Below are 54,073 nucleotides of genomic sequence, written 5' to 3' on the forward strand. Positions count from 1 at the left end.
GGACAGCGCCCCGGAACCGAGGACAGTGCTGCCGTGCCGGGGATCAGGCGTCGATGATGACGGGAATGATGAGGGGCTTACGCCGGTAGGTGCGGAACGCCCAGTTCGCCACGGCGCGGGCGACGAGCTGTTCGAGCTGGTGCGCGTCCCCGACGCCTTCCTCGGCCGCGGTGGCCAGCGTCTTCTCGATGACGGGGATGACCGGCTCGAAGGTGGTGTCGTCGTGGACGAAGCCGCGGGCCAGGAAGTCGGGCGGCTCGGCCAGGGCGCCGGTGTCCGCGTCGACGATCGCCACCACCGTGACCACGCCTTCGGCCGCGAGGGTGAGACGGTCCTTGAGGGACGCCTCGGTCGCGCCGCCGACTTCCATGCCGTCCACGTAGACGTTGCCGGCGGGAACCTTGCCGGTGATGGACGCGCGTCCGTCGACGAGGTCGACGACGACGCCGTCCTCGGCGATGACGACCCGCTCGGGTGCCACACCGGTACGGATGGCGAGGTCGCCGTTGGCCCGAAGGTGGCGCCATTCGCCGTGCACGGGCATGACGTTGCGGGGCTTGACGATGTTGTAGCAGTAGACGAGTTCGCCGGCGCTGGCGTGCCCGGAGACGTGCACCTTGGCGTTGCCCTTGTGGACCACGTGGGCGCCCCACCGGGTGAGTCCGTTGATCACCCGGTAGATGGCGTTCTCGTTGCCGGGGATGAGGGAGCTGGCGAGCAGGACGGTGTCGCCCTTGCCGATGCGGATCATATGGTCGCGGTTGGCCATCCGTGACAGCGCGGCCATCGGCTCGCCCTGGGAGCCCGTGCACACCAGAGTGATCTTGTGGTCCGGGAGCTTCTCCAGCTCCTTCGTGCTCACGACCAGACCGGACGGGACCTTCAGATAGCCCAGGTCACGGGCGATGCCCATGTTGCGGACCATCGACCGGCCGACGAAGGCGACCTTACGGCCGTGCTGGTGGGCGGCGTCCAGGACCTGCTGGATGCGGTGCACATGGCTGGCGAAGCTGGAGACGATGACCCGGCGCGGCGCGGTGCGCATCACCTGCTCGATCGCCGGGTTCAGCTCACGCTCGGAGGTGGTGAAGCCGGGCACCTCGGCGTTGGTGGAGTCGGTGAGGAACAGGTCCACGCCCTCCTCGCCGAGGCGGGCGAAGGCGCGCAGATCCGTGATGCGGTCGTCGAGGGGGAACTGGTCCATCTTGAAGTCGCCGGTGTGCAGCACCATCCCGGCTCCGGTGCGGATCGCGACCGCGAGGCTGTCCGGGATGGAGTGGTTGACCGCCACGAACTCGCAGTCGAAGGGCCCGAAGCGGCGCCGGTCGCCCTCCCGCACCCGCACCGTGCGCGGCCGGATGCCGTGTTCCTTGAGCTTGGCCTCCAGGAAGGCCAGCGTCAGCTTGGAGCCGACGACGGGAATGTCGGACCGCTCGCGCAGCAGGTACGGCACGCCGCCGATGTGGTCCTCGTGACCGTGGGTGAGTACCACGGCCACGACGTCGTCCAGCCGGTCACGGATGGAGGTGAAGTCCGGCAGGATCACGTCCACGCCGGGCTGGGTCTCCTCGGGGAACAGTACGCCGCAGTCGACGATGAGCAGCTTGCCCGCGTACTCGAAGACGGTCATGTTGCGGCCGATCTCACCCAGGCCGCCCAGGGCGATGACCCGCAGCCCTCCTTCGGGAAGGGGTGGGGCGGCTTTCAGGTCGGGGTGTGGGTGACTCATACCCTGACGGTACCCGGAGAGTGGGACGGCGTGATCCATCGGCTGTGTGATCTCTGATTTCCGACGGAGCGCGGCACCCGCGTCGAGCGCCCCGGGGCGAGCGGGCAGGAGCGGGGGAGCGGGCGGCCGTGCCGTGTGTCGACGCCCCCTGACCAGGCCATGAGGCCAGGAGTGCGGCCCGCCGGGACCGCCCGGTCGGTGGGGTACCGGACGTAACGGGGCCCCGGAACGCAGGGCCGTCCGGGCCCGGGCCGAGTGACACCCGGGTGCGGTCGCCGCGGGTGCCGCCGATGACGAGGAACGCCACAGGCGGCCCCGGCCTCCGACGCGGCAGTGGGTGAGCCGGTGCTCTCAGACGCCTGGCCCTGCGGTGTTCCAGCCGTGTTCCAGGAGGCCGAAGGCGCTCTCGACGGCCGTCCGGGGGTCGTCGCTCGCGCGGGCAAGGGTGGCGGTCTCCAGCGCGAAGTGGGCCAGTGCCGCGCAGACGGGGTCCCCCTCAGGGGCGCCGCTCGCCTCGGTGATGGCCTGGGTGAGCGCGCTCTCGTGCCGCATCCACATGCGGTGGGCGTACTCGCCCAACGCCGGGGTCGAGCGGATGAGTTCGAGAAACCGTGCCATCTCGACGTCCTGGGAGATGTTCGCCCCGGCCAGCACGTACTCCCGGAGCGCGGCCAGGATCGACTGTTCCTTGGGCCGTTGGTGGACGGCGGCGAGCAGGCCGGCCTCCCGGTCGGTGTCCATGTCGAAGACGAGCGCTTCCTTGCTGGGGAAGTGCTTGAAGAGCGTGGCGGTCGAGACGTCGGCGACGTCCGCGATCTCACGGATTCCCACGTCGTCGTAGCCGCGCTCCAGGAACAGGCGCAGCGCCGCGTCGGCGATGGCCTTGCGGGTCGCCGCCTTCTTGCGCTCACGGCGTCCCGGAGTCTGCGGTTCCCGGATCTGTGTGGCTCCCATGCCCGCATCCTATCGCGAATCCGAGTCGCATCAAAAGGTAGAGCTGTTGCACGTTTAGAGCTGTTGTGGTTCCGTGGAGTGGTCGCTGCGGTGCTCGTGCCGGCTACCGGCCGATCCGCTGCCGTCCCGCTTCTCCTTCACCGCCCAACCCTGAGGGGCTGATCAGCCATCTCCACATCTCCCGCATCCCCTGCCGCCCACTCGACAGCCGCCGCCGAAATGCCCAGGAACGTCCGCTGGGTGCTGCTCGGCGTCATGCTCGCGATGCTGCTGTCGATGCTCGACAACATGGTCGTGGGCACCGCGATGCCCACGGTCGTCGGCGATCTCGGCGGTCTGGAACACATCTCGTGGGTGGTGACCGCCTACACCCTGGTCACCGCCGCCACCACGCCGATCTGGGGCAAGTTCGGCGACCTGTTCGGCCGCAAGCCCATGTACCTGGCCTCGATCGCCGTGTTCATCGCCGGCTCCGCGCTCTGCGGGGCCGCTCGGTCCATGCCCGAACTGATCGTCTTCCGTTCGCTGCAGGGCATCGGCGCGGGCGGCATCGGCGCGGGTGCCTTCGCCCTCATCGCCGTTCTGGTGCCACCACGCGAACGCGGTCGGTACCAGGGCATGACCGCTTCCGTCATGGCGGTCGGCACCATCGCCGGTCCGCTGCTCGGCGGCTTCATCACCGGGCACTGGGGCTGGCGTTGGATCTTCTACGTCAACCTGCCGCTCGGCCTGCTCGCCTTGGTGTGGCTGTGGCGGATGCTGCACGTTCCCGCCCGGTGCATCACCGCGAGGATCGACTGGCCGGGCATCGCCCTGCTGACCGTCACGATCAGCGCGACCGTGCTGGCCGCGACCTGGGCGGGTACCACCTACGCCTGGTCCTCCTGGCAGATCCTGTCCCTGGGCGCCGCCGCCGTGCTCGGGCTCGCCCTGTTCGTCGCCGTGGAGCGGCGGGCCGTGGAACCCGTGCTGCCGCCGACCATCTTCACCGGCCACCGCAATGTCCCGCTGGCCACCGTCCTGCTCCTGGCCGCCGGCGTGGTCATGTTCGGTGCGGGCCTCTACCTGCCGCTGTTCCAGCAGACCGTCCAGGGCGCCTCGGCCGCGAACTCCGGCCTGTTGATGCTGCCCCTGATGATCCCCGTTGTGATCGTCTCCACCATCGCGGGCAAGATCATGTCCACCACGGGCAAGTACAAGATCTTCCCGGTCCTGGGCGCCGGCTTCCTCGCCGTCGGCCTCGCACTGCTCGCGACCATGAGCACCGGCACGTCCCGCATCCTGACTTGCACGTACATGGTCCTCGTCGGCATCGGGCTCGGCCTCACCCAGCAGATGGCCGGCACCATCGCCCAGAACAGCGTCGACATGCGCGACATGGGCGCCGCCATGAGCGCGGTCACCCTCTTCCGCACCCTGGGCGGATCCCTCGGCGTCGCGGTCTTCGGCTCCCAGTTCACCCACGCCGTCCAGTCCCACCTGCCCGGCGCCGGCGGGGGTGGCGAGAGTGGCGCACACACCCCGGACCAGCTGCCCACCGGATCCAGGAGCGCCTACCTCGACGCGGTCACCAACGGCACCCACCAGATCTTCCTCACCGGAGCGGTCCTCTGTGCGGCCGCGTTCGTCGCGGCGTTGTGCGTCGTCGAAATCCCACTCCGCAAGGCACCGCCGACCGGCGCCCACAAGACCACCGTGACGGGCAAGGCGCCGACGGCAGCCCCTTGATCCACCGCCGCGCCGCACGGTGCCGCCGGACACCCCGTCCGGCGGCACCGCCCTGTGCGCGGCCCGGTGCGGAATGCCGTCTCAAGGTCTCGCATTAGATCTTGCAGTCTGCATTTTGATTGTTGCAATGTTCTGTCTAGTTCTTGCGGGGTCGTGTCGATGACATTACGGTCCCCCTCGCGTCGTCAGGACCTTCATGGTGAAAGGAGTGGCAAGTGCTCCATTCCATTCGAGATCTGAGACGAGTCCTCGTCTGGGCGGTCAGCACCGTGATGGTGGCTGCCGTCGGAGTCCTCGTCCTGGCCGTCCAACCTGCCCGGGCGGCGACCGCCGCCACCGGCGGCAGCGGCGCGAACCTGCCGTACGTCGAGGTGCAGGCCGAGAACTCCGCCACCAACGGCACGTCCATCGGACCGAGTTACACCCAGGGCCAGCCGGCCGACGAGGCGTCGTACCGCAAGGCGACGACCCTGCGCGGCACCGGCGAGTACGTCACGTTCACCACGCCGGTGGCGACCAACTCGATCAACTTCCGGTACAGCATCCCCGACACCTCGGGCGGCTCGGTCTACACCGCCGGGCTGTCCCTGTACATCAACGGCGTCAAGCAGCCCGACTTCACCCTGACCAACGCCTACAGCTGGTACTACGGCAGCTACCCCTTCACCAACTCGCCGGGCAGCAACCCGCACCACTTCTTCGACGAGGCCCACCGCCTGTTCTCCACCACCTATCCGGCGGGATCGACCTTCAAGCTGCAGGTCGATCCGGGGGACACCGCCTCCTCGTACACGATCGACTTCGCCGACTTCGAGCAGGTCGGCGCCGCCCTGACCGCACCCTCGGGGTCGGTGTCGGTGACCAGCAAGGGCGCCGACCCCACCGGTGCGAGCGACGCGACCAGCGCGTTCAACGCCGCGATCAGCGCGGCCGGTTCCGGCGGCACCGTGTGGATCCCGCCGGGCACCTACAACATCCCCGGCCACATCAGTGTCGACGACGTCACGATCGCCGGCGCCGGCATGTGGTACTCGACCGTCACCGGCACGGCACCCGGCTTCTACGGCCACTCCGCGCCCTCGCCCAGCACCAAGGTGCGTCTCCAGAACTTCGCGATCTTCGGCAATGTGCAGGAACGCGACGACAGCGCCCAGGTCAACGGCATCGGCGGCGCGATGAGCGACTCGACCGTGGCCGGTCTGTGGATCGACCACATGAAGGTCGGCGCCTGGATGGACGGGCCGATGGACGGGCTGACGTTCACCGGCATGCGCATCCGTGACACCACCGCGGACGGCATCAACTTCCACGGCGCCGTCACCCATTCGAAGGTGACCAACAGCGACATCCGCAACACCGGCGACGACGGCATCGCCACCTGGGCGGACTCCGGCATCGGTGCCGACGCCAACGACACGATCTCCGACAACACCGTGTCACTGCAGATCCTCGCCAACGGCATCGCGATCTACGGCGGCCACGACAACACCGTCAGCGGCAACCGGGTGGTGGACACCGGCCTCGCCCAGGGCGGTGGCATCCACGTGGGGCAACGCTTCACGTCGACGCCGGTCGGCACCACCACGATCTCCGACAACACCATGATCCGGGCCGGCAGTCTGGACCCCAACTGGCAGTTCGGCGTGGGCGCCCTGTGGTTCGACGGCAGCCAGGGCGCGATCACCGGCCCCGTCAACGTGACCAACGCGCTGATCCAGCAGAGTCCGTACGAAGCGGTCCAGTGGGTCGAGGGCACCATCAGCGGGGTCAGCCTCAGCGACGTGACCATCGCCGGCACCGGAACCTTCGCCTTGCAGGAACAGACCGGCGGCGCCGCCAAGTTCACCAACGTCACGGCCACCGGAGTCGGCTACTCGTCCCCGGTGTACAACTGCTCGGGCGGCAACTTCGTCGTCACCGACGGCGGCGGCAACTCCGGCATCGGCGGCACGCCGTACTGCGGCGGCTGGCCGGCGCCGGTGTATCCGCCGTACCCGTCCGAAGGCGTGACGGCCACCCCGGGCGCGCTGAACTTCGGCTCGGTCGCGACCGGTTCGACGAGCGACCCACACACCGTGACGGTCTCCAACCCGACCAACACCGCCGCGCCCGTCTCGTCGATCTCCACCAGCGGCGACTACTCCCAGACCAACACGTGCGGCTCGTCGATCGCGGCGAACGGCTCGTGCACCGTCAGCGTGAAGTTCGCGCCGACGGCGACCGGCAGCCGCAGCGGATCCCTGACCGTCAACGCGGGCGGGATCACCAACACCGTCAGCCTCTCCGGTACCGGCACCGCGCCGGGCCCGGTGCTGAACACCGACCCGGCGAACCTGTCCTTCGCCGATACCGTGGTCGGCTCGTCGGCCACCGCCCAGACGGTGAAGGTGACGAACTCGGGCACCACGGCGGCGACCGTCTCGGCCGTCGCCGCGACCGGTGACTTCAGCCAGACCAACAACTGCTCCACCGTCGCGGTCGGCGCGTCCTGCACGGTGAACGTCGGATTCAAGCCCACCGCGGGCGGGTCGCGCACCGGCAAACTGACCCTCACCAGCAACGCCAACAACAGTCCGACCGTCGTCTCCCTGACCGGCGGCGGCGTCGACGGCACCACCAACGTCGCCGCCGGGAGGCCGGCGTCCGCGAGTTCGGGCAACAGCCCATACGTCGCCTCGAACCTCACCGACACGGACGCGTCGACGTACTGGGAGGGCACGAACGGTTCGTTCCCGCAGTGGGCCCAGGTCGACCTCGGCCGGAACTACAGCCTCGGCAAGGTCGTGCTCAAGCTCCCACCGGCGACGGCGTGGTCGGCTCGCACACAGACCCTGTCGGTGCAGGGATCCACGGACGGTTCGAGCTTCTCGACGATCAAGGCATCGGCCGGGTACACCTTCGACCCGAACGTCAACGACAACACGGTGACCATCACGTTCAGCGCCGCCACGGCGAGATATGTGCGGGCGAACATCACCGCCAACACAGGCTGGAACGCGGCCCAGTTGTCGGACTTCGAGGTGTTCCCCAGCGCCGGCGGTTCCTCGACGGCGACCCTGTCGGCAAGTCCGGCGTCGCTGACGTACCCCACCCAGGCACTCAACACCTCCAGCGGCGCGCGGACGGTCACGGTGACCAACACCGGCACCGCGGCCGCGACCCTCTCCGGCATCACCGCCACGGGCGACTTCTCACAGACCAACAACTGCGGGACGACGATCGCGGCGAACGCCTCCTGCAAGATCGACGTCACGTTCAGGCCCACCGCGTCCGGCACCCGCACCGGCGATCTCGGCATCGCCAGCAACGCGTCGAACGGCACGACCACGGTCGCGCTGACCGGCACCGGCGCCGGCACGGTGAGCAGGAACCTGGCAGCCGGCGCGGCCACCACCGAGTCCGGCCACACCGACGTGTACGCGTCGCCGAACGTGACGGACGGCAACCAGGGCAGCTACTGGGAGAGCGCCAACAACGCCTTCCCGCAGTGGGTGCAGGTGGATCTCGGTTCCGCGCAGAGCGCCGGCCGAGTCGTCCTCCAGCTCCCGTCCGGCTGGGGCACCCGTGACCAGACGCTGTCCCTGTCGGGCAGCACCGACGGCGCCGCCTTCACCACCATCAAGCCGTCCGCCACGTACACCTTCGACCCCGCCACCAACAACACGGTGACCATCACGTTCACCGCGACCACCCAGCGATACCTCCGGGTGAACATCACGGCCAACAACGGCTGGCCGGCCGGTCAGATCTCGGAGTTCCAGGTCTGGAACACCTGATCCGGCCTGAGGGCGCCGCCGAGCGCGACCGCGCTCGGCGGCACCGACCACCGAACAGGAGCCCCGAGGAGTCCCCGAGGAGTCCGGATGGGTGTCACACGCCGGTGTCCCGCGTGAACGGCGGACGGGCACCGGGGGCTCCCGGCCCGGCTATCCGGGCGTCTACCACGCCTTCGACATGATCTCGCCGTGTTCGGGGCTCAGTCGAGGGTGACGACCATCTTGCCGAGGGCGTCTCCGGCCTCCATGGCCCGGTGGGCTTCGACGATCTCCTCGAACCGGAAGACGCGGGTGGGACGGGCGCGCAGAGTACCGGAGTTCACCTTGGCGTAGATCTCGTCCAACGGCACGTCGGCGAGCGGGAACGCGGGGCTGCCCAGGACGAAGGCGCTGCCGAAGAAGCTGAGCCGGACTCCGCTGGGGAGATCGGTGATCGGGTCGAAGTCCCGTACCGGCTCGAATCCGCCCAGGAAGCCGAGCTGGCACACCCGGCCGCGCGGCCGGACCAGCGCCAGCGAGTCGCGCAGGACGTTGTTGCCGACGACGTCGAACACCGCGTCGACGCCGGCTTTCCGCTCCGAGACCTGGGCGGCGAGCCTGCCGTCGTCGATGAGCACGTCGGCGGCCCCGAGCTCTTTCAACAGCGGTGCCCGCCGCGGATCCCGGGTCGTGGCCAGCACGACCGCGCCATGGTCGACCGCCAGGTTGACGGCGGCCTGGCCGAGCGAGGAGGTCGCTCCCCTCACCAGGACGGTCTCGCCGGGCCGTAGGTCCAGATTACCGAACAGGCCGCTCCACGCGGTGGCGTACACCTCGGGAACCGCCGCCAGATCGGCCCAGTCCAGCGACGAGCGCACGGCCACCACGTTGGTCGCCGGTACGGTCACCAGCTCCGCGTAACTTCCGTTGCGGGTCCGCCCCATGCCGCCGAGGATCGCCACCACCCGCGTGCCGGCGGCGAGTTCACCGGACGGGTCGGCCTCCACCACCCCGGCGCACTCGATCCCGGGGACGGCGGCGACCTTCCCCCAGGCGCCGCTGCGCATGGACGCCTCGGCGTGGTTGAGGCCGAACGCCTTGACCCGGATCAGCACTTCGCCGTCGGCGGGTGCCGGGTCGGGCAGTTCAGTGAGGGTGGTTCCATTCTTGAGCGCTTATTCAACTATCGGGGGTGAAAAAAGGGCCACCGCATACGGTGGCCCGTGTGCCTCGCCGTCAGGCGAGAGCGGCGAAGGCGTTGTCGACGATCGCCCGCAGGAGCGTCTCGTCGGGATTCGCCTTCCCGACGACCATCAGCCCCTGGCAGGTGGCTACCAGCAGCTTGGCGCTGCCGGCGCAGTCCAGCGAGGCGCGCACCTGGCCCCCGCGGGCCGCGTTCTCCAGCGCGCGGGTCATACACCGTTCGAGTCTGGCCAGGTGTCCGCGGACGACGGCCGCCGCCTCGTCGTCCTCGGCGGCATTCTCGATCGCCGTGTTGACGAGCAGACAGCCCTGCCGGCCCTCGGGGCTGAGCAGATCGTGCACCGGCCCGTCGAAGTAACCGCGGATCTCGGTCACCGAGGCGCCCGAGGCCTCCAGCTCGCCCAGCTTCTCGGGGACGACCAGCTTCGAGTAGCGCTCCAGCGACTTAAGGAACAGCGCGTGCTTACCGCCCGGGAAGGCGCTGTAGAGGCTGCCGGGCTTGACCCCGGTCGCCTTCACCAGATCCTCGATGGACGTCGCCCGGTACCCGCGCGCCCAGAACCGCAGCATGGCCACGTTCAGGACGGTGTTCAAGAACAACGGTCGGAGTAAAGCGGCCCGAGCCGGCGGGTTCTCGCCCGCCGGTCCGCGCCTTAGACTGCGACGGCTCCGAAACCTGGCGATCTTCTGGAGGGTGTGCGCGATGAACCGAGCTCTCATGACCGCAGTGGCGGCAGCAGCGTTGGTCGTGTCCGGGGGCGGCACCACCGCCTCGGCTTCCGATGCCCCGCCGCGAACCACGCACGGTCCTTGCCAGTACACCCAGACCCCGGACGAGCCGGCGGCGCGGCGGGTTCCCCTGCCGCCCGACCCGCGGCACACCCCCGGTCACGGCACGGTCGGTGTGGCTGTCCCGACCAGCCAGGGCCCCCTCCCGCTGAGCCTGGACCGGGCGAAGGCGCCGTGCACGGTCCAGAGCTTCGTGCACCTGGCGCGGCACCGGTTCTACGACCGTACGGTGTGCCATCGGCTGACGGCGTATCCGACGCTGAAGGTCCTGCAGTGTGGCGACCCGACCGGCACGGGCGAGGGTGGGCCGGGGTACGAGTACAAGGACGAACTGCCGGTGGACCTGCCGCCGGCACCGAGCGACCCGACCGGTGTCCGTCGCCTTTACGGGCGCGGTGTGCTGGCGATGGCCAACGCCGGTCCGAACACGAACGGTTCGCAGTTCTTCGTCGTCTACGGCGACTCCGCGCTGCGACCCAACTACACGGTGTTCGGCACCGTCGGTGCCGCCGGCCTGAAGACGCTCGACAAGATCGCTGCCGGCGGTATCGAGCCAACTGCGCAGGATCCGGCGCCTGTCGACGGCACGCCCGTGCTGCGGACCGAGCTGCTCAGCGTCCGGCCGTCCTGCCGGCCCTGACGAACTGTGGTGCGGCCGGGGAGCGGGTCACCTGGCCAGGGCTTCCCCGGCACCTGGGCAGAGGGGCACTCGCGGCCAAGGGCCCCCTGCCGCTGGAGTTCGTGGTGGACGGGGACACGCCGCCGGGCTGGGCCGAGCCGGGCGACAGGGCGCACGGCGGCCAGGGGCCCTTGTACTCACGCCACGGTGCAGGAGGACCGGCCGTCCCCCGAGGGCCTGCACTCCTTCGCTGCTGCGCCAAAGGCATCACCGTCTCCTGTCCAGCGCGCATGAGGGGCGGCCCGCACGGTCGGCGGCGCGGCTGCACGGCGGACAGTCGTGGTGACCGGGTGAGTGCCGGTATCGGATGGGGGACCGCGAGGATGTGCAAGGGGGACGCTGACGGCCGGCACCGTCGTGCCCGGACCACTGGACCGCGACCTGGGCGTCCGTCTGCGTGAATCGCCGGTGCGCGCGACAGAGTGAGCCGAACGGCCCGGTCCGTTTGCGCGCCGGGAGCCATGGATACACGGTCGGTGCATTCCAGTCAGCACAGGAGGAAGGGACCGATATGGGCCACGGCGGAGACGTAATCGCGGAACTGACGACTGATCACCGGGAGGTGGAGGAGCTGTTCGGCAAGATCGAGGCGCTGCCCTCGGGTGACAAGCAGCGCAAGAAGTACGCCGACCAGGCCGTGATCGAACTGGTGAGGCACTCGGTCGCCGAGGAAGAGCACCTGTACCCGGCCGTACGTGAGTTCCTGCCCAGCGGCGACAGCATCGCCGACAAGGAAATCGAGGACCACGCCAAGGCCGAGCGGACCATGAAGGAACTCGAGGCCGTCGACGCCGACGATCCCGAGTTCGACCGGCTCATCGGTGAGCTGATGACGGAGATCCGCTCACACATCCGCGACGAGGAGGACAACCTCTTCCCCCGACTGCGCGCGACCGCCTCCGAGGACCAGCTGATGAAGCTGGGCGACAAGGTCCGCCAGGCCAAGAAGACCGCCCCCACCCGCCCGCACCCCTCCGCCCCGGACACTCCGCCCGCCAACAAGCTGCTGGCTCCCGGCGCCGGCATGGTCGACCGCATCAGGGACGCCCTGACGGGCCGCGGCAAGGACTGACCCGCCGAGCCGGCCCCGGAGGGCGGACCCCCGAGGACTCCGCGGTCGAAGTACGCACCAGCACGCACCCAAGCGATCAACCAGCTCCGCGCCGTCCTGGCCGCAGCCGACCCCGTCTCGCGGGAGCGGCTGCCCGGCCTGGGGGACCGTGCGGGGGAGCGAACCAGAGTCGCTAGCAGCCATCCCCCTATCACTGTGAGTGGCGGCAGCAGTTGACCGGGCCGGCCGCCTCGAAGTGTTTGAGACAACTGCGGTCCAGGCACTCGCAGAGCGGGGCAGGCAACGACAGAGCCTCTGGGACGGAGCTACCTTCCATGCGCATCCTCGGCATCAGCGCCCCCCTCGGCCGACTCCCCGGCGCGTCATGAACCAGGCATCCGTGGGCGTCGCCATCGCCACCCGCGACCGCGCGCCCTCGCTCGCACACACCCTCCGCCACCTGCTCGACCTGCCCGAGCGGCCGTCCGTCGTGGTCGCCGACAACGCCTCGACCGACGGCACCCGCGATCTGCTCCGCCGCGACTTTCCGCAGGTCCGTGTGGTGAGTCTCCCCGCCAACCGTGGAGCCCTCGCCCGCACGGACGGCGTGCGCGCCCTGGACACGCCGTACGTGGCGTTCAGCGACGACGACTCGTGGTGGGCTCCCGGCGCCCTGAGCCGCGCGGCCGACCTGTTCGACGCCCACCCCCGGCTCGGCCTGCTCTCCGCGAGCACCCTGGTGGGCCCCGCCGCGGAGCCCGACCCACTCAATGAGGTGCTCGCCGCGTCGCCCCTGGGTCAGGCGGCCGATCTTCCCGGCCCCCAGGTCCTCGGCTTTCTGGCCTGCGCCTCCGTCGTCCGCCGCAGCGCCTACCTGGAGGTGGGCGGCTTCCACCCGGTGCTGTTCTTCGGCGGCGAGGAGACCCTGCTCGCCTACGACCTCACCGCACGCGGATGGGGCGTCACCCACTGCCCCGAGGTGGTCGCACACCACCATCCGGCACCGTCGCCTCGCAACGGCCGCTCGGCCACCGTCCGCCGCAACGCCTTGCTCACCGCCTGGCTGCGCCGGCCCCTGCCCTACGCCCTCGCCCGTACCGGGGAACTGGCCACCGAGGCCCGCCACGATCCCGACGCCCGCCAGGCACTGCGCGAGGCCTTCGCCCGCCTGACCGCCGCAGTGCGCGCCCGTCGGCCGTTGCCCCCGGATGTCGAACGCGCCGCCCGCAAGCTGGACGCCGTGGCCGCAGCCATCGCGGCAACGGTATGACCGACCCCCGCCGCGCAGTCCTTCGATGAAGCGGGCGACGGTGACGATCTCGCCACCATGGCGGGTGAAGAACTCCTCGGCCGCCTGGAAGCGTGTCGGGGTCGGAAACAAGGGGGTCAGATGAGCCAGGGGGCCCGCGAGGGGCGGGGCCATGCCCTCGCCGTACGCGGCGGCGGCCCGGCTCGGGCGCTGGTCAGCAGGGCAGGTCGAGGATGACGCAGGCCCCGCGCCCGGTGTTCTCGGCGTGTGCGGCGCCGCCGTGGGCGATGGCCACCGCGTGGACGAAGGCGAGCCCGAGGCCGGATCCCTCGCTGGTGCGGCTGGTCTCGGCGCGGGCGAAGCGGTCGAACGCCCGGGGCAGGAACTCGGGCGGGAAGCCGGTCCCCTCGTCCGTGACGCGGAGTCGCAGCCTGCCGTCGTGGACGGTGGCGGTGAGGTGGACGGCTCCCCGGCCGTGGCGCAGGGCGTTGTCGAGCAGGTTGCCGATCGCGGGCCGCAGCCACCGGGCGTCGACGTCGACGGTCACGCGGGCCGCGTCGACGGTCACCGTACGCCCCGCCCGCTCGGCGGTGCGCAGATGCGGAGCGACGGCGGTGTCGACGAGGTCGGCGAGTTCCACGGGGGCCCGGGTGATGTGCTGGGTGCTGCCGAGTTCTTCCAGGTCCAGCAGGGCGTTGGAGAGGTCGATCAGGCGCTGTACCTCGGCGTCCACGGAGCGCAGGGTCTCGGTGAGCTCCCCGGCCGAGCGGGGGCGGTGCAGGGCGACGTCGACCTCGGCCCGCAGCAGGGACAGCGGCGTGCGCAGCTCGTGGCTGGCGTCCGCGACGAAGCGGCGCTCGCGTTCGGCGGACTCCTCGAGGCGGTCGAGCATGTGGTTGAGGGTGTGGCCGAGGCGGGTGATCTCGTCGTCGTGGTCGGCGGGCACGTCCAGGCGCAGGTTCTGGGCGCCGTCGGCGAGGGTGGCGGCACCGCGGCGGTAACGCTCGACGGGACGCAGGGCGGCGCGTGCGGTGCGGTAGCCGACGTAGGAGGCGGCGATGAGGGTCAGGCCGGAGGCGAGGGCCAGTTGGGCGAGGAGTTCGCGCAGTGCCTCGTCGCGGTGGCCGCGCCGGACGGCGGCGATCACGATCCGGGTCTGTCCGTTCGCCGTGACGCGTTTCGCCTGGAGGCGCAGGGTGCCGGGGGTGATCGGCAGCAGGGAGCCGACGTCGCGCCGGATGGTGGCGCCACGCGTGACGGCGCGGAGTTCGGCGCGGGTGAGCAGCGGCTGGTGGCGGAGGGAGTCGCTGGAGGTGAGGACGCGGCCGTGTGCGTCGAGGACCTGCCGGAGGCTGCCGCTGGGGCCGGGGGGCAGCCGGTTTCCGGCGCGTACCGCCTGGTCGAGACTGTGCCGGTAGGTGGTCAGGTCGTCGTTCAGCTGCTGGTCGAGGGCGGTCCTGACCCGCCAGTAGACCAGTCCGGCCGCCCCGGTCAGCACCAGGGACATGGTGATGGCGACGGCCAGCACGAGGCGCGTGACGACGGGCAGCCGCCTGAACCACGGCCCCGACCGGCCGGGCAGGGTCATGGAGTCGTCTCCAGACGGTAGCCGCGCCCGCGCAGGGTCGTGATCGTCGTACGGTCGAAGGCGCGGTCGACCTTGGCGCGCACCTTGGAGACGTGGACGTCGATGGCGTTGCTGCGCAGGTCGGTCTCGCCGTCCCAGACCTCCTCGAGCAGCCGCAGGCGGGTGACCACGCGACCGGCGTTCTCCATCAGCACCCGCAGCACATCGAACTCGCGGCGGGAGAGGTCGAGTTCGGTGTCACTCCGCCAGGCACGCTGCTGCTCGGGGTCGAGGACGAGGTCGGCGACCTTCAGCCGCCCGGAGTGCTCGGGGCGGCGCCGGGATATCGCGCGCAGCCGGGCCGACAGCTCCTCCATGGCGAACGGCTTGACCAGGTAGTCGTCGGCACCGGCGTCCAGGCCGGCGACCCGCTCACTGATCGCGGCGCGCGCGGTGAGCAGGATGACGGGGATGTGTATGCCTTCCTCGCGCAGTGTCCGGCACACCTGGACCCCGTCCATGCCGGGCAGCATGACGTCGAGGACCACGGCGTCCACGCGCGGGTCGCGGGCGGCGGCGAGCCCGGACGGTCCGTCGTAGTGGCCTTCGGCGGTGTGCCCGGATTCGGTGAGGTAGCGGACGACCAGGTCCGTGAGGCGGGTCTCGTCGTCGACGACCAGATAGCGCATGCCCGTCAGGCTAGCGGCCCGCGCAGGTGTCCGGATTTCGGGAGCCGGGGGAGGCTTCATGGTCTGTTCATGTGACTTCCCTACCGTCGTTCACGTCGCGGTGCTCCGCGGGCCGCGACCGGTCCGCCGTTGCCATGCGCCGGGACGGAAGGGACAGACATGCACGCACTGGTGCTCGCCGCCCAGGGCATCACCAGCCACATCGCGCCGATGGACCTGATGACCCGTGGCGGTCTCGACGTCATCGCGCTGCTGATCCTGGTCGGCCGGCCCTACCGGCGCCGCCCCAGCGCCCCGGCCATGCCGCTGGTGCTCACCGCACTGAACATCGGCCTGTTCGCCGCGATGAGCACGATCAGCGCCGGGAAGTTCCCGGCCGGGGTCGGGTTCGGCCTGTTCGGCATCCTCTCCCTGGTCCGCCTGCGCAGCGCGGCGTTCACCCTACGCGACGTCGCCTACACCTTCGTGACGCTCGTCATCGCCCTGTGCACGGGGCTGCCGCACCGGCAGTTGTGGCTGGTCGCCGTACTGGACGCCGTGGTGCTGCTGGCGGTGCTGCTGGTGGACGACCCGAAGTCCTACGAGCCCCCGAGCCACACGGTCAAGCTCACCCTCGACCGGATCTACCCCGAGCCCGCGCTCATAGCCCACGACGTGGCGCTCCGCTTCGGCCAGGCGCCCCTGTCGGTGGTCGTGGACGAGGTCGACTACGTCCGCGAGACCACCCGGGTCTCCGCCCGCTACCCCGCCGTACCGGAGGAGCCCGCCGCCGCCCAGGACGCCGAACCCCGCGAGCAGGTGACCGCCGCATGAGCCTCGCCTTGGACCTCGGCCTGGACGCCCTGCGCGGCGCCACGCTCGCCGAGGTCGACGCGGCGGCCGCGCTCCAGCACCGCACCGACCGCAAGTACCTGCTCCCCCTCGACCGCGCCCGCGACCTCGTCGCCCGGCTCGCCGACAGTCACCGCGTCCTGGACCTGGCCGGCCGTCGTACGACGAGCTACCTCAGCACGTACTTCGACACCGAGCAGCTCGGCGCCTGGCGGGCCCACGTCCAGCGGCGCCGCCGACGCTGGAAGGTCCGCACCCGCCTTTACGCCGAGGACGGGCTGTGCCGGGTCGAGGTGAAGACCAAGGACGGCCGCGGCGCCACGGTCAAGCACGCCCTCAAGGTCCCGGCCGCCGCGTACGGTGAACTCGACGCGCAGGCAACCGAATTCGTGGACGAGGTGCTGGCCGCGTCCGGCATCCCTGTCACGACCAGGGAACTGACCCCCGCCGCAGAGGTCCGCTACGTCCGCGCGGCCCTCGCCGACCTGGACCACGGCACCCGCGCCACCCTCGACGGCGCACTCACCTGCCACCAGGGCGAGCGCACCGCCGCGCTCGACTCCGGCCATGTGCTCGTCGAGACCAAGGGCGGGGTCCGGCCGGCCCCGGCCGACCGGCTGCTGCTGAACCTGGGCGCCAAGCCCGTCTCCCTCAGCAAGTACGTCATCGGCCAGTCCCTGCTCACCCCCGGCCTCCCCGACAACGACGTACGCCGCCTCGCCCGCACCCACTTCACCACCGGGGCGAGCACGGTACCGCTCTACGAAAGGACCCCCGCCGCATGAACGTCCCGCGCGGCATCACATGGCCGTACGCCCTGATCGCGCTGCTCGCCGTCGCGGCCGTCGCCATCGGCGTGGTGCGACCGCAGCTGGTCTCGGCCGCCACCGGCGGCTCAGCGAAGAAGAAGCCCGGCGTGGCGGCGCTGATCAAGCGGAACCCGCCGCCCACGCTCTTCACCGACGCAGAGATCGCCACGATCGGCAAGCGGGCGGCGGCCCAGCGCAAGAAGGCGGACGCCCTCTTCGCCCAGTGGCAGAAGGCGCACGGCACCACCCGCGACGACAAGGCGTTCGCCGCCTTTGCCGCCCAGCAGGTCCCGGCACCGCCGTCGGCCGCGCAGCGCACCGCCGAACTCCGTGCGGACCAGCGACTGGCGAAGACCCGCACGGCGGCGGGGAAGAAGGCCGCGACCTGGCTGGAGCTCCACGGCAAGAAGGACATCTGGAAGCTCTACCTGCACGACCGGCGTGAACTGATCCCCGCCGCGCAGGGCACGGCCGAGAAGGCCGAGCTCAAGGCGGCGCTGAAGATGGCCAAGACCATCAGCGACCAGCTGGCCGCCAAGGACAAGCAGCCCGCCCCGTTCGTCCTTGACCCGACCCTGCGCCCCGACAAGCACATCAAGCCCGGCGCCAAGGGCCCGTACTCCTACCCCTCCCGGCACGCCACCCGTTCCGCCGCAGCCGTCACCTTCCTCAGCGTCCTCTCCCCGCACCGCGCCGAGGAATACCGGTGGATGCAGGACGAAGTCCTCTACTCCCGCCTCTACATGGCCGGCCACGTCACCAGCGACCTCACCGCCGGCACCCTGCTCGGCGACCTGATCGGCGACTACGAACTCGCCGTCAGCGGACACTGACCTCCCTGAAGCCCTGGCGATCTGCCCGTGCCACGACTCACGCGCGGTCGATACCCCGGCGGGGTATGGCGGTACGGGCGACAGGAACGAGACGGGAAGGGGCATGGCCGTGGACAGCGCACAGGCGGGCAGGCGGGGTGTCCGCCGGCTGCCGGCGGTGTGCGCGGTGCTGTTCGGGCTCTTCTTCATGCACGGAGCCCCGGCCACGGCCGCCGAGGGCTGCCACGGCGCCATGACCGCGGCCTCCCCGATGACCAGTGGCCACGGCACCGCCGCACTGCTCACGGCCCACCCGCCGAGCGGGCGCGGTCCCGGCTCCGCCGTCCGGGCCGCCGACCACTCCGGGATGCCCGGAGCGCCGTGCGTGTCGACCCCCGCCCACGAGCGCATCCCCCTGCCTGCGCCCGGCCCGCTCGCCGTGGCAGGTGCCGCCGTGCTCGCCCTGTGGACGCTGACCCGACTGCGGGCGGTGGCCGGCGCCCAGGGGCGGCGCGGACCACCGGATGGCGGACGGGATCTCCTGCTTCAGGTGTGTATCGCGCGGACGTGACAGGCGCGCGCCGGGCCCGGCCCCAGGCCGGAACCGGCACCGTGTCCTGCTCGTTTCCGCGCACCACCGGTGTGGTGCGCCCACCCGGAAAGATCCCCGCTTCGATGGTCACCTCGTACCGTTTCACCGCGCGCCACCGCGGCCTCGCAGCGGTCGGCGTCGCAGCCGCTCTCGCGCTGACGCCGGCCGCCTGCGGTTCCTCCGGCAATTCCTCGTCCATGCCGGGCATGGCCCACGGCGGCACGTCCTCCGCGGTCAGCACGTCGCCGTCGACGGATGACATGCCCGGCATGGATCGCATGGCTTCCGGTAACGGCCTGTCCGACACCCAGGGCGGCTACCGCCTCACCTCCAAGGACACGACTGCGCCGCCCGGCAAGCAGAACGCCTACCGGTTCACGGTCACGGGCCCGGACGGCAAGCCGGTCACCGGCTTCGCCCTCGACCAGACCAAGCGGATGCACCTCTACGCGATCCGCTCCGATCTGACCGGATTCCAGCATGTCCACCCGACCATGGCCGCCGACGGCACCTGGACGGCTGCTCTGTCCTCCCTCACACCGGGCTCCTGGCGCCTGTTCGCCTCTTTCACTCCCGATGCCGGGCCTGGCAAGGGCAAGGATTTCGTGCTCTCGCGCACCGTCGCCGTGCCCGGAAACGCCCCCAAGACCCCGCTGCCCGCACCGAGCACCAGCACGCAGGCCGACGGGTACACCGTCACCGTCAAGGGCGAGCCCATGGCCGGCATGGCGCACACGCTGACCGTCCGCATCGCCAAGGACGGAAAGCCCGTCACCGACCTGCAGCCCTACCTGGACACCTACGCCCACCTGACCGCCTTCCACGAAGGCGACGCCGCGTTCGCCCACCTCCATCCGACCACCAAGGTGAGCGGCGACCACGGCGGCCCCGGCCTGACCTTCCACGCCGAACTGCCCACCTCCGGCAACTGGCGGCTGTTCCTGCAGTTCCAGACCGGCGGCACACTCCACGCCGCCGCCCTGACCCTGCGCGTCGGCTGAATTCCAGCGGGGCGTCGCCGACAAGGCGGCGCCCCGCACCACCGCCCGACGGACGCGCACCCGAAGAGAGCGCGCCTGTCGGGTGGCGGGCCGGACCCTTACGGAGGAAGGCTTCACAGATGCACGCCGTACTGCACGCACTGTCGATTGCCGGGTCGATGACCTGGGAGATCACCTGGGCCCTGATTCTGGGCTTCACCCTGTCCGCCGTCGTCCAGGCCGTGGTCCGCAAGTCCACCGTGGTCTCGCTCCTGGGTGATGACCGGCCCCGTACCCTCGCCGTCGCAGCCGGCCTGGGCGCGGCGTCGTCATCCTGCTCATACGCGGCGGTCGCGCTGGCCCGCTCGCTGTTCCGCAAGGGTGCGAACTTCACCGCCGCGATGGCCTTCGAAATCGCCTCCACCAACCTGGTCGTCGAGCTGGGCGTGATCCTGGCCCTGTTGATGGGCTGGCAGTTCACCGCCGCCGAATTCATCGGCGGCCCGATCATGATCACCGTGCTGGCGGTCCTGTTCCGCCTCTTCCTGCGTGACACACTCCTGCGCGCCGCCCGCGAGCAGGCCGAACACGGACTGGCCGGCTCGATGGAGGGCCACGCCGCGATGGACATGTCCGTAGCAGGCGAGGGTTCCTTCGCCCGGCGCCTGTTCTCCCGCGACGGTTTCACCTCGACCTCACACGTCTTCGTCATGGAGTGGGCGGCGATCCTGCGCGACCTGATCGTCGGCCTGCTCATCGCCGGCGCCATCGCCGCCTGGGTTCCCGATGCCTTCTGGCGCACCTTCTTCTTCGACGGCCACCCACTCGCCTCCAAGCTGTGGGGTCCGATCGTCGGCCCACTGGTGGCGATTGCCTCATTCGTGTGCTCCATCGGCAACGTGCCGCTGGCGGTGGTGCTGTGGAAGGGCGGCATCAGCTTCGGCGGCGTGGTGGCGTTCATCTTCGCCGACCTGCTGATCTTGCCGATCCTCAACATCTACCGGAAGTACTACGGCGCCAGGATGGCCGCCTTCCTGCTCGGCACCTTCTATCTCGCGATGGTCCTCGCCGGCTACATCGTCGAATTCGCTTTCGGAGGGCTCGGCCTGATCCCCGACCAGGCCGATGCGAAGATCCCCATGGAGGGCGTGAGCTGGAACTACACCACCTGGCTCAACATCGCCTTCCTCGTCCTTGCCGCGGTGCTCCTGATGCGCTTCTGGCGCACCGGCGGACTGTCCATGCTCCGCATGATGGGCGGCTCACCCGACACCGGCCACGATCACACCCGTCACCCGCAGCACGGGCACCCGGCAGAGGACACACACGGCGGGCACCACCACTGAAGCGCGGTCCTCCACCCGTGGGTGGAGGACCCCTTCTGCCCACGGGCCGATCCCCGAACCGCCATCCACATGCTGGAGTAGATCTGTGACCGCCACCTCGCCGCGCGTCTTGCCCAGCCCGGACGGCCGGCCGGTTCCGCCGCCCGGCACTGCCGCCGTGAGGCTCAGCGAACCCCGGCCGCCGTATCGGTGGTGGCCGGGGTGTCGCGCAGCCCGAGACGCAGGTGCTCGACGTGGTGGAGGGCCTGCTCCAGCAGGTCGGCCACGTGGTTGTCGTAGAGCGCGTAGATGACCGAGCGGCCCCGGCGTTCGGTGGTGACCAGGCCGAGATTGCGCAGCAGGCGCAGCTGGTGGGAGCAAGCGGACTGTTCCATGGCGACGGCGTCGGCGAGTTCCGTCGCCGCGCACGGGCCTTCCTGCAGGTGGGCGAGGATCCGCAGGCGGGAGGGTGTGGCGAGCGCCTGAAGAGTGGCGGCCACGTCGGCGGCGCCCACGGCCTCCAGGCGCTCGCGCGCGGTGGCGGTGGTCTTTCCGTCAGCTCCATGCCCCATGGCCTTCATCCTACGGAGAAGCATCCATGAACGCATGAATGGGTCTTCATGCTGTCCTGTACGGTGGGAGGAGCGGCGCCGGGTCTCCGGCCGTCCGCGAGAACGTCATGCCCCGCGAAGGACTTCCCAGATGACCTCCACTCTCGGCCCGGCCTCCGCCGATCGGGCCGCCCGCGCGCGTGACATCGCCGGGCCCAGGCGCCGTACCCGCGTCCTGGCGCTGCCCGAGGCCCGCTGGGCCGCCGCCGCCCTTGTCCTGTTCCTGATCGCGCTGCCCTTGCAGCTGACCGGCGCCCCGGCGTGGACGTGGGGTCCGCTGTACGCCCTGACCTATGCGGCGGGCGGCTGGGAGCCGGGCTGGGCGGGGCTCCAGGCGTTGCGGGACAGGACGCTCGATGTCGACCTGCTGATGGTCGTGGCTGCGCTTGGGGCGGCGGCGATCGGGCAGGTGACGGACGGTGCGCTGCTGATCGTCATCTTCGCCACCTCCGGTGCCCTGGAAGCCCTCGCTACGGCGCGCACGGCCGACTCCGTGCGGGGGCTGCTCGATCTCGCGCCGGCCACGGCGACCCGTGTCGACGCCGACGGCCGTGAGGAGAGCGTCGCCGTCGAGAAGCTGACCGTCGGTGACACGATCCTCGTCCGGCCCGGCGAGCACGTCGGTGCCGACGGCCGGGTCCTCGACGGGGCGAGCGACGTCGACCAGGCCACCATCACCGGCGAGCCTCTGCCCCTCGCGAAGGAGAAGGGGGACGAGGTGTTCGCCGGCACCCTCAACGGCACCGGTGCGTTGCGGGTGCGCGTCGAGCGGGACGCCTCGGACACGGTGATCGCCCGGATCGTGCGCATGGTGGGGGAGGCGTCCGAGACCAAGGCACCGACCCAGCTGTTCATCGAGAAGGTCGAACAGCGCTACTCGCTGGGTATGGTGGCGGCGACGCCGGCCGTCTTCCTCGTCCCGCTCGCCTTCGGTGCCGCTCTGACCGGTTCGCTGCTGCGGGCGATGACCTTCATGATCGTGGCCTCGCCGTGCGCGGTCGTGCTGGCGACCATGCCGCCGCTGTTGTCGGCCATCGCCAATTCCGGCCGTCACGGCGTGCTGGTGAAGTCCGCGGTGGTCATGGAGCGGCTCGGTGAGGTCGACGCCGTGGCGCTCGACAAGACCGGCACGCTGACCGAGGGCACCCCGCGCGTCACCGACGTAAGGCCGCTGGCCGGAGCCGGGCTGGAGGAGGGCGAACTGCTGACGTTCGCCGCGGCGGCGGAACACCCGAGTGAGCACCCGCTGGCGCGGGCGGTGGTCGACGCGGCGCGCGAGCGGGATCTGGACCTGCCGGTGGCCGAGGACTTCGGATCCACGCCCGGCGTCGGAGTCACCGCGACCGTCGACGGACGCAAGATCGCCGTCGGAGCGCCGGCGCGGCTGCTCGACGGGGCCGCCGACCCGGGATCCGCGCGGGCCTCGGTGGTCGCCGGTGAGCTGGAGGACGGCGGCCGGACCGCCGTCCTGGTCACAGTCGACGGCACCCCTGCCGGTCTGCTGGGCATCGCCGACCGGCTGCGCGACGACGCGGCCGCGACCGTGTCCTCCCTGGCCACGTTGACCGCAACCGCGCCCGTGCTGCTGACCGGCGACAACCCGCGCGCCGCCGCCCGCCTTGCCCACGAGGCCGGCATCGAGGACGTGCGGGCCGGCCTGCTGCCGCAGGACAAGGTGGACGCGGTCAAGGAACTGCAGGGCGCCGGCCACAAGGTGATGGCCGTCGGCGACGGCGTCAACGACGCCCCGGCGCTCGCTGCCGCCCACACCGGTGTGGCGATGGGACGGGCAGGCTCCGACCTGGCCCTGGAGACCGCCGACGCGGTCATCGTCCGCGACGAGCTCACCACCGTGCCCGCCGTGATCTCCCTGTCCCGGCGCGCCCGGAGGCTCGTCGTGCAGAACCTGGTCATCGCCGGTGTCTTCATCGCCGGCCTGGTGGTCTGGGACCTGGTCGGCACCCTTCCGCTCCCGCTCGGTGTCGCCGGCCACGAGGGCTCCACCGTCATCGTCGGCCTCAACGGCCTTCGGCTGCTGCGCGAGGCGGCCTGGCGGCGGGCGGCCGAGTGAGCCGGCGGAAGGCGCCCGCTGCGCAGGCGGCGCCCCGGTGCACGGTGACCGTGTGCCGAGGCTGCTGCTGCGGCACCGCCAAGGTCCCGGGCGTCGACCACGCCGCCCAACTGGCCGGTCTCAAAGCCGAACTGGGGGCGGTCGCCCGAGTCCGCGCGGTGAACTGCCTCGACGCCTGCGAGCAGGCCAACGTCATCGTCGTAACTCCGTCCTCGACCGGCCGGGCGGCGGGCGGTCGGCCGGTCTGGCTCGGGCTGGTGAACGACCCCGACGCGACCGCTGATATCGCCACCTGGGTCCGAAACGGCGGCCCCGGTCTCGCCGAACCGCCCGACATCCTCGACCTGTACGAGTTCAGCCCGTCGCGCCGCGTGCGCCGGGCCGTCGAAGACTGAGCGAGGCCGTCTGTTTGCGGTGTGTCCGCCGGCGGCTTGGAGAGAGGAAGCCGACGACTCCCGGCGTCGGCGCCCCGGATCTCGTATGCGAGCAGGCCGAGCGCGACCGGGGCCGGCCGGTGCGACCAGGGCGATGACCTGCGCGACGAAGAGCCGTCCCCGGCGCGATGGCCAGGACTCCGATACGTTGTTCACGCCGAGACCGCGGAAGTACATGACGTGCAGGAGCTCGCGCTGCTGTGCGGTCGGGTCCGCCAGCGCCTCCCGGACCAGCTGGACGGCCGGCACGCGGTCCGTGCCGTCGGCGACCGACGGCCCCTACCCAGGCGCCTGCGACGGGAGTCCCGAGCCGCCCTCGCCCCTGTCGCCCACCGATTCGCTGCCGGCGATCCGCGAGGATCTGGTCGGCTGGGCAGCAGTGAGCACCGTACGAACTGTTGATTGAGCAACGCACTCCGTCAGGCTGCTCACGTCAGTAGCGCTTCGGCGCTTCCGTGAGTTGGCCAAGGAGATTCAGGATCATGAGAACACTGTCTCGAGCGGGGATCGCACTCGGCGCCGCCTTGCTGGCGACGACCGCGGTGCCGGCGGCAAGCGCTCAGGCGGACGACCGGGGCACCTGCGTGAGCCACCAGGGTTGGGGCGAGCTGTGCCTGAAGTTCAGGAACAACGGCTACAGCGTCTCCTATTACAAGGCGTGGAACCCGGGGAACCAGGTGGACACCCTCGACTTCAACCTGGACTGTGCCAACGGGCGCTGGTTCGGTGACGAGGGTGCCTTCACGCAGTGGTCACAGACCTGGCGGAGCTACACCTTCGCCGTCGGCAACCAGGGCAAGTGCTGGGGCGTGCTGATCGATGTCGACAACGGCCAGCGAATCCAGGGCCCGGCCGTGAACGGCTGATCCGGGCACCGCCCCACGTGTTGCTGCCCCGCCCTGGACTTCCAGACGCTGTTGGTTAATGCGGGGTGACGCTACTCGGCCCCGCTGAGCCTTGGCTCGGCGGGGCCGAGCGCTGCGAAGTGGCTGGTGCGCGTGCGAGCTCGTGGTATTTCGGTGAGGTGGGCGTCGATGCGGGCGAGGTTGATCGCGGCGCCGGTGAGCTGGTGCTGGAGGCTGGTCTTGGCCCAATGCCGGGAAGTTTGCGATGCGAGACTGCTGTCAAGCGGTTTGGTGAAGTTGGTGTAGAGAGACAGGGCTCCGCGTAGGACGGAAGTCGACCAAGACACCGTTACTACGAGGAGCCCCATGGTTCAGTCTGGCATGCCTGCGCACGTCGATGAGTGTGGAACGGCCTTCGCGGCTGGGCACTTGGGAGAGCTGACCCAGGTCATCACGCCGTCGCTGGTGGACGAGGTGCTGGCAAAGACCGAGCGTGTGCAGGTGCGGGTGCGGAAGCTGCCTGCGCGGGTGGTGGTGTACTTCGTGCTGGCCATGGCGCTGTTCGGCGAGTGTGGGTACCGGGGTGCCTGGGCTGCTCTGGTGGCCGCACCGGGCATGCCGGACATCGATCCGTCCGCGGCGGCCTTGCGTCAGGCTCGGCGTCGACTCGGCTCGGAGCCGCTGTCTGTGCTGTTCGACCAGGTCAAGGGGGCGTTAGCGGCCGACGGCGCGACTGGATCATGGTGGCGGGGACTTCGCACGGTGGCCTGGGATAGCACGGGCATCCTGGTCGCGGACAGCGAGGCCAACCGGTCGTACTGCGGCCGGGCTTCTGGGAGGAACGGGGTCTGCGGCTTCCCTATGATCCGGCTGTCCGCGCTGGTCGAGTGCGGCACCAGGGCATTGATCGACGCGGTACTCGGGCCGTGGACCCAGTCCGAGGAGTCGCAGTGCACGATGCTGTGCCGGGCACTGAGGCCGGGAATGCTGGTGCTGGCCGACCGGGGCAGCAAAGGCTTCGCACTCGCCCGGTCGGCCGCGGTCACCGGGGCGCAACTGCTGTGGCGGATGAGCGCCGACCTGCAGCCACCGGTGCTCCACGCCCTTCCCGACGGCACTTACCTCTCGATGTCCACCGGGACCAACGAACGCGACCGGCTGCGCCGGTGGACCCGTCACCGGCGCACGATCGCGCCGCAGATCGCCGGCGTGGCCATCCGCGTGATCGAGGCCACGGTGACAGTCCGCGCCGCCGACGGCACAACGACTGCCACGACCCTGCGGCTGTTCACCACACTGCTGGACCATCAGCGCTACCCTGCGGCCGAACTCGCCGAGCTCTATCACCGCAGGTGGCAGGCCGAGACCGCGTACTTCGGACTGAAGGTCACGTTGCGCGGCTCGGACCGCGTGTTGCGCTCTCACCACACCGACGACGCCCGGCAGGAACTGCTCGGTCTGCTCGTCGTCTACCAGGCTGCGCGGCAGATCGCTGTCGACGCTGCCCGGCAAGCCGGGATCGCTCCCTCACGAATCTCTCTGGCCGTTACCGTCCGGACCGCCCGCAACACGGTGATCACCGCGACTGGAACGATCAGACACCCGGGGCATCGGCTCACTCCTGTGATCCACCGCGCCATCCTGCACCCCCGCGAGCTCGCCCCGCAGCACCGCCCGACCAGGATCCAGCCCCGCCGCGTCAAACGCCCGATCTCGACCTTCGCCTACAGCTCGACCAGGAAAAACACCCCGATCCCCACCGCGGAGATCACCCTCACCCTCACCACCGCCACTGACCGAACACGACGATGGCGAACCTAAACTTCCCGGCATTGGGTCTTGGCCAGGCCCCGGTAGCGGGATCTGCGCAGGCCGCATCGGTTCACGCTCTGGGAGACGGTGCCTTCGATCCCGGCGCGGATCTTGTAGCGCTCTTTCCACTCTTCGGTCTGCTGTAGGGCGCGAGCCTGCTGGAGTTCCTGGTGGGCCTGCTGCGGGCGCAGGGTGATGGCCCGGCCCCTGGTCTTCAGGGCCGGGACGCAGTCGTGCACGACGGGACATGGCCGGCAGTCACGCACGCGGAACTGGGCCCGGACCACCGCAAGACCGTGCTGGGAACGGTCTTCCCGCCAGCTGGTGCTGGTGCGCCCGTCGGGGCAGGTCACACGCTGGTTGTCCCAGTCGACGGTGAAGGCGTCCTGGCCGTAGGCGGCTCTTGTTCGGGCCTGCGAACTGGTCACCGACTTGAGTGGTCCGTGCAGTGCGACGCCGTGATCACGGGCGTCCGTCATGGCTGCGGCGTTGGCGTATCCGGCATCGACCCAGTGCTCGCGCGGAAGCAGGCCCCGCTCGGCCAAATCTGCGTGGACGACTGCCGCCATGCGGTCATCGGAGACGGTGGCGGCGGTGGTGACCACGTTCGTGATCAGGTTCGGGACGTCGGGCTCGCAAGTCTCGGTGAGATGGACCTTGTAACCGTGCCAGAGGGTGTCGCGTTTGACGCTGCCACGCGCTTCGATGTCATAGGGAGTGACCAGGCGCATCGCACCTGGTGGCCGGTCTTTTGGGCCCCGGCGCATCACCTCACCGTCGAGCAGATGGAAGTTCTGAACCCACATCCGCCGTAGGATCTCGACCTCAGGCAGATCCCGCAGATCTCCGGGCGCCACCGGTGAGAGGACGGCCTCAAGCAGCCGCGCCCCGTCCCTACCGATTCGCAGGCCCACCTCGTCCCGCTTCGTGCGGGCCTGGGGAAACCGGGAGTCCTCGGCCTTCGTCGCGTAGTGCTTGAACCAGTCCGGTTCAGCGATGTCAACCAGCCAGTCGGGGGCCGCCTTTGCCAGCGCGTTCAATGCTGACCGCAGTGTCTCTGTAACCTTCTCCAGCCAGCACAGCTCACGGGCCGCGGACAATACGTGCGTGGAGTCGGTGCGGGCCCGGCCCGCGCTCTTGAGCAGCCGTTTCTCCCGAGCCGCGACCAGGATGGCATCCAGAACCCGCCGCCCGGCCTCAGCCTCGATCAGACGGTCCCGGAACTCCGACAGGACCGAGAAATCGAAGCCCGGATCACCGAGTTCCAGCCCGAGCGCGTACTTGAAGTCGATCCTCGCCCGCACCGCCTCCGCGGCCTGCCGGTCAGTCAGCCCCTCCACGAACTGCAACACCAGCACGAGTGCCAGCCGGCCCGGCGACCAGGCGGGTTTTCCCCGCGCCGGGAACAGATCCGCGAACTGCGCGTCGGTGAACAGCACCCCCAGCTCGTCCCGAACCCGGATCGCCAGGCTCCCTTTCGGGAACGCGGCCCGCGCCACCCGCACTGTCTCCGCCGGGATCTCGCCCGGCCCGCTCGGCTGCATCGACACCCGCACCCACCCCGTACGACAACGTCGGCCTTCAAGACCACAACCGGGTCTTGAAGGCCCACGTCACGCGCGCCCCGGAATTCGCCAACAGCGTCTGGACTTCCAGGGCGGGGCAGCAACACGTGGGGCGGGAAATGGAGGCGGGTCAGGGTGCGGCCCGGTCAGCGCACGATACTTGGGGTGTCCCAGGTCTGGCCCGTGTCCCTGTCGATGAGCCGCGCGAAGCAGCTGCCCTGACTGCCCACCTTGAAGATGTAGCTCCGCCTGTAACCGGTCTGGGCGTTGAATGCGCCCCCGTCGCCGAACCACCTGCCGTTGGCGCACCGCAGGTTGAAGTCCAGCGTCGAGCCGTCCAGATCGAGCCAGGGCGTCACGGTGGCACGGTAGCCGTCGGGGTCGTTTTCGATGCATACGGTGGACCCGCCGCTCGTGTTCGCGCACGACACGGGTGCGGCAACCGCGGCCGAGGGCAACAGGACGAGTGCGGTGGTGAGCGCGGCGCCCCCCGCGAGGGTGGTTGTGGTCCTGGTGCGTGTCCCCATGATTCCTTCTCCTTTGTTCTGCGATGCCTATGCGTCCGCTCCGGCGGTCGTCACCTGGTGATGCTCGGGGTGTCCCAGGTCTTGCCGCTCTGCTTGTCGATGAGCCGCACGAAGCAGCTGCCCTGCCTGCCGACGCTGAAGATGTACGAGTACTGGGTGTACGGGTAGGCGCGGAACGAGCCGTCGTCGCCGAACCAGCGTCCGTTGGCGCAGATCAGATTGAAGTCCAGGGTGCGGTCGCGTAGATCCTCGTCCGCGAACAGCTGCGCTCGGTAGCCCTCGGGGTCGTCGTGGATGCAGAGGTCGGAGTAGCCGCTGGGTCCCGCGTAGGTGCACTTGTAGTTGGCGGCGCTTGCGGCCGGAGCGGTTGCCAGAGCGGCCGCGAGCATCCCGGCTCCTCCTGCTGCTACGGCGAGAAGGCGTACGAACTTCGCCATGGTGTTCCTTTCTTCTGGGGTGAACCGCTGCGCCTCAGCCCGGCAGCGGTGTCGGGGTTCGGGAGGAAGGGTCAGTACGTGCGGTAGTACAGGAGCTGCCCCGCCTCGTCGGCTGCGGAGTTCTCCGACGGGATGAACAGGGAGACCATGACCGCCCGGTGTCCGTCAGGTGTGTCCAGCACGGTGAGTGACGGGTTCGCGAAGGCGGCGCTGCCCTTGTCGGTCCGGATCCTCAAAGGGTCGGCGTTTCCCGTGCTGTAGTCGTAGAGGAAGGCCCGCCAACTGCCGAAGTCCCCCTTGGTGTACTGGCCTTCGAAGAGCCCGTAGGGGAATCCCCGGAACACGGCGTCGTCGCGGTCGCCTATGTTTCCGCGTACCCCCCAGTGGAGCATCGCGTTGTCGACGTTGTTCTGTCGTATGGCTTTCCACGAGCTGAAGTTCGTCAGGGTGGCACGCATCTGGCGGTCCACCGAGCAGTCGGCGTAGTAGTGGCCTCCGAGGTCGATGACGGAGTGGTCTATGTCGGGGGCCAGACGGACGGAGTAGATGTTGGGGGTTCCCTCGGCGCACGAGGACAGGGATGTGGGGGCCTGGTAGGAGCGTGCCGCGCGTCCCCGCACCAGGGAATCGCGGTCCGGGTAGTAATGGACGGCGACATGGTTCGACGGGTCCTGTTCCCAGGCCACGAGGTACCCGCCGTCGGACACGCTCTTGATGGTGGGCTGCGAGCTCCCCGCGCCGAAGTCGGTGGTGAACGTCCAGTTCATCAGATCGGTCGAAACGGCGAGCGCCGCGTGGAACCGGCCATCCGGCCGGAGGGTGTGATAGACGGCGAGGTAGCGGCCAGGTGACTCCTCGACCACCTTGGCGGCGTCCATCGTGCGGCCCGCACTGTCCACGGCGCGATAGCGACGAGCGGTCGCCGCCGTGACGTCCTCCACAAGACCACGAAGCTCCGCCCTGGGGACATCGGACGGGGGTCCCTCGAGCGCGTGAGCACCCGAAGGCAGCAGCAGTGCCGTCACGGACACCGCGAAAGCCAGGACGATGGACGAGAGATGGTGCCGGCTGAGTAATCGGAACAAGACTGGACCTCCACTGGGCAGCTCTCACGACACGACGCGCGCGGGAAACGCGAGATCCGGGCCGCCACGATGCCGACCTCGCGTCTCTCCGCGAGGACTTGCCGTGACATTACGAAGGCACGCTGCTCACCCAACAGACCGATCCGTACTCAGGAGTGCTCATGTTGCTCGGTGCCGGGTGCTGACCGGGCTGACCACGCCGAGTGCCGCCCGCGCGGTCCACGCGAGGTTGCAGCCGAGGCACTGACGGGCGACAAGGCCGCCGGTCGGTGGGGCCCGACGACCGCCGTACACGACCGCCGTCCATGGCACGGCAACCGCCCGGTGTTCACCTCGCCCGTGCTCCCGCACGCCGCCGGCACTCGTGAACCGCCCGATTCGCTGCCGCCGCCTTCACGGTGATGAGCACCATTGAGCACGAGTTGGCACCCGTTCGGACACGATCTTGAGCGAGCCGGGCCACATCATGGAATCAGCCAAGACCGAGCGCAGTCCGGTGCGTCACCGGATGCCGCCAACTCCCTTGCCGCAAGCGGAAAACGCCAGCGCGACCGCTGCGCAGAGACTTCCCTGCCGTCCAGCGCAACGACTCAAGAAACAGAAGGAATCGTCATGAAGCCGTACCTCTCGGGGCACTACACCCCGCACGTGGACGAGATCACCGTCTATGACCTCGTGGTGGAGGGGCGGCTGCCGCCGGAGCTGTCCGGTCGTCTGATCCGCAACGGCCACAACCCCAAGCCCGGTGTCACACCCACCCACTGGTTCAAGGGCAGCGGCATGGTGCACGGTATCCGCATACGGGACGGCCGCGCGGAGTGGTACCGCAACCGCTGGGTGCGGACACCGGCGCTGGAGGGCGCGCCGTACATGACCGAGCACGGTCCCGACCTGACGGCCAGCACCGCGGGTACGCACGTCATCGAGCACGCCGGAAGACTGCTGGCCCTGTGCGAGTCGAACCTCCCGTTCGAGCTGACCGACGAGCTGGCGACCGTGGGGGCCTACGACTTCGACGGCAAGCTCACCAATGTCATGACGGCCCACCCCAAGCACGACCCGGTCTCGGGGGAGCTGCACTTCTTCAGCTCGTCCCCGTTCCCGCCCTATCTGACCTACCACGTCGCCTCGGAGAAAGGGGAGTTGGTCCACAGTGAGGAGGTGCCGGGCGCCACGGCCGCCCTCAAGCACGACTTCGCCATCACCGAGCGGTACGTCGTCTTCGTCGAGGGGACGGTGACCTTCGACCACACGGAGACGTCCGGTATTCCCTATGCCTGGAAGGACGAGCAGCCCGCCCGGATCGGCGTGATGCCTCGTGGGCGCGGTGGAGCGGCTTCCATCCGGTGGTTCGACGTGGAACCGGGGTCGATGCTGCACGCCGCCAACGCCTATGAGGACGGCCGGGGTGACATCGTGCTCGAGGGGCCGACCGTCGACCGAGAGGGATTCCACACGTCCTGGAACTGGTGGGTCGGGTCGCCGGACCGGGGAGCCGTTCCCAACTCCCGCTCCTATAACCGCCAGTGGGTGATCGGCCTGGGTTCGGGAACCGTGCGTGAGCGGATCGTCGATGACCTGGTCGTGGAGTTCCCCACGATCAACGAGGACGTCATGGGCCGCGAGCACCGCTTCCAGTATGCGATCTCGTTCCCCGACGAGCGGGGCGTCGGCAATTTCGGCGTGGTCAAGTACGACCGGACCACCGGAGGTCGGCAGGTCCGACACGTCGGCGACGGACAACTCCCCGGCGAGGCGGTCTTCGTGCCGGCGGAGGGCGGCACGTCCGAGGACGACGGATATCTGCTGACGGTGGTGAGTGACCTGCACGCCGACGCCTCCCGCCTGCTGGTCCTGGACGCCTCGGACATCCTGCGCGGCCCGGTGGCGACCGTTCACCTGCCGCGCCGTGTCGTAGCCGGTATCCACGGCTCCTGGATAGCCGACCGCTACTGACCCGGTACGCCCGGGGGCGCCCCCTCTCCCCGCCCACCCATCGAGTGGTCCACCGCACATGGAGTGCCATGGTCAAGTCATCAAGGTCCGCAACCGGCCCGGGTGCCGCTCTCGCGGCCCTGGCGGCAGCCCAGTTCACCGTCATGCTGGCCACCTCCATCGTGAACGTGGCGCTGCCTCAGATCCGGTCCGGTCTGGGCCTGTCGGACAGCGGCACGACGTGGGTGGTCAACGCCTACGGCTTGGCTTTCGGGGCGCTGCTGCTGGCCGGCGGCCGCCTGGCGGACCTGTCGGGGAGGCGTGAGGTCCTTCTCGCAGGGGTCGCGCTGTTCGGTGCGGCGTCGGTGGCGGCGGGGCTGGCGGACTCGCCGGCTGTACTGATCGCCGCCCGTGCCGCGCAGGGTATAGGCGCCGCGGCCATCGCGCCCGCGGCCCTCGCCCTGGTGATGGACCTGTTCCCGCCCGGCCCTGGCCGTGGCAAGGCGTTGGGGGTGTGGGGCGCGGTCTCGGGTGCCGGTGGAGCGGCCGGCGTCCTTCTGGGGGGCATCCTGACGCAGGCATGGGGCTGGCCATGGATCTTCTACGCCGTCGGGACCGGGGCGTTCGTGGTGCTGGCCGCGGCAGCGGCGTTCGTCCCGCGGCAGTCGTCCGGCACGGGCACCGGCGAGTCGGACCTGCTGGGCACCGCCGCCGTGTCACTGGCCCTGACCGCGTTGGTGTGGGGGTTGACGACCGCACGCGGCTCCGGCTGGACGGACCGTGCGGTCCTGGGCTCCCTCGGCCTGGCCGCGGCGCTCGTGCTCGCGTTCGTTCTGATCGAGCTTCGCCACCCTCACCCGCTACTGCCGCTCCGACTGTTCCGCACCGGTCGCGTCACCACCGGCAACGTCCTGATGGCACTGCTGGGTTCGGTGTGGATCGCACTGTTCTTCTTCCTGCCGCTCTACCAGCAGCAGGTCCTCGGTTCGAGTCCGCTGATGACCGGTTTGGGGCAGCTTCCCCTCGCCGCGTCCAACATGCTGGGCTCAACGCTGGCGCCCCGTGTCGCGCGCCGTATCGGGGCGACCGCGACCGTGTGCGCGGCTCTGCTGTCCGAAGCCGCGGGGCTGCTGTGGCTGTCAGGCGTCAGCGCACACGGCAGCTATGCCGTGGACGTTCTCGGCCCGAGCGTCCTGGTGGGCCTGGGACTGAGCATCGCCTTCGTCCAGCTGACCGCCCTGTCCGTCGAGGGTGTCGCCAGGGAGGACGCCGGCCTGGCCGGCGGTCTGGTCAACACCTCCCGCCAGGTCGGCGGTGCGATCGGTCTCGCGGTCCTCGCCACTCTCGCCGGCTCCGTCACGAGCCGGGCATCGGTTCAGCAGACCCCTCCGGAGGCGCTGACCGAGGGTTACCGCGTCGCCTTCGGCGTCTGTGCCGCCGTACTGGCCGCGACCGCCCTCCTCAGCGTCCTGCTCATCCGGTACGGCTCCCGGGCCTCGACCTCGCTTCCCACCACGACGCCGGCTCCTGCGGTCAACGCCCGCACCCGGTGACCGATACACCACCGACCGCCTGCACACCGCGGCACACCGCAGCGGTGGATCATTCGAAGGGATATATCGAAATGTTCTCCATCGATGAGAATGCCCCTGTCGTTGTCCGTCTGTCGACCGTGATCGACGCGCCGATGGAGAGGGTGTGGGCTCTGCACGCCGACGTCGACTCCTGGGCGGAGTGGAACGCGGACGTGGACGAGGCGAAGCTGGACGGTCCACTGCTGCCCGGCAACTCGTTCAGCTGGAGGACCCACGGCCTGGACATCACCTCGACCGTCAGAGAGGTCGTTCCCGGGGAGCGGATCGTGTGGGGCGGCCCGGCCAACGGTATCGACGGCGTGCATGTGTGGGCCTTCGAGCGGACCGGAAAGCAGGTCACGGTCCGCACCGAGGAGTCCTGGAGCGGTGCCGTCGTCGAAGCCGCCGCCGACGATCTCGGCCAGGCACTGCACGAGTCCCTGACCGCGTGGCTCGCGGCGCTCAAGGCGCGCGCCGAGCAGACCGGCTGACGACTACACCGGCTGTCCGAGGCGTCTGCTCGCGTCGTCCCTCGAACCCTCCGCCCCGTCGCCCTTTCCGGAACGCTTCCCCGAACCCCTTTCTAAGGCCAGCATCATGCGCTTCACCACCGCGGCCAACTCCGCCGTCCTGACCACTACGCTGATACTTGCGACCACCGGCACCGCCGCCGCCCTCACCGACGAGGGCCCCGCCAGGATCACCGCCGCCACCCATGACACCGCCGATGTGCACATCGACGAGAGCGCGCCGGTGATCACCCGTGACAGCGTCCTGATCCACGCGCCGCTCCACACGGTCTGGAAGGTGCAGACCGACGTCGTGAACTGGCCGTCGTGGCAGCCGGACGTGGACGTAGTGGTCAAGGACACCCCCGGCCGCCTACGCCCCGGCTCGGTCTTCCGCTGGAGCACCGAGGGCCTGGACATCACCTCCACCGTCAAGCAGGCCGACTACGGCAAGCGCCTGGCCTGGGGCGGTCCGGCCCAGGGCATCACCGCCGTCCACGTGTGGACCTTCACCCCGACCAGGAACGGCGTGCTCGTTCACACCGAGGAGTCCTGGACGGGCGATCCCGTCCGCGCCAACCAGGCAGCCCTGCAGGCCGCACTCGACAACTCCTTGCGCAACTGGGTCGACAACCTCAAACACGAAGCGGAGACCCGGGCGGCCGGGTAACCGCGACCCGCCGGCACGGGATTCCCTCCCTGGAACTCACGGGCCACTGCACCGGCACGGGAACTGCCCTCTCGGGAACACCGTGGGCCGTGTCTTCGGGGTCCCCGCAACAGCTGGAAGACATTCCAGACGCCGTGGCGCACCGCCATGACCGTGTCTGTGGACGGGGCACGGGGCGCGGCCGGACAAGCCCTGTGGCGGCGCGCCCGCCCACAGTATCCTTGTCGATCTTGGAGTGCGGCATGGATGCCCGCTCCCCGCCCACGCGTCCGTGTGGGCGGGGAGCGGGCATGGTGCTGCGCGGGCGCTGGTGTGGAGAATGGCAGGGAGAAGACCCGTGACAAGCCTTGTGCGCCACAGCGGTGGCCGTTTGCGGAGCCGGCTGGGGGCAGCACAGGACCGGGCGTTCGTGGGCCGGGCGGTGGAGACGGCACTGTTCCGCTCCATGCTGGCCGGAGAACCGGAAACCGCGCCGGTCCTGTTCGTGCACGGTCCCGGCGGTATGGGGAAGTCGACCTTGCTGCGCCGGTTCGCCCGAGAAGCGGGCAGGTCGGGAAGACCGGTCGTCCTGGTGGACGCCCGGACGACCGCCCCGACACCCGAGGCGTTCCAGCAGGCCGCAGCCAGGGCGCTCGAACTACCGGATGCCGTCCTGCTCGTCGACACGTTCGAAGTGTGTCAAGGGCTGGAAGGCTGGGTGTGGGAACGGTTCCTGCCTGAACTTCCACTGGGTGCGGTCGCCGTGCTGGCCGGGCGCACGCCGCCGGACGCCCGTTGGATCTCGGACTCGGGCTGGGCGGACCACCTCGCGGTCGTACGGCTCGAGACACTGTCACGGGAAGACGCCGTGACGTTCCTGGACCGGCACGGCGTTCCGGCTCGCGTACAGGGCGACGTATGGGGTTTCACCGGCGGCAACCCCTTGGCCCTCGCTCTGGCGGCCGCCGTGGCGAGGGAAGCGGAACCCGTCGGCGAGCACGACGGGACGGGCGAAGGCAGGGGAGGGGAGGAGCCCGAAGCGGTCCGCACGGGCGCGGGCCGTGAGACCGCAAACGAGACCGGTTCGCGTTCGCGTACACGCTGGACACCGGACCAGAACGTGATCGCGGCCCTGCTTTCGCGCCTTGTCGAGGATCCGCCGTCGCCGCTGCACCGACAGGCCCTGGAAGTGTGTGCGCACGCGTACGTGACCAGTGAGGAGCTGATCCGCGCGATGCTCGGGGAGCAGGCCCTGGAACTGTTCGCCTGGCTGCGCGCGCAACCGTTCATGGAGACGGCCGACGCCGGGGTCTTTCCCCACGACGTGGTGCGGGAGGCCCTCGAGGCGGACCTCCGCTGGCGCGATCCGGAGGGGTTCGTCGCCATGCACAAAAGCATGCACGACCACCTGCTGGAACGGCTCCGCCGAGGCCCCGCCCACCGGCTCATGGACTCGGTGGCCGCACTGATGTACATGTACCGGACCGACGGTTACATGCCGGAGGTACACGAATGGCAGGCGCCCGGGCTGGTGCAAGAGGTCCCTTACGCACCGAGCGACCAGGCAGATGTCCTGGCCCTCGTCGCCCGCGCGGAAGGTCTCGAATCGGCTGAGATCGCCGGCAAGTGGCTGGAGTTGCAGCCCACCGCGTTCCGCCTGCACCGGTCCACCCGTACCGGACGCACCGTCTCCTTCACCGCCACCCTGTGGCTGAGCGGCGACGAGGAGGAGACCAGTTCCTCGTTCGACCCGGTACTCGCCGCCGTGTGGCGGTATGCGCGCCGGCACGGCCCCGTACGCGAGGGCGAGCGGATCGCGGTGACGCGGTACCTCGTCCACCCCGACCGCTATCACCGCCCCTCGGCGCCCATGACCCTCGCCCATTGGCGTGCCATGGGCGAGGTGTGGCGGGACGCCGACCGCCTCTCCCACCACATCGCGGTATACCGGGACGACGGCTACTGGAACGGTCACATGATCCACTACGCCACGCCCCCGGTCGCCGATCCCGTCCGCGTCGGGGCGCACGCGTACCGGCTGTTCGCCCGTGACTACCGCACCGAGCCGCTCGTGGCCTACCTCGCCGCCAACACCGACGCCATGCTGGCCGGCGGGGCGCCGAGAGGATCGGTACAGAGCGCGACGGGCGGGACCAACGCCGGCACCGGACCGGCCGTCCTGTCCCGGGAGGCGTTCGAGGCCGCGGTGCGTGACGCGCTGCGTTCCCTCGGCTCACCGAAGGAGCTGCGGTGCAACCCGCTGGTGCGCAGCCGCGTGGCCGCGGCCCACGACGGCGACCTGGGCCGCCTTGTGCGGGGCGCGGCGGAGCGGCTGCCGAACGAGCGGGGCGGCGAACGACGTCATCGTGCGTTCACCGCCACCTACGGCGACCGACCTGCCACACAGCAGGCCGCGGCCGCCCGGCTCGGGCTTCCGTTCAGCACCTACCGTAGGCACCTCAAGGAGGCGGTGGACCGGATCACCGACCTGCTGTGGGAGCAGGAGCTGAACGGTCCGGCGACGACGGCCGGGGAGTGACCTGCTGCCAGTTCCACACCCACTGGTACGTGGCGGCGTTGTCAACGGCGCCGGGCACGGCCATGAGCCGGCCCGGGTCGGTGGTGTTGCACGTCGACAGGTACAGGCGGGTGCCGTTGGTGTCGAGGCACGAGTCGCTCTCGTGCTGACCGAGGTGCCGGCCTGCGGAGCGAGGCCCAGAACCAGTGCGGCACCAGCGCGGCACCGGCCGCGAACAGGCCGAAATTCCGAGCCGTGGCCCAGGCGGAGTCGGGTCGGCTGTGTGTCTTCATCGCGTCAGCGGAACTTTCCCGGGCGGAAGCTGCGGGGACCGTCGTTCCGGATGGAGCCCATGGTGGAGAAGCCGCGCATGGCGATGTGCATTCCTTCCGTTGACCCGAGGCATCGGGCCACCCCGGCGTATGGAAGAGATCATGTCCGTGGCAGCTGCTCATCCGGAGGACCATTCACTGCTCCCTCGTGCTCAGTCCTGACCACGCGCCTGCCCGACATGCCGGTCGTCTGGCCCATCGTCAGCGGGGCCGGCCCTCAGGGCGGCGGCGCCTCTGTGATCCGCGGGAGGGTACGTGCCGTGCGCCCGCAGGCGACCGGCGCTTCGACTCGATTCGCTCGGAGCCGACGGCAGCCGTCGGCAGGGCGGCGTTCATCGCCGCGACCCCCGGCACAGTTGTCCCTCACGTGACGCGGACCACGACGTTGCTCCGGAACTCGACCCCCGGCGGCCCCGACTCCTGATGCAGTACGGCGCGATCCGACCGACGCCGTACGACGTGATCTGGAGACGCGGTTGATGGACGAGTCCCGGCAAATCTCTTCCGGCGCGGGTGCGGTGTTGCGGAAGCTGGTGCCTCCGCCCGCCCTGTGCGGATTCCTTCTCCTGCTGGCGCTGATGTTCACGGTGTCGTACGCCGTCGGTGCCGCGGCCGGGCCCGTCGCGCCCGGCATGCACGGCACCGGCACGAGCCGGGGTGTCGGAGGTTCCGGCGGGGGAGGCGGCCCGGACGACATGGGGGACATGCACGGGGGTGGCCACTGATGGGCCTGGAACCGGTGGCCGTCGACCTGGTGACGACCGATCTGACCGTCGGCGGCATGACCTGCGCGGCCTGTGTGAGGCGCGTTGAGAGGAAACTCGGGAAGCTGGAGGGGGTCACGGCGACCGTCAATCTGGCGACCGGGCGGGCGCGTGTGAGTCACCCGCCGCGGATCAGCCCCGGGGAACTCGTCGTCGCCGTCGAGAAGGCCGGCTACACGGCTGCCCTGCCTGAACCGCCCAAGCAGCCCGAGACACGCGAGGGCAAGGACACGGGCGAGGCCGGGGAAGCTCGCCAGGAGCGGGATCGGCTGCTGATCACCGCGGTGCTCGCGGTGCCCGTGCTCGTGCTGTCGATGGTTCCCGCGCTGCAGTTCCGCAACTGGCAGTGGCTGTGTTTCGTGCTGGCCGCGCCGGTCGCCGTCTGGGGCGCGTTGCCCTTCCATGTGCGTGCGGCGCGGGGGCTTCGGCACGCGGCGGCGACCATGGACACCCTGGTCTCGCTGGGCGTGGTGGCATCCTTCTCCTGGTCCGCCTACGCGCTCTTCCTCGGTGGTGCCGGCGAGCCCGGCATGCGGATGCCGTTCACCCTGGTGCCCTCGGCCTCGGAGGGCGCGGCGCACGTCTATCTCGAAGCGGCCGTCGGTGTACCCCTGTTCGTCCTGGCGGGGCGGCTCCTGGAGGCGCGGGCCCGGCACGGGACCGGGGCCGCGCTCAGACTGGCCCAACTCGGCGCCAAGGAAGTGACGATCCGCGAAGGCAACGACGAACGGCTTGTTCCCATCGAGTGGTTGAGGTCAGGGCAGGTCTTCGTCGTGCGGCCGGGGGAGCGCGTGGCCACCGACGGACAGGTGGTGGAGGGCAGTTCCGCTGTGGATCTGTCCCTGGTCACCGGGGAGAGCGAGCCCGTCGAGGTCGGGCCGGGGGCGGCGGTGGTCGGCGGCGCCGTCAACGCCGGCGGGCTGCTCCTGGTGGAGGCCACCGCCGTCGGCGCCGACACCCGGCTCGCCCGGATCACCCGGCTGGTGACCGAGGCCCAGGCAGGCAAGGCACGGGCGCAGCGGCTGGTCGACACGGTGGCAGGCGTCTTCGTCCCCGTCGTGCTGACACTGGCCGTCACCTGTCTCGGCTTCTGGCTCGGTGCCGGGGCCGACCCGCAGGCCGCCGTCACCGCGTGCGTGGCCGTGCTCGTCGTGGCCTGCCCGTGTGCGCTCGGCCTGGCCAGGCCGACCGCGCTGATGGCCGCGACCGGCCGCGGTGCCCGATTGGGCGTCCTGGTCAGCGGATCCCAGGCACTGGAGGGGCTCCAGCACATCGACGCGGTCGTGTTGGACAAGACCGGCACGCTCACCTCGGGCCACATGACCGTTGCCCGGGTCACCTCCGTACCGGGCGGGCTCCGGAGGGAGGCGGCGCTGCGGCTGGCCGGGGCCGCCGAGCACGGCTCGGAGCATCCCCTGGGCCGGGCGATCGCTTGCCACGCCCGGCGGGAACTCCCCGAGGGGCCGCTGCCGGACGTGAGCGGGTTCGCGGCCGTGCCGGGGCGTGGCGTGCGCGGTTTCGTCGAGGGTCGGCTGGTGGAAGTCCTCGCGCCGGACGGCGAGTTGCCCACCGCCCTGGCAGCAGCGCTGACGGTGGCCGAGGCCGCCGCCCACACTCCCGTCCTGGTTCGGATCGACGGCGTGGCCGAGGCCCTGATCGAGGTCGGGGACGTGGTGCGGCCCGGAAGCTACCGGGCCGTGGACCGGCTGCGGCGGCTCGGCGTGCGGCCGGTGCTCGCCACGGGTGACCGGGAGGCGCCTGCGCAGGCGGTGGCCGCAGCTCTGGGCATCGATGAGGTACACGCCCGCCGCACCCCCGAGGCCAAGGCCGATCTGGTACGGGACCTGCAGGGGCAGGGCTACCGGGTCGCGGTGCTGGGCGACGGTGTGAACGACGCCGCAGCCCTGGCCGGTGCCGACCTGGGCATCGCCATGGGCAGCGGCACGGACGTGGCCATCGGGGCCGCCGACGTGACGTTGGTACGCGGGGACATCGAGGCGTTGGGGGACGCGGTCCGGCTGGCCCGGCGCACGCTGGGCACGATCCGGGCCAACCTCGTCTGGGCCTTCGGCTACAACGTCGTGACCGTGCCGCTCGCCATGGTCGGCCTGCTCAATCCGATGCTCGCCGCGGCGGCGATGTCGGTGAGTTCGCTGCTGGTCGTGGGCAACAGCCTGCGGCTGCGCGCCTGGCAGCCCGCGCTCGCTCCTGCCCGGAGGCGAACCCGATGACCGAGCGGAATCTCTGGCGCCCCACTCGTAGCCGGCTGACCGACACCTTCCTCGCCGCCCTCGCGCCGGTGGCCGCGTGCGGCCTCGCCCTGGGCGGGCTGACGACCTGGGTCGGGGCCGGGAAGGCGGGCAGCCCGGCCCGGATCACCGTCTCCAACGGGCGAGTCCTGCTGCCGTACGGGGACAGCACGGAGACCGCGGCGCTCTTCGACATCGCCAACGTCGGTGGCGCGGACGACCGGCTGGTGAACATGACGTCCACCGCCACGCACGGCCGGATCACCCTCAGCGGACACCGCATGCTGGGCGGCCGGACCGCGTACAAAGCGGACGTGACCTCGGCCGGCGTTCCCGCGGGCGGCGTGTTGTCCATGTCGCCGCGCGGTGTGGACGTGACGCTGCGGGCCGGGGCCGGCTGGCGGCCGGGTGACCTGGTGCCGTTCACGCTCCACTTCGAGCGCAGCGCGCCGGTCGAGACGATCGCGGTCGTGATCCGCCCGGGTGACAGCGGCCGATGATCGCCCGCCCTGAGGACGGAGAAGCCCTCTCCTAGACGTCGGGGCGGAGTGCCGTCGAGTTCCAGCCGGTTGTCGTGGGCTGGATCACACCCGGCGGATTGAGTACGGTCCCTCGTGGATGTCCGTACCCAGGCATGACGACCGAAGCCCGGATGCGAGGATGAGGCGCCATGACAGCAGGGTGGTGTGCTCGCGCGATACGGGCCGCGGTGTTCGCGGCCGTGTGCGTGCTGCTCGCTGCCCTGGGCCACGTCCTGATGTCCGGCACCGACGTGCCCGCGGGGGCGCTGGCCGCCGGCGGAGCCGTCACGGGTGCCGTGGGCTGGTGTCTGGCGGGGCGTGAACGCGGGCTGCCGTCGATCGTGACGGTCGTGGTCGCCGCCCAGACCGTGCTGCACGAGGCGTTCTCCTACGCCCAGTCGGCGTCCGGCTCCTCCGGCGGCTCCGCATCCATGGACATGAGCTCCATGAGTTCCATGAGCTCCATGGGTATGGGCTCGATGCACATGGGCTCGATGCACATGGGCTCCATGGATATGGGTGCCATGCATATGGACCACACGGGCATGAGCCCCATGGATCACATGGGCCACTCCATGGACGGCGGTTCTTCGTCGTTCGGCATGCTCGCCGCCCACCTGCTCGCCGCGGTGCTGTGCGGCCTGTGGCTGGCGTACGGCGAGAAGGCCGCCTTCCGGATCCTGCGGGCGGCGGCCGGATGGCTGGCGGCGCCGCTGCGGTTGCTGTTCGCTCTGCCCGCCACCCCCGACCGCCCGCGCTTCCGCCTGCGGCGCCGCCGCTCGGACCGGGCGCCGCGTCTCCTTCTCCTCGTCCACGCGATCACCTCTCGGGGGCCGCCGGTGGGGACGGCTGTCGTCTGAAGACAGCTGGTTTCCCGAGGCTGCCCGGCTCTCCGTGTGCGCCTCGGGCCACGGCCGTACGACCGCACAGGCGCTGCACCCCGGCACACAAGCGTTGTAGCGCCACAACGACGCCGTAGGGCCGTCTCTTCCCCTTTCACCGGACCGCGCGCTGTGGCGCGCCCTGGTCCGGATCACGGTTGACCCGAGAAGGACACCAGGTGACTACCTCTGCCCTGCCCACCTCGCGCCCCCGGAGCGACACCCCGGCAGCGCTCGACGAATCGATCACCGCGTGGGCCCTGGCCGCCCGCGGCGGTGACGCGCACGCGGTCGAGCGGTTCGTGGGTGCCCTGCACCGGGACGTCCAGCGCTACGTCGCCCATCTGTGCGGCGATCCCCAGGCGGTGGACGATCTGGCGCAGGACACGTTCCTGCGGGCGCTCGGCAGCCTGCACCGCTTCGAGGGGCGTTCCTCGGCGCGCGCGTGGCTGCTGTCCATCGCCCGCCGCGCGGTGATCGACAGCTACCGGTACGCCGCCGCCCGGCCGCGTCTCGCGGACGTACCGGACTGGCAGCTGGCCGCCGAACTGGCCCAGCCGTGCGACCTGCCCGGTTTTGACGACGGCATCGCCCTGCTGGATCTGCTGGCGTCGCTGCCCGACGACCGTCGGGAGGCGTTCACCCTCACGCAGTTGCTCGGCCTGCCGTATGCGGAGGCCGCCGAGGTGAGCGACTGCCCGATCGGCACGGTCCGCTCCCGCGTGGCTCGAGCCCGCGCAACGCTGATGGACCTGCTGGACGATGGGGGCACCTCCCATGCCGTCAAGGCAGTGGGGGAGGACCAGTCCGCCGCGCTGGCGGCCTGACGCTCCGGGAGGGTGCCGGTGCCGGCTGGAAGGAACGGCACCGGCACCCTCGCCGCCGGAGCCGCCGGAGCCGCCGGAGCGCTTCGCCCTGTGCCGGATCCCCAACTGGCCGGGAACTCAGGGGGCCTTCGCTCCGACTACTGGAGCGGGTGGCGAAGGCTCGCCCGTGTACCGAGTGGATCCGGGAGTTGTTCGATGCGTTCTCGTGTGTGGGGCGGTACCGCGGCCGTCGTGCTGGGCGGCCTGCTGGTGGCGGGCTGCGGCGGCGGGGGAAAGGACACGGCGGCCGGGAACGCGGGGCAGGCCGGGAAGGCGGCTTCCGGCGGCTACCCGGTGTCCGTCACGGACTGCATGGGCGCCAAGACCACCTTCACGCGCGCCCCGAGGAGAATCGTCACCAGCAACGCCTCCAGCCTGGAACTGCTGCTCCGCCTCGGCGCCGGTGACCAGGTGATCGGCACCGGCTTCCCGCCCGGCAAGGGCACGCTGCCCGGCCCCCTCGACGCACAGGCGCAGAAGGTCAAGGTGCTCAGCCAGACCGTGATCCCCAAGGAGAAGCTGCTCGGCTCCGGCGCCGACCTCTACATCGACACCTTCGCCTCCATGGGAAGCATGGGCGGCTCAGGCATGGGGGACGCGCCGACAGCGGAGGAGTTCAAGGCCGCCGGGATCAAGCACAGCTACCTGAAGTCCACCGCCTGCGCCGCCCAGGGCAAGACCCCGGTGACCGACCTGTCCGCTGTCGAGGCCGACATCACCTCCCTCGGCGCGGTCACCGGCACGAGCGCTCGGGCACACGAACTCGTCGCCGGGATGAAGGAGAAGGTGGCCGCCGTCCAGAAGGCGGTCGGCGGTACTGCGGAGAAGAGCCGGCCCACGTACTTCTTCTTCGACTACGACGCCGGTACCAAGCAGCCCAGCGTCGCCTGCAACCGCCAGGTCGCCAACGCCGTGATCACCCTGGCCGGAGCCCGCAACGTCTTCGCCGACTGCGACGGCGACTACAAGCAGGTCGGCTGGGAGGACGTGATCGCGAAGAACCCGGACTGGATCCAGCTCGGCGTCCGCAACCGGGGCAGCGAGGCGGCGGACAAGAAGGCGTTCGACGAGGCCGAGCAGTGGCTGAGGTCGAACCCCGCCACCAAGGGGCTGAGGGCGGTCAAGGACGGCCACTTGCTGCGGATCGGCTCCGAGCAGACCACCATCGCGGGAGTCGAGAACGCCGACACGGTCGAGGCCATCGCCAAGACCCTCTATCCGGGCAAGGTCGCCTGATCGTGGCCTTCACACTGGCGCGGCGGAAAGCCGCGGCCGCGGAGCGCGGCAGCCTGCCCGCCGGTCCGCTGGCGGCGGTACTGGCCGTGGCACTGCTGGCCGCGCTGACGGCCGCCGTCGCCTGGGGCTCGACGTCGATCCCGCCCGGCGAGGTGTGGAGCGTGGTGTGGCGGCGACTGTCCGGCGAGGCTCCGCGCCCCGGCACGGACGACCTCATCGTCTGGCAACTGCGGGTGCCGCGCGCCCTGCTCGCCGCCCTCGTCGGCGCGGGACTCGGTGTCGTCGGTACGGCCGTCCAGGCGCTGGTGCGCAACCCGCTGGCCGACCCCTACCTGCTGGGCATCTCCAACGGCGCCTGTCTCGGCGCGGTCGCCGCGATCGTCCTCGGCCTCGGCGCCGGCGGGGCACTGGGACTGGGGTTGTCCGGGGCGGCTTTCGCCGGCGCGCTGGCGACGTTCGCGCTGGTATGGGCGGTGGCCCGGCGCGGCGGCGGGTTCGCGCCGCTCAGGCTGGTGCTGGCCGGGGTCGCGATCGGCCAGTTCCTGTCCGGCTTCACCAGCTACCTCGTGCTGCAGGCCGGGGACGAGCAGCAGACCCACAGTGTCCTGTTCTGGCTCATGGGCAGCCTCAGCGGAGCGACGTGGGAGCTGCTCGCGGTGCCCGCCGTCGCCGTACCCGCCGCGCTGCTGTGGCTCCAGGCACGCGCCCGGGGCCTGAACGCCCTGCTGATGGGCGACGAGACGGCCGCCGGACTGGGCATCGACGTCACCCGGCTGCGCCGCGAGCTGTTCACCGTCACCAGCATGCTCACCGGCGTCCTGGTGGCCGTCTCCGGCGCGATCGCGTTCGTCGCGTTGATGGTGCCGCACGTCTGCCGCCTGGTCGTGGGCGGCGACCACCGACGCCTGCTGCCGCTCTCCGCGTTGTTCGGAGCCCTGCTCCTGGTGGTGGTCGACATCGTGTGCCGTACGGCGATGGACACCCAGGAGCTGCCGGTCGGCGTGGTCACCTCTCTGCTCGGGGCTCCGGTCCTGCTGTACCTGCTGGACCGGCGCCTGGGGAGCGGGAGTTGAGGATCGACATCGAGGACCTGCACGTGGCTTACGCCGGCCGGACGGTGGTCGCGGGCGCCCGTCTCGTCGCGGCCGAGGGCGAGATCACCGGCCTGGTCGGCCCGAACGGCAGCGGCAAGTCCACGCTCCTGCGCACCGTCTACCGGCACCTGAAGCCCACCGCTGGGCGGGTCCTGCTCGCCGGCACTGACCTGCGCGAGATGGCGCCGCTCCAGTCGGCGCGGCACGTGGCCGCCCTGCCACAGGAGCGCGGGAGCGACTTCGAGCTGACCGTGCGCGAGGTCGTCGCGATGGGCCGTACGCCATACAAGCGGGCCTTCACCGGGGAGGACGCCGCCGACCGGGACATCGTCGCGCAGGCCCTCACCGACGTCGGCATGGCGGAACAGGCCGGACGCCGCTTCACGGCCCTGTCCGGCGGTGAGCGCCAACGCGTCCTGCTGGCACGGGCGTTCGCCCAGAACCCTGACGTCCTTGTGCTGGACGAACCGACCAACCACCTCGACATCCGCCACCAGGTCGAACTGCTCGCTCTGCTGCGCGCCCAGCGCCGTACGACCCTGGTGTCGCTGCATGACCTGAACGCCGCCGCCTCCGTCTGTGACCGCCTTCACGTCCTGCACGATGGAGCGGTCGTCGCCTCCGGCCCGCCGCGGGACGTCCTCACGCCCGCGCTGGTGGCGGAGGTGTTCGGAGTGCGAGCGGCGGTCGTCGACCATCCCCTGACCGGTGACCCGCTCATCGCCTTCGACCACCGAGCGCCGGCGGACGAGTCACCGACTGCCGTGCCGCTGGAGACGCCCACTCGCGGATGAACCGAACAGCGGTCCCCACACGGTGGCCTTGGGACTCTGATCCCGGGACGATCCGGCGTGGCCGGGCGCGGATCAACGGGAGAGCCTGGCCGCTGCTCGCGGCCACCGTGGCCGTTCTCGTAGCCGGGTACGGCTGGCCGGGATCCGTCGTCGATGGAGGGTTCGGCGCGACTGTCGGCTGTGCCGCCGGGCTGATCCTCCGTGCGGTGCGGTATCTGCTGGTGGAGTCGGCCGTGTCGGGCAAGCCGGCACGCGGCGGCCGCCGCGACTGATCGGCGCGGGCAGTCTCGGCCTGCCCGCCATGATTTTTGGCTTCGCCCGGGAACTCGTGTGCGATCCCTCCCGACTTGTGGGACGAGGCTGCCGTCCGGCAGCACACCCACGACCGTGAGGGGCGCCAACGGTGACAGGTCACAGTCCCGGTTCGAAGCAGCCCGGCCACATACCCGTCGGCAGCGAGGACCGCTGGCTGCTCGTTGCGGTGGCCGGTCTGCTGTCGTTCGTGGCGATGCTCGACATGAACATCGTCAACGTGGCCCTGGCAGACATCGCGGACGGTCTGCACGTCTCCGCCGCGACCGCCCAGTGGGGGATCCTTGGTTACCAACTTCCTGTGGTCGCCTTACTGTTGCCTGTCGGCCGGTGGCTGGACGGGCTCGGGATGCGCTCCGCCCTACTGGTCGCGACCGCGGGCTTCGCCCTGTGCAGCGCACTGGCTGCCGCCGCACCCTGGGCGCCCTGGCTGATCGCCGCCCGCATCGCCCAGGGCGCGTTCGGGGCCGTGCTCTTCGTGCTGATGCCGGTTCTCGCCCTGCGTTCGGTACGGCCGGAACTGCGCGGGCGAGCCATGAGCGTGCCCGCGACGCTGGGTCCGCTGGGCGCCGTGACCGGCCCGGCGGTGGGCGGACTGCTGCTGGACCACCTGGGCTGGCGCGCGGTCTTCCTGGTCAAGATCCCGTTCTGCCTGCTCGCCCTGATCGTGGCCTGGAGGGCGATACCGAAGGACGGGGGCCTGCGCCTGCCCGACCGGCGGTCGGCGGCGGATGCGCTGCTGGTGGGCTCCGGCGTGGCCGCCCTGCTGCTGGCGCTGACCCTCGCGCCGGGAAGCCCGGCGTGGCTGGTGCTCGCGCTCGCCGCCGTACCGCCGTTGTGGTGGTGGCTGCGGGGACCCGGCGGCCGCCCGGTGGCCGGGACACTGCGGGCGGCGGGTCTGTTCCGGGCGCATACGGCGGTGCTGGCGCTGGCGGCCTCCTTCGCCGCGATGCACTACGTCGTCGCCCTGCACCTCCAGCGCGACGACGGCGCCACCGCCACCACGACCGGCCTTACCGTGCTCGCCTTCCCACTCGGCATGGGACTGGCCGGGCCGGTCGGTGGTCGCCTCGCGGACCGGTGCGGGGCTCGGCCGGTGGCGGTCACCGGCGCTGCCCTCACCGCCGGCGGTCTGCTCCTCCTCGTTCCGCTGGGGGGTGACTGGTCGCCGGTGCACGTGGCCTGGCGGCTGGCGCTGGCCGGTGTCGGAATGGGCCTGAACGGCGGCCCGACCCAGGCCCTCGTCATGGGCGCCGCCCCGGCGGACCGCACGGCAACCGTGGGCTCATCCGTACAGCTGGCACGCAGCCTCGGCTTCACTCTCGGCCCGGCCCTGGCCACCGTCGCCTGGGGCTCGGCCGGAGGCGACGACGGCGTGAGGGCCGCGCTGGCTCTGGCGGCCGGCGCCGCCTGCCTCGCGGTACCCCTGCTCGCCCTGCACGGACGCAGGCCCGCGCCCGTACCCGAGAAGACCACCGAAGCGGCTGCCGCCGCTCACCATCCCTGACCGAGGAGTCGTCCCCATGTGCGGAATCACCGGCTGGGCGTCCTTCCACAGCGACGCCCGTACCCAGACCCCGGTCATCGAGGCCATGACCGCCGCCCTCATCCCTCGCGGTCCCGACGCCGGAGGCGTCTGGCTCGGTGAGCGGGCCGCGATCGGCCACCGCCGTCTCGCCGTCATCGACCTCGAAGGCGGCGTACAGCCGATGACCGACCGGCCCGACGAGCCGGACATCGTGCTCAGCTACAGCGGCGAGGTCTACAACCACCACGAACTGCGCACCGAACTGCGCGCCCTGGGCCATGCGTTCCGCACGCGCAGTGACACCGAGGTGGTGCTGCGGGCGTATGCCGAGTGGGGCGAGGCGGTGGCCGAGCACCTGGAGGGCATGTTCGCCTTCGCCGTCTGGGACGAACGCGCCCAGCGCCTGCTCCTGGTCCGCGACCGGCTCGGCGTCAAGCCCCTGTTCTGGGCCGCTGTCGACGGCGGCCTCGCCTTCGCCTCCGAGCCCAAGGGCCTGTTCGCCCACCCCGAGATACGGCCCCGGGTGGACGCCGACGGGCTGCGGGAGGCGTACAGCCTGCTGTTCAACACCGGCCCGACCGTGTGGTCCGGAGTCAGGGAGGTCGAGCCGGGCGGAGTGCTCGTGCTGGACCGGGGCGGCATCCATGAACGCCGCTACTGGCAACTGGAGGCCGCCGACCACACCGACGACCGGGACACGGCCATCGAGCGGATCCACGTCCTGGTCGGTGCCGCAGCCCGCAGCCGGCTCGAAGCGGACGTCCCGCTGTGCAGCCTGCTCTCCGGCGGCATCGACTCCACCGTCCTGACCGCGCTGCTCGCCGACGAACTCCGCCTGCGTGAAGGCCCGGACGCCCGGATCCGCTCCTACGCCGTCGACTACAGCGACCAGGCAGAACGGTTCACCGGCGACGTCCTGCGCACCGGCCACGACACCCCGTACGCCACCGAGGCCGGCGCCTACATCGGCACCGACCACAGCACCGTCATACTCGACCCGCACGCTCTGCTCGACCCGGAGCACCGCAAGGCCGTCGTCGTCGCCCGCGACTCGCCCATCGGCGTCGGCGACATGGACACCTCGCTGTACCTGCTGTTCGGCGAGATCCGCCGGCACTCCACCGTCGCCCTCTCCGGCGAGGCGGCCGACGAGGTCTTCGGCGGCTACCCCTGGTTCCACAACCCGAAGGCGCTGGCTGCAGAAACCTTCCCGTGGCTGCTGGTGACCGGCGACGAGGCCGCCATGCCCCTGAACCCGGAACTCGACCTGCGCATAGGCGAGTTCCGTGACGACACCTACCGCACCGCGCTGGCCGCCGTACCGCACCTGGACGGCGAGACGCCCACCGAACACCGCCAACGCGAGATGCAGCACCTGTCCCTGACCCGCTGGCTGCGCCAGCTCCTGCACCGCAAGGACCGCCTCAGCATGGCCCAGGGCCTGGAGGTCCGCGTCCCGTACTGCGACCACCGGCTCGTCGAGTACGCCTTCACCACCCCCTGGGGGCTGAAGAGCTTCGACGGACGGGAGAAGAGCCTCCTGCGCGCGATGGGCGCCGACCTCGCCCCGGACTCGGTGCTGCACCGCCCCAAGAACCACTACCCGGCCACCCACCACCCCGACTACAACCGCGGCCTGCAGCGGATGGCCCGAGACGCGCTCGCCACCGAACGGGTCCGGGCCCTCGCCGACGAGACCCGCATCAAGCCATGCCTCGACACCCCGCCCGACCGACTGGAGTGGGGCCACCGCCTGCGCCTCGAACGCGTCGTCGACCTCGCCCTCTGGCTGGACCACTACCAGCCCGAACTCGCCCTCTGAGGAGCCTTCCCATGACCCTCCAGGAACAGCGTCCAGCCGCGGATCCGGACACCTTGTCCGACCCCGTGCCGCTGATGGGCTGCCCCTACAAGACCAACCCCTACCCCCTGTACGAGCAGATGCGCGAGGCCGGCCCCGTCCACCGCGTCCTCTTCCCCAGCGGCGTCCAGGCCTGGCTCGTCACCGGCTATGACGCCGCCCACGCCGCGCTGGGCGACGACCGCCTCGGCAAGAACCACGACCGCGGCAACGACCGCTGGCGCGCCCGAGCCTCGATCATGCCCGAGCCGCAGCACTCCCAGCTCCAGGTCCATCTCCTCCACCAGGACCCGCCCAAGCACACCCGGATGCGCCGCTTCGTGACGGACGCCTTCACCCCGCGTCGCATCGAGCAGCTCCGCCCCCGCTTCCAGCAACTGGCCGACGCCCTCGTGGACGCACTGCCGGAGCACGGCCCCGCGGACCTCGTCACCGGCTTCGCCGCCCACTTCCCCTTCAAGGTCCTCGCCGAAGTCATCGGCCTCCCGCAGGAACTCGCGGCCCGCTTCGACCGCGACTGGGGCAAGGTCGTCCAGCCGGTCGGCCCCACCGACCCCGGCCGCCCCCTCTACGAGGCCCGCCTGCACGGCCTGCAGAGCTACATCGCCGACGTCGTCACCCACAAACGCGACCACGGGGACGACGACCTGCTCAGCCGCCTCGTCGGGGCCCGAGACCGCCGCGAACTGTCCCAGCAGGAGCTGGACTCGATGATCTTCCAGCTCCTCGTCGCGGGCCAGGAGCCGGTCACCAACCAGATCACCACCGCCCTGATCGCCCTCTTCCGCAACCCGGACCAGCTCGCCCGCCTACGCGACAACCCGGACCTGCTGCCCGGCGCCGTCGAGGAACTCCTCCGCTACGACAGCGCCTTCGAGCTCACCACCTGGCGCTTCTTCGACAAGGACAGCGATCTACACGGCACGCGCGTCCCCGGCGGCGACTCGGTGATCGTCTCCCTGTGCGCGGCCAACCGCGACCCGCGCCGCTTCCCCGCCCCGGACACCCTGGACTTCGACCGCTCGCCCAACCCGCATCTCGCCTTCGGCCACGGCATCCACTTCTGCCCCGGCGCCGCCCTCGCCCGCACCGAACTCCAGATCGCCCTGGGCACCCTGCTCGCCCGCCTGCCCGGCCTCCATCCGGCGATCGGAGACGAGGACATCGAGTGGATCCCGGCCGTCCTCGGCCGCGGCACCAACCACCTCCCCGTCGGCTACGACCGCCGCCTCTGACACCGAGGTAACCGGGTCGGGCCACATCAGCCGACCCGGCCCCAGCTGACCCACGCCCACCGACCCCAGGCGCCTGGCTTCCACTCCCGCCACGGCGCCATATCGACGTGCCCTCGTACGCCCGCGTACCTCAGGAGGAACGACATGCCACCGACGACCGCACCGGACACCCTCCCCACGAGCATCGCCACCGAGATCCTGAACCTGCTCCTGCCCCACCACCGCACGACCGACCGCGTCCCCGTTCCCGTTCCCGTTCCCGCGGAAGCCTTCCCGCATCAGCTGCGCCGCATCTCCGCCTTCGTACGCCATGGCGCCCCGATCGTCTTCACCCTGCCCGGCTTCCCCTGCAAGTCCCCCAACCCCGCCAAGGTCCTTAGCCACCTCCCCGACCAGGGCGAACGCCTCTCCCTGACCTTCCTGAACACCCTGTGCACCGAGATCGAGCGGATCTACCCGCCCGGCGCCCGCGTGATCATCTGCTCCGACGGCCACGTCTTCGGCGACCTCATCGGCGTCCCCGACGACCACATCGACGCCTACGCCGACGACCTACGAACACAGATAGGTCGGATGGGTCTGCACAGACTGTCCGTCTTCGATCTCCGGGATGTCCTCGGCGACCTCCCGCACGACACGAAACGCACCCACATCCACGAGCGCTACGCCCCCGCCCTGGAGGCTCTCCGCGCCGAGACTCGCGCCGACGACCAGGCCCTTGCCCTCTACCGAGGCATCACCCGCTTCCTCGTCGAGGACACCGCCGACTGGACGGGCACCCGCTCCGCCCTCCAACGCGCATGCCGGCAACGTGCATACGGCGTCATCCAGCGCAGCCGTGCCTGGAGCGTCCTGATCGCCGAACAACACCCCCGCGCGGTACGCCTCTCCATTCATCCCCAGCCCATCGGCGCCCCGAAATTCGGCATCCGCCTCCTCAACGCCCCGGATGCGTGGACCACGCCCTGGCACTCCGCTGCCGTGCGCCGCAGCGACGGCACATGGGCTCTCATGCCCAGAGCCGCAGCCGCCCGGATGGGTCGACTGGTGCAGCAAGGCGGCAGAGACAGTCACTTCGACCAGAACCGGGCGGCTTGCCTGCCTGGGGTTCAGTGAGGATGCACCGACGCGATGCGGAAAAGGCGTGGCCCAGCCGCGTCCGAGGCCATTCGTGCCGTGGTCGATGAAGGACAGCCGGGCAGGCGGACCGACCTATGGGGCGTCCCTGCCCCGCTATCTGTCAGCCCAGGGCGTGGACGTGTTTGACGTGAATCGGATGGACCAGGCGGATCGTCGGCGGCGCGGTACATCAGATCCGCTTGATGCCCGGAACGCGGCGCGAGCCGTGTTGAGCGGGCGAGCCCGGGCCCGGGCTAGCCACGAAGAAGGTAAGGAGGGCTGGGGGAGGCGGCGCTGGGCGCGTTCGCGGTGGTGCGCTCCGTTTGGCTGCAAGCCCTCGCACGGGCGGAACAGGGAGCGACGGACGCTGGCGGGTGACGGGCCCGCCTGGTCAGCGGTGACTTGAGCGGATCATGGGGTGTGGTGACGGAGGATGTCCCTGATGTTGATGAGCCTCGCGGGTCCGTGCGGGCGATGCCTCGTACGGTCCATGTGTCTGTGACCTCTCTTGAATGCCTGATTTGCGATCGCGCCCGAGCATGCGTCCGTACCACGGGCCGGCTGCTGGCTGGGGGGCGGGTGGACACCCGATGAGGTGTTGCCGGCCGGAGGGATGTTCCACCGTGATCGCCGTCGCTGTGTTGTTGCTTCCTGTGCTGGGCCTGTTGCTCTACGGGATGGACCACATCGAGGACTGGCTGCCGGGGCCGCCGAGGGTGGCCCCGGCACTCCTGTGGGCGTCATCTGCGTCTGGTCCACAGCACCCGTCGGCCGCGGGACGCTGATCGGTCACCGCGCTACCGCGACGTGGCCTGATCATGCCCGTTGCTGAAGCTGCCCAAGCGGCTACTCATCGGCGAGCGGGTTCGAAAGGGCAGCCCCTTCGAACTCTCCGGGGCCGGGTTCGGAAAGGTCACCTCTTCCCAGCCGTAGTGCTGTGACGCCCTCCTTTAACGCACACACGGGACCGGCTTCTTAAAAAGCCGGACGGCCCCACTGCCACCTCCGGGCACAGTTTTGGTCACAGTCCCGATGGCGGCGAATAGAGCACGACTTCGCTCACCTGTGTGAATCCCAGCCGCTGGTAGACCGGCGCGCCCAGGTCACTGGCCTGCAGCGTGCATACGAGTGCTCCATGCCGGCGCCCAATGACCATTGCGGCCGCCGTGAGCGCCGCGCCTATGCCCCGCCCACGATACGTGGGATGTGTCCCGACCCAGTAGACACCTGCAACACCATTGCTGATCAGCACGGCCGATGTAGCCACCGCGCGACCGTCGATCCGCCCGACCAAGCGGATCAGGCGGCCGAGGTCGGTGCGGAGGGTGGATTCAGCGTCTACTACCAAGGTCTGAAGCGTGCGGCCGACTCCGAAAGATGACGCGTAGGCATCGACGTAGTCCGTCACACCGTCCAATCCATCGACGCGTTCGATGATGAGGCTGGCGGGCGGAGGCGGTGCAGACAACTGGTCGAGTCGGACTGCCATGATTGGCATGCTGCCGTTGCGGCTGTAGCCGCGTTCCCGCAATGCCTCTGCCACGCCGGCGTCGCTGTCCGGGCCAACCCACCATCGCCAGGGCAGGTTGGCCAGTTGCTGCTCGGCATCAGCAGCGGCCTCGGGAACACTACGACCGCTCAGCCTCAGGACACCATTGAGCAGTCCGTGCTGGAGGCCACTGCGGTAAACGACCAGATCCTCCTGGATCGAGTCCGATCCGCCCCAGGCGAGCCAATGGGCCCGAAGATTAGCCATTTGCGGAGAAATGTCATGAATAGAAGCTGCCTCCGGTTCGGCAGTATTCATGATTCCACCCTAAAGCATGCTGCTTTTCGGCTGAGTTGACTTAGAGCTTGTCCTGCATGGTGCGTGACTCGCGCGCCGGCCGGAAGGAGGTTGTGGGCATGCCGGCCCTGAGGGACGCCCCGGCGGTACTGGCCGGAGGCGGGGTCGCGGTCGACGACCG

The 54,073-nt window shown here is 70.5% G+C and carries 44 protein-coding genes and 1 pseudogene; 33 read left to right on the forward strand and 12 right to left on the reverse strand.

Annotation, left to right across the window (positions count from 1 at the left end; all coding sequences use genetic code 11):
- Positions 1-43 precede the first annotated feature (43 nt).
- A complete protein-coding gene (locus tag ACIBA9_RS18095; RefSeq protein ID WP_362153415.1) occupies positions 44-1,729 on the reverse strand; it encodes a ribonuclease J in 1,686 nt (561 codons plus the stop codon).
- Positions 1,730-2,080: 351 nt separating this feature from the next.
- The gene (locus ACIBA9_RS18100; protein WP_399364036.1) at positions 2,081-2,683 is read right to left on the reverse strand and encodes a TetR/AcrR family transcriptional regulator; all 603 of its coding nucleotides are present in this window, start codon (positions 2,681-2,683) and stop codon (positions 2,081-2,083) included.
- Between the two features lie 219 nt (positions 2,684-2,902).
- Between ACIBA9_RS18100 and ACIBA9_RS18105 the strand changes: the two genes are divergently transcribed.
- Together ACIBA9_RS18105 and ACIBA9_RS18110 are read left to right on the forward strand one after the other, a co-directional pair.
- Positions 2,903-4,411, forward strand: a complete 1,509-nt coding sequence (locus tag ACIBA9_RS18105) for an MDR family MFS transporter (RefSeq protein ID WP_399364038.1) — start codon at positions 2,903-2,905, stop codon at positions 4,409-4,411.
- A 215-nt stretch (positions 4,412-4,626) separates the two neighbouring features.
- Positions 4,627-8,187 (forward strand): choice-of-anchor D domain-containing protein, encoded by a 3,561-nt coding sequence (locus ACIBA9_RS18110; protein ID WP_399364040.1) that lies wholly within the window; start codon positions 4,627-4,629, stop codon positions 8,185-8,187.
- Positions 8,188-8,387: 200 nt separating this feature from the next.
- Here ACIBA9_RS18110 and ACIBA9_RS18115 read toward each other — a convergent pair whose 3' ends face one another.
- Both ACIBA9_RS18115 and ACIBA9_RS18120 read right to left on the reverse strand, forming a co-directional pair.
- Entirely contained in the window at positions 8,388-9,281 is an 894-nt protein-coding gene (locus tag ACIBA9_RS18115; RefSeq protein ID WP_399364042.1) for a zinc-binding dehydrogenase, read from the reverse strand.
- 121 nt (positions 9,282-9,402) lie between these two features.
- Positions 9,403-9,969, reverse strand: coding sequence for a TetR/AcrR family transcriptional regulator (locus tag ACIBA9_RS18120; protein ID WP_399364044.1), 567 nt, complete (start codon positions 9,967-9,969; stop codon positions 9,403-9,405).
- Positions 9,970-10,072: 103 nt separating this feature from the next.
- Here ACIBA9_RS18120 and ACIBA9_RS18125 point away from each other — a divergent pair, with 103 nt between their 5' ends.
- The 3 genes from ACIBA9_RS18125 to ACIBA9_RS18135 all read left to right on the forward strand — a co-directional run bounded on the left by ACIBA9_RS18125 (position 10,073) and on the right by ACIBA9_RS18135 (position 13,158).
- The gene (locus ACIBA9_RS18125; RefSeq protein WP_393901667.1) at positions 10,073-10,798 is read left to right on the forward strand and encodes a peptidylprolyl isomerase; all 726 of its coding nucleotides are present in this window, start codon (positions 10,073-10,075) and stop codon (positions 10,796-10,798) included.
- A 550-nt stretch (positions 10,799-11,348) separates the two neighbouring features.
- Positions 11,349-11,909, forward strand: coding sequence for a hemerythrin domain-containing protein (locus ACIBA9_RS18130; RefSeq protein ID WP_399364046.1), 561 nt, complete (start codon positions 11,349-11,351; stop codon positions 11,907-11,909).
- Positions 11,910-12,273: 364 nt separating this feature from the next.
- Positions 12,274-13,158: a glycosyltransferase family 2 protein gene (locus ACIBA9_RS18135; RefSeq protein WP_399364048.1), complete on the forward strand. Its 885-nt coding sequence runs from the start codon at positions 12,274-12,276 to the stop codon at positions 13,156-13,158.
- Between the two features lie 193 nt (positions 13,159-13,351).
- Here the strand turns inward: ACIBA9_RS18135 and ACIBA9_RS18140 are convergent, their stop codons facing one another.
- Both ACIBA9_RS18140 and ACIBA9_RS18145 read right to left on the reverse strand, forming a co-directional pair.
- A complete protein-coding gene (locus ACIBA9_RS18140) occupies positions 13,352-14,725 on the reverse strand; it encodes an ATP-binding protein (protein ID WP_399364051.1) in 1,374 nt (457 codons plus the stop codon).
- The gene (locus ACIBA9_RS18145) at positions 14,722-15,393 is read right to left on the reverse strand and encodes a response regulator transcription factor (protein WP_399364053.1); all 672 of its coding nucleotides are present in this window, start codon (positions 15,391-15,393) and stop codon (positions 14,722-14,724) included. Before ACIBA9_RS18145 ends, ACIBA9_RS18140 begins: the two co-directional genes overlap by 4 nt.
- Before the next feature lie 159 nt (positions 15,394-15,552).
- Between ACIBA9_RS18145 and ACIBA9_RS18150 the strand changes: the two genes are divergently transcribed.
- From ACIBA9_RS18150 to ACIBA9_RS18175, 6 genes are all read left to right on the forward strand, one after another.
- On the forward strand, positions 15,553-16,206 hold the full coding sequence (locus ACIBA9_RS18150; protein ID WP_399364055.1) for a DUF4956 domain-containing protein: 654 nt from the start codon (positions 15,553-15,555) through the stop codon (positions 16,204-16,206).
- Entirely contained in the window at positions 16,203-17,009 is an 807-nt protein-coding gene (locus ACIBA9_RS18155; RefSeq protein ID WP_399364057.1) for a polyphosphate polymerase domain-containing protein, read from the forward strand. The genes ACIBA9_RS18150 and ACIBA9_RS18155 overlap by 4 nt, the downstream gene beginning before the upstream one ends.
- A complete protein-coding gene (locus ACIBA9_RS18160) occupies positions 17,006-17,866 on the forward strand; it encodes a phosphatase PAP2 family protein (RefSeq protein ID WP_399364059.1) in 861 nt (286 codons plus the stop codon). Before ACIBA9_RS18155 ends, ACIBA9_RS18160 begins: the two co-directional genes overlap by 4 nt.
- Before the next feature lie 109 nt (positions 17,867-17,975).
- The gene (locus ACIBA9_RS18165; RefSeq protein WP_399364061.1) at positions 17,976-18,416 is read left to right on the forward strand and encodes a hypothetical protein; all 441 of its coding nucleotides are present in this window, start codon (positions 17,976-17,978) and stop codon (positions 18,414-18,416) included.
- Positions 18,413-19,438, forward strand: a complete 1,026-nt coding sequence (locus tag ACIBA9_RS18170) for a hypothetical protein (protein ID WP_399364063.1) — start codon at positions 18,413-18,415, stop codon at positions 19,436-19,438. Before ACIBA9_RS18165 ends, ACIBA9_RS18170 begins: the two co-directional genes overlap by 4 nt.
- A gap of 119 nt (positions 19,439-19,557) precedes the next feature.
- Entirely contained in the window at positions 19,558-20,763 is a 1,206-nt protein-coding gene (locus tag ACIBA9_RS18175; protein WP_399364065.1) for a permease, read from the forward strand.
- A 164-nt stretch (positions 20,764-20,927) separates the two neighbouring features.
- Here the strand turns inward: ACIBA9_RS18175 and ACIBA9_RS18180 are convergent, their stop codons facing one another.
- Positions 20,928-21,314 (reverse strand): ArsR/SmtB family transcription factor, encoded by a 387-nt coding sequence (locus ACIBA9_RS18180; RefSeq protein WP_399364067.1) that lies wholly within the window; start codon positions 21,312-21,314, stop codon positions 20,928-20,930.
- Positions 21,315-21,444: 130 nt separating this feature from the next.
- On the opposite strand from ACIBA9_RS18180, the gene ACIBA9_RS18185 reads away from it, so the two are divergent.
- The 4 genes from ACIBA9_RS18185 (at position 21,445) to ACIBA9_RS18200 (ending at position 26,524) form a co-directional block, all read left to right on the forward strand.
- Entirely contained in the window at positions 21,445-23,424 is a 1,980-nt protein-coding gene (locus ACIBA9_RS18185; RefSeq protein ID WP_399364069.1) for a heavy metal translocating P-type ATPase, read from the forward strand.
- Positions 23,421-23,819: a (2Fe-2S) ferredoxin domain-containing protein gene (locus ACIBA9_RS18190; RefSeq protein WP_399364071.1), complete on the forward strand. Its 399-nt coding sequence runs from the start codon at positions 23,421-23,423 to the stop codon at positions 23,817-23,819. Before ACIBA9_RS18185 ends, ACIBA9_RS18190 begins: the two co-directional genes overlap by 4 nt.
- A gap of 521 nt (positions 23,820-24,340) precedes the next feature.
- On the forward strand, positions 24,341-24,724 hold the full coding sequence (locus tag ACIBA9_RS18195) for a hypothetical protein (RefSeq protein WP_399364073.1): 384 nt from the start codon (positions 24,341-24,343) through the stop codon (positions 24,722-24,724).
- 360 nt (positions 24,725-25,084) lie between these two features.
- Positions 25,085-26,524, forward strand: a complete 1,440-nt coding sequence (locus tag ACIBA9_RS18200) for an IS4 family transposase (protein ID WP_399364075.1) — start codon at positions 25,085-25,087, stop codon at positions 26,522-26,524.
- 14 nt (positions 26,525-26,538) lie between these two features.
- Here ACIBA9_RS18200 and ACIBA9_RS18205 read toward each other — a convergent pair.
- The 4 genes and pseudogenes from ACIBA9_RS18205 to ACIBA9_RS18220 all read right to left on the reverse strand — a co-directional run.
- Positions 26,539-28,065, reverse strand: a pseudogene (locus tag ACIBA9_RS18205) (IS1182 family transposase); the annotation flags it as partial.
- A gap of 161 nt (positions 28,066-28,226) precedes the next feature.
- Complete coding sequence (locus ACIBA9_RS18210; protein ID WP_399364076.1) at positions 28,227-28,607, reverse strand: hypothetical protein; 381 nt, start codon at positions 28,605-28,607, stop codon at positions 28,227-28,229.
- Positions 28,608-28,657: 50 nt separating this feature from the next.
- Positions 28,658-29,044 carry a hypothetical protein gene (locus tag ACIBA9_RS18215; protein ID WP_399364078.1) on the reverse strand — a complete coding sequence of 129 codons (387 nt, stop codon included), beginning with the start codon at positions 29,042-29,044 and terminating at the stop codon, positions 28,658-28,660.
- Positions 29,045-29,115: 71 nt separating this feature from the next.
- Positions 29,116-29,985 carry a hypothetical protein gene (locus tag ACIBA9_RS18220; RefSeq protein WP_399364080.1) on the reverse strand — a complete coding sequence of 290 codons (870 nt, stop codon included), beginning with the start codon at positions 29,983-29,985 and terminating at the stop codon, positions 29,116-29,118.
- A 756-nt stretch (positions 29,986-30,741) separates the two neighbouring features.
- Here ACIBA9_RS18220 and ACIBA9_RS18225 point away from each other — a divergent pair.
- The 18 genes from ACIBA9_RS18225 (at position 30,742) to ACIBA9_RS18310 (ending at position 52,103) form a co-directional block, all read left to right on the forward strand.
- The gene (locus ACIBA9_RS18225; protein ID WP_399364082.1) at positions 30,742-32,085 is read left to right on the forward strand and encodes a carotenoid oxygenase family protein; all 1,344 of its coding nucleotides are present in this window, start codon (positions 30,742-30,744) and stop codon (positions 32,083-32,085) included.
- A gap of 68 nt (positions 32,086-32,153) precedes the next feature.
- Positions 32,154-33,617, forward strand: a complete 1,464-nt coding sequence (locus ACIBA9_RS18230; RefSeq protein WP_399364084.1) for an MFS transporter — start codon at positions 32,154-32,156, stop codon at positions 33,615-33,617.
- A gap of 71 nt (positions 33,618-33,688) precedes the next feature.
- A complete protein-coding gene (locus ACIBA9_RS18235) occupies positions 33,689-34,129 on the forward strand; it encodes an SRPBCC family protein (RefSeq protein ID WP_399364086.1) in 441 nt (146 codons plus the stop codon).
- A gap of 106 nt (positions 34,130-34,235) precedes the next feature.
- Positions 34,236-34,817, forward strand: coding sequence for an SRPBCC family protein (locus tag ACIBA9_RS18240; protein WP_399364088.1), 582 nt, complete (start codon positions 34,236-34,238; stop codon positions 34,815-34,817).
- 337 nt (positions 34,818-35,154) lie between these two features.
- Positions 35,155-37,335, forward strand: a complete 2,181-nt coding sequence (locus ACIBA9_RS18245; protein ID WP_399364090.1) for an AAA family ATPase — start codon at positions 35,155-35,157, stop codon at positions 37,333-37,335.
- A gap of 790 nt (positions 37,336-38,125) precedes the next feature.
- Positions 38,126-38,371: a hypothetical protein gene (locus ACIBA9_RS18250; RefSeq protein WP_399364092.1), complete on the forward strand. Its 246-nt coding sequence runs from the start codon at positions 38,126-38,128 to the stop codon at positions 38,369-38,371.
- A complete protein-coding gene (locus tag ACIBA9_RS18255; protein ID WP_399364094.1) occupies positions 38,371-40,641 on the forward strand; it encodes a heavy metal translocating P-type ATPase in 2,271 nt (756 codons plus the stop codon). Before ACIBA9_RS18250 ends, ACIBA9_RS18255 begins: the two co-directional genes overlap by 1 nt.
- A complete protein-coding gene (locus tag ACIBA9_RS18260) occupies positions 40,638-41,159 on the forward strand; it encodes a copper chaperone PCu(A)C (RefSeq protein WP_399364096.1) in 522 nt (173 codons plus the stop codon). Before ACIBA9_RS18255 ends, ACIBA9_RS18260 begins: the two co-directional genes overlap by 4 nt.
- A 170-nt stretch (positions 41,160-41,329) precedes the next feature.
- Positions 41,330-42,040: a hypothetical protein gene (locus ACIBA9_RS18265; protein ID WP_399364098.1), complete on the forward strand. Its 711-nt coding sequence runs from the start codon at positions 41,330-41,332 to the stop codon at positions 42,038-42,040.
- Between the two features lie 200 nt (positions 42,041-42,240).
- On the forward strand, positions 42,241-42,888 hold the full coding sequence (locus ACIBA9_RS18270) for a sigma-70 family RNA polymerase sigma factor (protein WP_399364100.1): 648 nt from the start codon (positions 42,241-42,243) through the stop codon (positions 42,886-42,888).
- Positions 42,889-43,083: 195 nt separating this feature from the next.
- Positions 43,084-44,163 (forward strand): ABC transporter substrate-binding protein, encoded by a 1,080-nt coding sequence (locus tag ACIBA9_RS18275; protein WP_399364102.1) that lies wholly within the window; start codon positions 43,084-43,086, stop codon positions 44,161-44,163.
- A gap of 2 nt (positions 44,164-44,165) precedes the next feature.
- The gene (locus tag ACIBA9_RS18280; RefSeq protein ID WP_399364104.1) at positions 44,166-45,236 is read left to right on the forward strand and encodes a FecCD family ABC transporter permease; all 1,071 of its coding nucleotides are present in this window, start codon (positions 44,166-44,168) and stop codon (positions 45,234-45,236) included.
- Entirely contained in the window at positions 45,233-46,051 is an 819-nt protein-coding gene (locus ACIBA9_RS18285; protein ID WP_399364106.1) for an ABC transporter ATP-binding protein, read from the forward strand. The genes ACIBA9_RS18280 and ACIBA9_RS18285 overlap by 4 nt, the downstream gene beginning before the upstream one ends.
- Before the next feature lie 107 nt (positions 46,052-46,158).
- A complete protein-coding gene (locus ACIBA9_RS18290) occupies positions 46,159-46,323 on the forward strand; it encodes a hypothetical protein (RefSeq protein WP_399364108.1) in 165 nt (54 codons plus the stop codon).
- A gap of 131 nt (positions 46,324-46,454) precedes the next feature.
- A complete protein-coding gene (locus ACIBA9_RS18295; protein ID WP_399364110.1) occupies positions 46,455-47,870 on the forward strand; it encodes an MFS transporter in 1,416 nt (471 codons plus the stop codon).
- A 16-nt stretch (positions 47,871-47,886) separates the two neighbouring features.
- Positions 47,887-49,713 (forward strand): asparagine synthase (glutamine-hydrolyzing), encoded by a 1,827-nt coding sequence (asnB, locus tag ACIBA9_RS18300; protein WP_399364112.1) that lies wholly within the window; start codon positions 47,887-47,889, stop codon positions 49,711-49,713.
- A gap of 11 nt (positions 49,714-49,724) precedes the next feature.
- Positions 49,725-50,987, forward strand: a complete 1,263-nt coding sequence (locus ACIBA9_RS18305) for a cytochrome P450 (RefSeq protein WP_399364114.1) — start codon at positions 49,725-49,727, stop codon at positions 50,985-50,987.
- 144 nt (positions 50,988-51,131) lie between these two features.
- The gene (locus tag ACIBA9_RS18310) at positions 51,132-52,103 is read left to right on the forward strand and encodes an L-tyrosine/L-tryptophan isonitrile synthase family protein (RefSeq protein ID WP_399364116.1); all 972 of its coding nucleotides are present in this window, start codon (positions 51,132-51,134) and stop codon (positions 52,101-52,103) included.
- A gap of 1,024 nt (positions 52,104-53,127) precedes the next feature.
- Here ACIBA9_RS18310 and ACIBA9_RS18315 read toward each other — a convergent pair.
- Positions 53,128-53,913: a GNAT family N-acetyltransferase gene (locus tag ACIBA9_RS18315; protein WP_399364118.1), complete on the reverse strand. Its 786-nt coding sequence runs from the start codon at positions 53,911-53,913 to the stop codon at positions 53,128-53,130.
- Positions 53,914-54,073 lie beyond the last annotated feature (160 nt).

The organism is Streptomyces sp. NPDC051452, assembly GCF_044454765.1.
In the GTDB taxonomy this organism is placed as follows: Bacteria; Actinomycetota; Actinomycetes; order Streptomycetales; family Streptomycetaceae; genus Streptomyces.

What these genes read in the sequence shown, in the direction of transcription:
- ACIBA9_RS18095 (WP_362153415.1), bottom strand. Translation starts at nt 1,729, where the DNA reads ATGAGTCACCCACACCCCGACCTGAAAGCCGCCCCACCCCTTCCCGAA.
- ACIBA9_RS18100 (WP_399364036.1), bottom strand. Translation starts at nt 2,683, where the DNA reads ATGGGAGCCACACAGATCCGGGAACCGCAGACTCCGGGACGCCGTGAG.
- ACIBA9_RS18105 (WP_399364038.1), top strand. Translation starts at nt 2,903, where the DNA reads ATGCCCAGGAACGTCCGCTGGGTGCTGCTCGGCGTCATGCTCGCGATG.
- ACIBA9_RS18125 (WP_393901667.1), top strand. Translation starts at nt 10,073, where the DNA reads ATGAACCGAGCTCTCATGACCGCAGTGGCGGCAGCAGCGTTGGTCGTG.
- ACIBA9_RS18130 (WP_399364046.1), top strand. Translation starts at nt 11,349, where the DNA reads ATGGGCCACGGCGGAGACGTAATCGCGGAACTGACGACTGATCACCGG.
- ACIBA9_RS18135 (WP_399364048.1), top strand. Translation starts at nt 12,274, where the DNA reads ATGAACCAGGCATCCGTGGGCGTCGCCATCGCCACCCGCGACCGCGCG.
- ACIBA9_RS18140 (WP_399364051.1), bottom strand. Translation starts at nt 14,725, where the DNA reads ATGACCCTGCCCGGCCGGTCGGGGCCGTGGTTCAGGCGGCTGCCCGTC.
- ACIBA9_RS18145 (WP_399364053.1), bottom strand. Translation starts at nt 15,393, where the DNA reads ATGCGCTATCTGGTCGTCGACGACGAGACCCGCCTCACGGACCTGGTC.
- ACIBA9_RS18150 (WP_399364055.1), top strand. Translation starts at nt 15,553, where the DNA reads ATGCACGCACTGGTGCTCGCCGCCCAGGGCATCACCAGCCACATCGCG.
- ACIBA9_RS18155 (WP_399364057.1), top strand. Translation starts at nt 16,203, where the DNA reads ATGAGCCTCGCCTTGGACCTCGGCCTGGACGCCCTGCGCGGCGCCACG.
- ACIBA9_RS18160 (WP_399364059.1), top strand. Translation starts at nt 17,006, where the DNA reads ATGAACGTCCCGCGCGGCATCACATGGCCGTACGCCCTGATCGCGCTG.
- ACIBA9_RS18175 (WP_399364065.1), top strand. Translation starts at nt 19,558, where the DNA reads ATGCACGCCGTACTGCACGCACTGTCGATTGCCGGGTCGATGACCTGG.
- ACIBA9_RS18180 (WP_399364067.1), bottom strand. Translation starts at nt 21,314, where the DNA reads ATGGGGCATGGAGCTGACGGAAAGACCACCGCCACCGCGCGCGAGCGC.
- ACIBA9_RS18185 (WP_399364069.1), top strand. Translation starts at nt 21,445, where the DNA reads ATGACCTCCACTCTCGGCCCGGCCTCCGCCGATCGGGCCGCCCGCGCG.
- ACIBA9_RS18195 (WP_399364073.1), top strand. Translation starts at nt 24,341, where the DNA reads ATGAGAACACTGTCTCGAGCGGGGATCGCACTCGGCGCCGCCTTGCTG.
- ACIBA9_RS18200 (WP_399364075.1), top strand. Translation starts at nt 25,085, where the DNA reads ATGCCTGCGCACGTCGATGAGTGTGGAACGGCCTTCGCGGCTGGGCAC.
- ACIBA9_RS18210 (WP_399364076.1), bottom strand. Translation starts at nt 28,607, where the DNA reads ATGGGGACACGCACCAGGACCACAACCACCCTCGCGGGGGGCGCCGCG.
- ACIBA9_RS18215 (WP_399364078.1), bottom strand. Translation starts at nt 29,044, where the DNA reads ATGGCGAAGTTCGTACGCCTTCTCGCCGTAGCAGCAGGAGGAGCCGGG.
- ACIBA9_RS18225 (WP_399364082.1), top strand. Translation starts at nt 30,742, where the DNA reads ATGAAGCCGTACCTCTCGGGGCACTACACCCCGCACGTGGACGAGATC.
- ACIBA9_RS18230 (WP_399364084.1), top strand. Translation starts at nt 32,154, where the DNA reads ATGGTCAAGTCATCAAGGTCCGCAACCGGCCCGGGTGCCGCTCTCGCG.
- ACIBA9_RS18235 (WP_399364086.1), top strand. Translation starts at nt 33,689, where the DNA reads ATGTTCTCCATCGATGAGAATGCCCCTGTCGTTGTCCGTCTGTCGACC.
- ACIBA9_RS18240 (WP_399364088.1), top strand. Translation starts at nt 34,236, where the DNA reads ATGCGCTTCACCACCGCGGCCAACTCCGCCGTCCTGACCACTACGCTG.
- ACIBA9_RS18250 (WP_399364092.1), top strand. Translation starts at nt 38,126, where the DNA reads ATGGACGAGTCCCGGCAAATCTCTTCCGGCGCGGGTGCGGTGTTGCGG.
- ACIBA9_RS18255 (WP_399364094.1), top strand. Translation starts at nt 38,371, where the DNA reads ATGGGCCTGGAACCGGTGGCCGTCGACCTGGTGACGACCGATCTGACC.
- ACIBA9_RS18260 (WP_399364096.1), top strand. Translation starts at nt 40,638, where the DNA reads ATGACCGAGCGGAATCTCTGGCGCCCCACTCGTAGCCGGCTGACCGAC.
- ACIBA9_RS18265 (WP_399364098.1), top strand. Translation starts at nt 41,330, where the DNA reads ATGACAGCAGGGTGGTGTGCTCGCGCGATACGGGCCGCGGTGTTCGCG.
- ACIBA9_RS18275 (WP_399364102.1), top strand. Translation starts at nt 43,084, where the DNA reads ATGCGTTCTCGTGTGTGGGGCGGTACCGCGGCCGTCGTGCTGGGCGGC.
- asnB (WP_399364112.1), top strand. Translation starts at nt 47,887, where the DNA reads ATGTGCGGAATCACCGGCTGGGCGTCCTTCCACAGCGACGCCCGTACC.
- ACIBA9_RS18305 (WP_399364114.1), top strand. Translation starts at nt 49,725, where the DNA reads ATGACCCTCCAGGAACAGCGTCCAGCCGCGGATCCGGACACCTTGTCC.
- ACIBA9_RS18310 (WP_399364116.1), top strand. Translation starts at nt 51,132, where the DNA reads ATGCCACCGACGACCGCACCGGACACCCTCCCCACGAGCATCGCCACC.
- ACIBA9_RS18315 (WP_399364118.1), bottom strand. Translation starts at nt 53,913, where the DNA reads ATGAATACTGCCGAACCGGAGGCAGCTTCTATTCATGACATTTCTCCG.